Annotated in this window: 59 protein-coding genes and 1 tRNA gene (1 of these 60 cut by a window edge); 31 read left to right on the forward strand and 29 right to left on the reverse strand. The window is 74.2% G+C overall.

Translation table 11 applies throughout. The features are described from left to right. Window positions 1-93: 93 nt before the first annotated feature. On the reverse strand, window positions 94-168 hold the full coding sequence (locus ACI79D_RS11095; RefSeq protein ID WP_014377707.1) for a 50S ribosomal protein bL37: 75 nt from the start codon (window positions 166-168) through the stop codon (window positions 94-96). 216 nt (window positions 169-384) lie between these two features. Here ACI79D_RS11095 and ACI79D_RS11100 point away from each other — a divergent pair, with 216 nt between their 5' ends. Beyond that, window positions 385-1431: a biotin carboxylase N-terminal domain-containing protein gene (locus tag ACI79D_RS11100; RefSeq protein WP_456918464.1), complete on the forward strand. Its 1047-nt coding sequence runs from the start codon at window positions 385-387 to the stop codon at window positions 1429-1431. Between the two features lie 30 nt (window positions 1432-1461). Next, window positions 1462-1713, forward strand: a complete 252-nt coding sequence (locus tag ACI79D_RS11105; protein ID WP_456918465.1) for a biotin/lipoyl-binding carrier protein — start codon at window positions 1462-1464, stop codon at window positions 1711-1713. A 32-nt stretch (window positions 1714-1745) separates the two neighbouring features. On the opposite strand, the gene ACI79D_RS11110 is transcribed toward ACI79D_RS11105, so the two are convergent. Continuing rightward, window positions 1746-2270, reverse strand: coding sequence for a GNAT family N-acetyltransferase (locus ACI79D_RS11110; protein ID WP_456918466.1), 525 nt, complete (start codon window positions 2268-2270; stop codon window positions 1746-1748). Window positions 2271-2322: 52 nt separating this feature from the next. On the opposite strand from ACI79D_RS11110, the gene ACI79D_RS11115 reads away from it, so the two are divergent. Beyond that, window positions 2323-3807, forward strand: a complete 1485-nt coding sequence (locus ACI79D_RS11115; RefSeq protein ID WP_456918467.1) for a sensor histidine kinase — start codon at window positions 2323-2325, stop codon at window positions 3805-3807. Between the two features lie 138 nt (window positions 3808-3945). On the opposite strand, the gene ACI79D_RS11120 is transcribed toward ACI79D_RS11115, so the two are convergent. Together ACI79D_RS11120 and ACI79D_RS11125 are read right to left on the reverse strand one after the other, a co-directional pair. Beyond that, complete coding sequence (locus ACI79D_RS11120; RefSeq protein WP_456918468.1) at window positions 3946-4350, reverse strand: WhiB family transcriptional regulator; 405 nt, start codon at window positions 4348-4350, stop codon at window positions 3946-3948. Between the two features lie 329 nt (window positions 4351-4679). Beyond that, on the reverse strand, window positions 4680-5702 hold the full coding sequence (locus ACI79D_RS11125) for a diacylglycerol/lipid kinase family protein (RefSeq protein ID WP_456918469.1): 1023 nt from the start codon (window positions 5700-5702) through the stop codon (window positions 4680-4682). 89 nt (window positions 5703-5791) lie between these two features. Here ACI79D_RS11125 and ACI79D_RS11130 point away from each other — a divergent pair, with 89 nt between their 5' ends. Next, a complete protein-coding gene (locus tag ACI79D_RS11130) occupies window positions 5792-6277 on the forward strand; it encodes a hypothetical protein (RefSeq protein ID WP_456918470.1) in 486 nt (161 codons plus the stop codon). Window positions 6278-6284: 7 nt separating this feature from the next. Here ACI79D_RS11130 and ACI79D_RS11135 read toward each other — a convergent pair whose 3' ends face one another. From ACI79D_RS11135 to sodN, 6 genes are all read right to left on the reverse strand, one after another. Then, the gene (locus ACI79D_RS11135; protein ID WP_456918471.1) at window positions 6285-7067 is read right to left on the reverse strand and encodes an HAD-IIA family hydrolase; all 783 of its coding nucleotides are present in this window, start codon (window positions 7065-7067) and stop codon (window positions 6285-6287) included. After that, window positions 7064-7552: an N-acetyltransferase family protein gene (locus ACI79D_RS11140; protein ID WP_456918472.1), complete on the reverse strand. Its 489-nt coding sequence runs from the start codon at window positions 7550-7552 to the stop codon at window positions 7064-7066. The genes ACI79D_RS11135 and ACI79D_RS11140 overlap by 4 nt, the downstream gene beginning before the upstream one ends. Further along, window positions 7549-8376: a CDP-diacylglycerol--serine O-phosphatidyltransferase gene (pssA, locus tag ACI79D_RS11145; protein WP_456918473.1), complete on the reverse strand. Its 828-nt coding sequence runs from the start codon at window positions 8374-8376 to the stop codon at window positions 7549-7551. The genes ACI79D_RS11140 and pssA overlap by 4 nt, the downstream gene beginning before the upstream one ends. A gap of 10 nt (window positions 8377-8386) precedes the next feature. Next, complete coding sequence (locus ACI79D_RS11150; protein ID WP_456918474.1) at window positions 8387-9052, reverse strand: phosphatidylserine decarboxylase; 666 nt, start codon at window positions 9050-9052, stop codon at window positions 8387-8389. Between the two features lie 32 nt (window positions 9053-9084). Beyond that, window positions 9085-10317, reverse strand: a complete 1233-nt coding sequence (locus tag ACI79D_RS11155; RefSeq protein ID WP_456918585.1) for a PP2C family protein-serine/threonine phosphatase — start codon at window positions 10315-10317, stop codon at window positions 9085-9087. A gap of 125 nt (window positions 10318-10442) precedes the next feature. Continuing rightward, the gene (gene sodN / locus ACI79D_RS11160; RefSeq protein ID WP_456918475.1) at window positions 10443-10844 is read right to left on the reverse strand and encodes a superoxide dismutase, Ni; all 402 of its coding nucleotides are present in this window, start codon (window positions 10842-10844) and stop codon (window positions 10443-10445) included. Between the two features lie 51 nt (window positions 10845-10895). Here sodN and ACI79D_RS11165 point away from each other — a divergent pair, with 51 nt between their 5' ends. Next, window positions 10896-11285, forward strand: a complete 390-nt coding sequence (locus ACI79D_RS11165) for a S26 family signal peptidase (protein WP_456918476.1) — start codon at window positions 10896-10898, stop codon at window positions 11283-11285. Here the strand turns inward: ACI79D_RS11165 and ACI79D_RS11170 are convergent. After that, on the reverse strand, window positions 11268-11873 hold the full coding sequence (locus tag ACI79D_RS11170; protein ID WP_456918477.1) for a dTDP-4-dehydrorhamnose 3,5-epimerase family protein: 606 nt from the start codon (window positions 11871-11873) through the stop codon (window positions 11268-11270). The two genes, ACI79D_RS11165 and ACI79D_RS11170, sit on opposite strands and share 18 nt — an antisense overlap. Window positions 11874-11992: 119 nt before the next feature. On the opposite strand from ACI79D_RS11170, the gene ACI79D_RS11175 reads away from it, so the two are divergent. Further along, a complete protein-coding gene (locus ACI79D_RS11175) occupies window positions 11993-13183 on the forward strand; it encodes an NAD(P)-dependent malic enzyme (RefSeq protein ID WP_456918478.1) in 1191 nt (396 codons plus the stop codon). 48 nt (window positions 13184-13231) lie between these two features. Here the strand turns inward: ACI79D_RS11175 and ACI79D_RS11180 are convergent, their stop codons facing one another. From ACI79D_RS11180 to ACI79D_RS11210, 7 genes are all read right to left on the reverse strand, one after another. Then, on the reverse strand, window positions 13232-13945 hold the full coding sequence (locus tag ACI79D_RS11180) for a metal-dependent hydrolase (protein ID WP_456918479.1): 714 nt from the start codon (window positions 13943-13945) through the stop codon (window positions 13232-13234). 110 nt (window positions 13946-14055) lie between these two features. Next, window positions 14056-14481 (reverse strand): DUF2269 family protein, encoded by a 426-nt coding sequence (locus tag ACI79D_RS11185; protein WP_456918480.1) that lies wholly within the window; start codon window positions 14479-14481, stop codon window positions 14056-14058. Between the two features lie 97 nt (window positions 14482-14578). Then, window positions 14579-14773, reverse strand: coding sequence for a DUF6104 family protein (locus ACI79D_RS11190; RefSeq protein ID WP_456918481.1), 195 nt, complete (start codon window positions 14771-14773; stop codon window positions 14579-14581). Window positions 14774-14824: 51 nt separating this feature from the next. Next, window positions 14825-18622 (reverse strand): multifunctional oxoglutarate decarboxylase/oxoglutarate dehydrogenase thiamine pyrophosphate-binding subunit/dihydrolipoyllysine-residue succinyltransferase subunit, encoded by a 3798-nt coding sequence (locus ACI79D_RS11195; RefSeq protein WP_456918482.1) that lies wholly within the window; start codon window positions 18620-18622, stop codon window positions 14825-14827. Window positions 18623-18823: 201 nt separating this feature from the next. Then, a complete protein-coding gene (locus ACI79D_RS11200) occupies window positions 18824-19633 on the reverse strand; it encodes an ankyrin repeat domain-containing protein (protein WP_456918483.1) in 810 nt (269 codons plus the stop codon). Window positions 19634-19721: 88 nt separating this feature from the next. Then, window positions 19722-20477 carry an ABC transporter permease gene (locus ACI79D_RS11205; RefSeq protein WP_456918484.1) on the reverse strand — a complete coding sequence of 252 codons (756 nt, stop codon included), beginning with the start codon at window positions 20475-20477 and terminating at the stop codon, window positions 19722-19724. Next, window positions 20474-21415, reverse strand: a complete 942-nt coding sequence (locus ACI79D_RS11210) for an ABC transporter ATP-binding protein (RefSeq protein WP_456918485.1) — start codon at window positions 21413-21415, stop codon at window positions 20474-20476. Before ACI79D_RS11210 ends, ACI79D_RS11205 begins: the two co-directional genes overlap by 4 nt. 190 nt (window positions 21416-21605) lie before the next feature. On the opposite strand from ACI79D_RS11210, the gene ACI79D_RS11215 reads away from it, so the two are divergent. The 4 genes from ACI79D_RS11215 to ACI79D_RS11230 all read left to right on the forward strand — a co-directional run bounded on the left by ACI79D_RS11215 (window position 21606) and on the right by ACI79D_RS11230 (window position 25345). Next, window positions 21606-22064, forward strand: a complete 459-nt coding sequence (locus ACI79D_RS11215; RefSeq protein WP_456918486.1) for a universal stress protein — start codon at window positions 21606-21608, stop codon at window positions 22062-22064. 123 nt (window positions 22065-22187) lie between these two features. Then, entirely contained in the window at window positions 22188-23156 is a 969-nt protein-coding gene (locus tag ACI79D_RS11220) for an adenylate/guanylate cyclase domain-containing protein (protein WP_456918487.1), read from the forward strand. A gap of 4 nt (window positions 23157-23160) precedes the next feature. Continuing rightward, entirely contained in the window at window positions 23161-24798 is a 1638-nt protein-coding gene (locus tag ACI79D_RS11225) for an ABC-F family ATP-binding cassette domain-containing protein (RefSeq protein ID WP_456918488.1), read from the forward strand. Between the two features lie 142 nt (window positions 24799-24940). Beyond that, window positions 24941-25345, forward strand: a complete 405-nt coding sequence (locus tag ACI79D_RS11230; RefSeq protein ID WP_456918489.1) for a YybH family protein — start codon at window positions 24941-24943, stop codon at window positions 25343-25345. A 7-nt stretch (window positions 25346-25352) separates the two neighbouring features. On the opposite strand, the gene ACI79D_RS11235 is transcribed toward ACI79D_RS11230, so the two are convergent. The 7 genes from ACI79D_RS11235 to ACI79D_RS11265 all read right to left on the reverse strand — a co-directional run bounded on the left by ACI79D_RS11235 (window position 25353) and on the right by ACI79D_RS11265 (window position 32067). Next, on the reverse strand, window positions 25353-26060 hold the full coding sequence (locus ACI79D_RS11235) for a hypothetical protein (protein ID WP_456918490.1): 708 nt from the start codon (window positions 26058-26060) through the stop codon (window positions 25353-25355). Window positions 26061-26142: 82 nt separating this feature from the next. Further along, window positions 26143-27330, reverse strand: a complete 1188-nt coding sequence (locus ACI79D_RS11240) for an MFS transporter (RefSeq protein WP_456918491.1) — start codon at window positions 27328-27330, stop codon at window positions 26143-26145. A gap of 35 nt (window positions 27331-27365) precedes the next feature. Further along, on the reverse strand, window positions 27366-27917 hold the full coding sequence (locus ACI79D_RS11245; RefSeq protein ID WP_456918492.1) for an N-acetyltransferase family protein: 552 nt from the start codon (window positions 27915-27917) through the stop codon (window positions 27366-27368). Between the two features lies 1 nt (window position 27918). Further along, entirely contained in the window at window positions 27919-29037 is a 1119-nt protein-coding gene (locus tag ACI79D_RS11250) for an alpha/beta fold hydrolase (protein ID WP_456918493.1), read from the reverse strand. Then, window positions 28958-29344: a hypothetical protein gene (locus ACI79D_RS11255; RefSeq protein ID WP_456918494.1), complete on the reverse strand. Its 387-nt coding sequence runs from the start codon at window positions 29342-29344 to the stop codon at window positions 28958-28960. Before ACI79D_RS11255 ends, ACI79D_RS11250 begins: the two co-directional genes overlap by 80 nt. Before the next feature lie 27 nt (window positions 29345-29371). Beyond that, complete coding sequence (locus ACI79D_RS11260) at window positions 29372-30571, reverse strand: acyl-CoA dehydrogenase family protein (RefSeq protein WP_456918495.1); 1200 nt, start codon at window positions 30569-30571, stop codon at window positions 29372-29374. Continuing rightward, window positions 30568-32067: a long-chain-fatty-acid--CoA ligase gene (locus tag ACI79D_RS11265; protein WP_456918496.1), complete on the reverse strand. Its 1500-nt coding sequence runs from the start codon at window positions 32065-32067 to the stop codon at window positions 30568-30570. The genes ACI79D_RS11260 and ACI79D_RS11265 overlap by 4 nt, the downstream gene beginning before the upstream one ends. Before the next feature lie 143 nt (window positions 32068-32210). Between ACI79D_RS11265 and ACI79D_RS11270 the strand changes: the two genes are divergently transcribed. After that, window positions 32211-32981 carry an SDR family NAD(P)-dependent oxidoreductase gene (locus ACI79D_RS11270; RefSeq protein WP_456918497.1) on the forward strand — a complete coding sequence of 257 codons (771 nt, stop codon included), beginning with the start codon at window positions 32211-32213 and terminating at the stop codon, window positions 32979-32981. On the opposite strand, the gene ACI79D_RS11275 is transcribed toward ACI79D_RS11270, so the two are convergent. The 4 genes from ACI79D_RS11275 to ACI79D_RS11290 form a co-directional block, all read right to left on the reverse strand. Then, the gene (locus ACI79D_RS11275; RefSeq protein WP_456918498.1) at window positions 32971-33375 is read right to left on the reverse strand and encodes a hypothetical protein; all 405 of its coding nucleotides are present in this window, start codon (window positions 33373-33375) and stop codon (window positions 32971-32973) included. The two genes, ACI79D_RS11270 and ACI79D_RS11275, sit on opposite strands and share 11 nt — an antisense overlap. 87 nt (window positions 33376-33462) lie before the next feature. Then, window positions 33463-33534: transfer RNA gene (locus tag ACI79D_RS11280), tRNA-Arg, on the reverse strand. Window positions 33535-33593: 59 nt separating this feature from the next. Further along, a complete protein-coding gene (locus ACI79D_RS11285) occupies window positions 33594-34265 on the reverse strand; it encodes a DUF305 domain-containing protein (RefSeq protein ID WP_456918499.1) in 672 nt (223 codons plus the stop codon). Then, complete coding sequence (locus ACI79D_RS11290) at window positions 34262-35056, reverse strand: DUF3105 domain-containing protein (RefSeq protein WP_456918500.1); 795 nt, start codon at window positions 35054-35056, stop codon at window positions 34262-34264. Before ACI79D_RS11290 ends, ACI79D_RS11285 begins: the two co-directional genes overlap by 4 nt. Before the next feature lie 178 nt (window positions 35057-35234). On the opposite strand from ACI79D_RS11290, the gene argS reads away from it, so the two are divergent. The 20 genes from argS to atpD all read left to right on the forward strand — a co-directional run. Then, the gene (gene argS / locus ACI79D_RS11295) at window positions 35235-36896 is read left to right on the forward strand and encodes an arginine--tRNA ligase (RefSeq protein WP_456918501.1); all 1662 of its coding nucleotides are present in this window, start codon (window positions 35235-35237) and stop codon (window positions 36894-36896) included. Next, window positions 36893-38419, forward strand: a complete 1527-nt coding sequence (gene lysA, locus ACI79D_RS11300; RefSeq protein WP_456918502.1) for a diaminopimelate decarboxylase — start codon at window positions 36893-36895, stop codon at window positions 38417-38419. Before argS ends, lysA begins: the two co-directional genes overlap by 4 nt. Beyond that, window positions 38416-39708, forward strand: a complete 1293-nt coding sequence (locus tag ACI79D_RS11305; protein WP_456918503.1) for a homoserine dehydrogenase — start codon at window positions 38416-38418, stop codon at window positions 39706-39708. Before lysA ends, ACI79D_RS11305 begins: the two co-directional genes overlap by 4 nt. Beyond that, window positions 39705-40790 (forward strand): threonine synthase, encoded by a 1086-nt coding sequence (gene thrC / locus ACI79D_RS11310; protein ID WP_456918504.1) that lies wholly within the window; start codon window positions 39705-39707, stop codon window positions 40788-40790. Before ACI79D_RS11305 ends, thrC begins: the two co-directional genes overlap by 4 nt. Then, window positions 40787-41713, forward strand: a complete 927-nt coding sequence (thrB, locus tag ACI79D_RS11315) for a homoserine kinase (RefSeq protein ID WP_456918505.1) — start codon at window positions 40787-40789, stop codon at window positions 41711-41713. Before thrC ends, thrB begins: the two co-directional genes overlap by 4 nt. Window positions 41714-41961: 248 nt before the next feature. After that, entirely contained in the window at window positions 41962-44160 is a 2199-nt protein-coding gene (rho, locus tag ACI79D_RS11320) for a transcription termination factor Rho (protein ID WP_456918506.1), read from the forward strand. Between the two features lie 203 nt (window positions 44161-44363). Next, window positions 44364-44588: a 50S ribosomal protein L31 gene (gene rpmE, locus ACI79D_RS11325; protein WP_456910714.1), complete on the forward strand. Its 225-nt coding sequence runs from the start codon at window positions 44364-44366 to the stop codon at window positions 44586-44588. A gap of 111 nt (window positions 44589-44699) precedes the next feature. Further along, window positions 44700-45779 (forward strand): peptide chain release factor 1, encoded by a 1080-nt coding sequence (gene prfA, locus ACI79D_RS11330; protein WP_456918507.1) that lies wholly within the window; start codon window positions 44700-44702, stop codon window positions 45777-45779. Between the two features lie 11 nt (window positions 45780-45790). Next, entirely contained in the window at window positions 45791-46636 is an 846-nt protein-coding gene (prmC, locus tag ACI79D_RS11335) for a peptide chain release factor N(5)-glutamine methyltransferase (RefSeq protein WP_456918586.1), read from the forward strand. Window positions 46637-46650: 14 nt separating this feature from the next. Continuing rightward, the gene (locus ACI79D_RS11340; RefSeq protein ID WP_456918508.1) at window positions 46651-47292 is read left to right on the forward strand and encodes an L-threonylcarbamoyladenylate synthase; all 642 of its coding nucleotides are present in this window, start codon (window positions 46651-46653) and stop codon (window positions 47290-47292) included. Between the two features lie 175 nt (window positions 47293-47467). Beyond that, a complete protein-coding gene (locus ACI79D_RS11345) occupies window positions 47468-48733 on the forward strand; it encodes a glycosyltransferase family 4 protein (protein ID WP_456918509.1) in 1266 nt (421 codons plus the stop codon). After that, entirely contained in the window at window positions 48730-49206 is a 477-nt protein-coding gene (locus ACI79D_RS11350) for a hypothetical protein (RefSeq protein WP_456918510.1), read from the forward strand. Before ACI79D_RS11345 ends, ACI79D_RS11350 begins: the two co-directional genes overlap by 4 nt. Before the next feature lie 119 nt (window positions 49207-49325). After that, entirely contained in the window at window positions 49326-49550 is a 225-nt protein-coding gene (locus tag ACI79D_RS11355; protein ID WP_456918511.1) for a hypothetical protein, read from the forward strand. Further along, window positions 49547-50377: a F0F1 ATP synthase subunit A gene (atpB, locus tag ACI79D_RS11360; RefSeq protein ID WP_456918512.1), complete on the forward strand. Its 831-nt coding sequence runs from the start codon at window positions 49547-49549 to the stop codon at window positions 50375-50377. Before ACI79D_RS11355 ends, atpB begins: the two co-directional genes overlap by 4 nt. A 65-nt stretch (window positions 50378-50442) precedes the next feature. Beyond that, window positions 50443-50682: an ATP synthase F0 subunit C gene (atpE, locus tag ACI79D_RS11365; RefSeq protein ID WP_091445776.1), complete on the forward strand. Its 240-nt coding sequence runs from the start codon at window positions 50443-50445 to the stop codon at window positions 50680-50682. Window positions 50683-50726: 44 nt separating this feature from the next. Beyond that, the gene (locus ACI79D_RS11370; RefSeq protein ID WP_456918513.1) at window positions 50727-51305 is read left to right on the forward strand and encodes a F0F1 ATP synthase subunit B; all 579 of its coding nucleotides are present in this window, start codon (window positions 50727-50729) and stop codon (window positions 51303-51305) included. Continuing rightward, window positions 51305-52123, forward strand: a complete 819-nt coding sequence (locus tag ACI79D_RS11375) for a F0F1 ATP synthase subunit delta (protein ID WP_456918514.1) — start codon at window positions 51305-51307, stop codon at window positions 52121-52123. The genes ACI79D_RS11370 and ACI79D_RS11375 overlap by 1 nt, the downstream gene beginning before the upstream one ends. A 75-nt stretch (window positions 52124-52198) precedes the next feature. Beyond that, window positions 52199-53833, forward strand: coding sequence for a F0F1 ATP synthase subunit alpha (gene atpA, locus ACI79D_RS11380; RefSeq protein ID WP_456918515.1), 1635 nt, complete (start codon window positions 52199-52201; stop codon window positions 53831-53833). Between the two features lie 2 nt (window positions 53834-53835). After that, the gene (locus tag ACI79D_RS11385; protein ID WP_456918516.1) at window positions 53836-54807 is read left to right on the forward strand and encodes a F0F1 ATP synthase subunit gamma; all 972 of its coding nucleotides are present in this window, start codon (window positions 53836-53838) and stop codon (window positions 54805-54807) included. A gap of 72 nt (window positions 54808-54879) precedes the next feature. Further along, window positions 54880-56290: the 5' portion of a F0F1 ATP synthase subunit beta gene (gene atpD, locus ACI79D_RS11390; protein ID WP_456918517.1), read on the forward strand. The gene runs 23 nt beyond the window's last position; only the first 1411 of its 1434 coding nucleotides appear in the window; the start codon lies at window positions 54880-54882; the stop codon falls past the right edge of the window.

Here is a 56290-nt window from a genome sequence, read left to right on the forward strand (position 1 = left end):
CCCACCGCCTGAGGCGGTGGGGCGCTGCTGCGTTCGGCCCCGTCCAAGGCACCGCCGCGAGCTTGCGAGCGGCGGGGAGGACGGGGTCCTCTCTCAGGCGTTGGGCCGCTTGCCGTGGTTGGCCTTGTTCCCCTTGCGGGAGCGCCGCTTGCGTCCACGCTTGGACATCGCTGCCCTCCTCTCCTCGCTGCTGCTGCGGGCCCGGTCGCGGGCCCCTGGATCCCTCCGGGCGCCGGGGACCGCGAGCGTGCGGGACCGGCGAACCCGTCAAGCTGACCCCTCCAGCCTCTCACGACCTCGCCCGCCACCCTCCCTCTGGCGGGGAAGGCCCGTGGCGGGTGAGGCTGGGCACGGCACGCGCACCATCGGGAGAGGGTCGGCACGGTGGCACAGGTCGGGATCGAGAGCGTCCTCGTCGCGGGGCGGGGCCCTGTGGCGTGCGCGGTGATGGCCGCCTGCACGCGGCTGGACGTCAAGACGGTCGCCGTCCACTCCGAGGCCGACCGCTCCGCGCGCCACGTCCGGCTGGCCGACGACGCGATCCTGCTCGGCCCGGCGCCGGCCGCGGAGTCCTACCTCGCGGTCGACCGGATCGTCGAGGCCGCCCGCCGCAGCGGCGTGGCCGCCGTCCTGCCCGTGCCGCCGGCGCTGGCCGGCAACGCGCGGCTCGCCGGGGCCGTCGTCGCCGCCGGGCTGACCTGGGTGGGGCCGTCGGCGGCTGTCCTGGAGCGCCTCGGCGGGGACGGCGTCGAGCCGGCCAGCGAGCGGGGGTTCCTCGCCTGGGTCACCGACGCGGGCCTGCACGCCACCACGCCGGTCTGTCGCGACCGGGCCGCCGGCATCGCACGCGTCTCGTGGACGCCGGACGAGCCGGTCGAGCTGCCCCCGGCCGCCAAGCGGCTGGCCGAGGTGGGCTGGCGCGGCCTGGCGACCGTCGGCATCGCGCCCGACGGCGAGCTCGCCGAGGTGGCCGCCGGGTTCTCCCTGGACATGGCCGTGCTGGAGCGCGCGCACGGGGTGGACGCCGTCGAGCTCGCGCTGCGCAGCGCCGCCGGGGGCCGGGCCGCGGCGGACCCGGGCCCGGGACGGACGCCGCGGAAGGCGGTCGCCGTCCAGCTGCGGTCGACCCTGCCGCCGGGCACCGCCGGTCGGGTCACCGGCCGGCTGCCGCAGACCGCCTTCCGCCAGGGGGACGCAGCCGACGTCGAGGTGGTGGCCGTCAGCGGCTACGAGCCCGGCGACCGGCTCGACGGCTGGTACGACGCGCTGCTGGCCACGGTCAGCGCCGGTGCCGCCGACACCGCGACGGCCGCGCGGGCGGCCAGCGAGGTGCTCACCGGGCTGCCGGAGACCGGTGTCCCGCACGACGGCCCGGAGATCTGCCCGGTGCTCGACCGGCTGGCCGCCGGCCACCCCAGCCCCGCAGGCTGACGACCGGGCCCGGGTGCCCCGCGTGCTTGGATGGACCGCAGGTCAGCCCGGGAGGTGCAGGTGGCGGTCGAGGAGATCCACGCCGAGATGGTGTCGAGCGTCTGGAAGGTGCTCGTGCAACCCGGCAGCCAGGTCGTGGCCGGCGACACCCTGGTGATCCTCGAGTCGATGAAGATGGAGATCCCCGTCCTCACCGAGCGCGCCGGCACGGTCCGCGAGCTGCACGTCGTCGAGGGCGAGGTGCTCCAGGAGGGCGACCTCATCGCGACCGTCGACGACTGAAGGAGGACGGGCCGGCCCAGGACGGCGCCGCCTCAGAGGTCGAGGGCGTAGACGCGCAGGTCCACCCCGGGGACGGGTGACCAGTCGCGGGCCGCGAGCCGGGTGAAGCCCAGCCGTTCGTAGAGCCGGTGGGCTGTGGTCATCCGCGGGTCCGTGGAGAGCACCATCCGCCGCTTGCCGGCCGCGCGCGCCCGGTCCAGGCAGCCGGCCACCAGCCGCTCGCCGATGCCCAGACCCCGCTCCGCCGGGTCGACGACGAGCATGCGGAAAGCGGCCTCCTCGTCGGACTCGATCACCTCGCCGAAGTCGCCCTCGAGCACCAGCGCCACGCTGCCCAGCACCTGCCCGTCCCGGTCCCGGGCGACGAGCAGCTCCGCGCGCGAGGCCCGGCCCTCGACGTCGGCCAGCGCTGGCACGTACTCGGGCGGGGCCAGGCCGCCGTCGACGTACACGCGCACGGTCAGCTCGGCGATGGCCGCGAAGTCGTCGGGGCGCGCGGGCCCGACGGACACCGGCGGCTCGAGGGGCAGGGACGACGCGCCGGCGGGGGAGACCACGCCGGGGAGCCTAGGTGGGCCTAGGTGGGTCTTCCCTACCCTCGGGGACACCATGAGCAGCCTCTCCGAACGACTCACCCGCGGCTCGGCGTCCGCTCCGGCCCAGGTCGACCACGCCCGCCGGCTGGTCGCCGACTGGCAGCTGTTGTCCGACCTGTCCTTCGCCGACCTCACGCTGTGGGTTCCGCTGTCGTCGGGCGCGTGGTGGTGCGTGGCCCAGGTGCGGCCGCTGACCGCGCCGACCAGCCTGCCCGAGGACCTGGTCGGCTCGGAGGTCGAGGGTCCGGCCGCGGAGCCGTTCGAGGTCGCCCACCGCGAGGGCCGTCCGGTGACCGAGGGCGAGCCGGACTGGTCGGGGGCCACCCCACGCCGACGCGAGGTGATCCCGGTGCGGCACGACGGCGTCGTCGTCGCCGTCCTGGCCCGGGACACCAACCTCGCCGTGACCCGGGCGCCGTCCACCCTGGAGCTGACCTACCTCGACATCGCCGCCGACCTCTGCCTCATGGTGTCGGCCGGCACCTTCCCGCCGCAGAAGATCCTCGACGCCGAGCTCAGCCCGCGCGTGGGCGACGGCCTGGTCCGCCTGGACGGGGCCGGGCGCGCCGTCTACGCCAGCCCCAACGCCCTGTCGGCCTACCGCCGGATGGGGGTGACCGGGGACGTCGTCGGCGCCGACCTGGCACGGCTGACCCGGGACTCCGCGGCCGACCGCGTGGCCGGTGAGGCGGTCGCCGCCGGGATCCGCGCGGCGGTCCTGGGCCGGTTCCCCGACCCGATGGACGTCGAGGGCGTCACGGCCACGCTGCTCGTGCGCGCCCTGCCGCTGCAGGCCCCGGGCGCGGAGGAGGGTGCGCTGGTGCTGGTGCGCGACGTGACCGACGTCCGCCGGCGTGACCGGGCGCTCCTGACCAAGGACGCCACCATCCGCGAGATCCACCACCGGGTGAAGAACAACCTGCAGACGGTGGCGGCGCTGCTGCGGCTGCAGGCCCGCCGGATGACCGAGCCGGCGGCGCGGGAGGCGCTGGAGGAGTCGGTGCGCCGCGTGGCGTCGATCGCGGTGGTCCACGAGACGCTGGCCGGCAGCCGGGAGGACGTCGTGGACGTCGACGACGTGCTCGACCAGGTGCTGCCGATGCTGGGCGACCTGACCTCGGTGGGCCCGGCCGCGCGGACCCGGCGGGTGGGCCAGTTCGGCGAGCTGCCCGCGGTCGCGGCGACCCCACTGGTCCTGGCGGTCACCGAGCTGCTGCACAACGCCGCCGAGCACGCCTTCCCGGACGGCGTCCCGGGCAGCATCGAGCTGGTGGCCGAGCGCGAGGGCGACGACCTGGTCGTCCGGGTCCGGGACGACGGGCAGGGGCTGCCCGAGGGCTTCGACGTGGCCGCCAGCGAGGGCCTGGGCCTGCAGATCGTGCGGACGCTGGTCACCAGTGAGCTGGGCGGAGGGCTGACCATGGGCAGCCCGTCCACCGGCCGGCCGGGGACCGAGGTGGTGCTCACCCTGCCCGGCGCCGGCCGCCTCCGGCGGTGAGGGCGTGCCGGGGACGGCACCTCGGCATGACGACCGTGAAACAGCCGCGAGGCCGGCCGGGGACGTCCCCGGACCGGCCTCGTGACGGTTCCGTGTGGCGGTGCCGGGCGGCAGGCCCGGAGCCGGATCGCGGTGGGTTCAGGCGGTGTGCACCCGAGTACGAGCCTGGCGCCGCTTGAGCGCGCGCCGCTCGTCCTCGGAGAGCCCACCCCAGACGCCGGAGTCCTGACCCGAGCGCAGGGCCCAGTCCAGGCAGGACTCCACGACCGGGCAGCGCCGGCACACACCCTTGGCCTGCTCGATCTGCCCGAGAGCCGGACCGCTCGTCCCGATGGGGAAGAACAGCTCCGGGTCCTCGTCGCGGCAGAGCGCGCGGTGGCGCCAGTCCATGGCGGTGTTCTCCTCGATGTCGTCTACGGTGTGGTGCATCAGTCGCCGGCCGCGGACGGTTCCGCAGGCCGACACCGGGTTGACCAGCGCCATGGCACAGCGACTTAGTGCATTTGTTACCGACAGGTTGCCTTCCTCACGCGATGTTTTCACGGAGAAGAGGCCTGTCAAGCGAATCGGAGGCTTCGGTCGACCCCTCGTGAGCAAGCTCACCACGGGCATGCTAGGTGCGCCACTCGACTGGACGCTCCCGCGGCGTTGGACATTGACATCGACCGGCCGACGTGCGCAAAGCCGCAGGTGAGAGGCCCGTTCCGAGAACGACCAGTTCTCTCCGGAGTGTGGTGGAGATCCCCTGTGGGCCCGGTCTCGGGGGCCTTGACAGCGGGCCCGTCGACAGCCGCTCGGGTGCTCCCCGACAGCCCTTCCGCCGCCGGTCCGTTCGTCGCTCGCCGACGCTCGCTGGGGTGTTCCAGTCGGCGTCAGACGACGACGCGCAGGGCGGCGGGGACACTGCGCACCCGCAGTCCCGTCGCCGTCCCCAGGTGGTCGCCGTCGAGCTGCCAGCCCTGCGGACGCCGCGCCGTGAGGGTGACGCACGGCAGGTCGTGCACCCGGTGCACACCCCGCCCCCGCGCGTCGGGACGGCGGGCGAACACCTGCCGCACGTGGTGGAGCATCCGGAACACGCCCACGCGGCCCATGGCGAACACGTCCAGGCCGGTGTCGAACGACGCCTCCGGGCTCGGGTTGACCGGCCGCGCCCCGAGGTAGGTCCACGGCGCCACGTTGGAGACCAGGCAGAGGAACAACCCGTCCATCGGTGGTTCCCCGGGCTGCTCCAGCGTCATCGGCGGGTCCCGGCGCTCCCGCCCGAACACGAACGCCGCGGTCGCCTCGCACACGTAGAGGACCCCGCTCGAGCGCCGTCCCCGGGCCCGGTGCGCCTCCACGCGGCCGATGACGTCGGCGTCGAACCCGAGACCGGCGCTGAACACGAACCACCGCGGGTCGGTCCACCCCGGAGAGGCGGCGGCAGCGGCGTCCGCGGCCTCCTGGGCGACCACCGGGTCGGGCAGCGCGACCGTCGCGGCCGTGGTGCCGCGGGCGCTCGCGGTGCCCAGGGAGACGCGCCGGGTGCGCCCGGCCCGCAGCGAGTCCAGGATCTCCGCGGCCGCCGCCAGCGGGTCCCGGGAGCGCCCCAGTGCCCGCGAGAAGACGTTCGTGGACCCGCCGGGTACCACCGCCAGCAGCGGCACCGCGGGACCCGGACCAGCGTGCAGCAGCCCGTTGACCACCTCGTTGACGGTGCCGTCACCGCCGAGCGCGACGACGACGTCCACGCCGTCGGCGCCGGCGGCCCGGGCCAGGTCACTGCCGTGCCCGCGGTGGGTGGTCTCGGCGACGTCCACCTTGAGCTCACCGGCCAGGGTGGCCAGGACCTCGTCGCGGACCCTGCGGGAGGTCGTCGTCGCCGCGGGGTTGGCCACCACGAGCGCGCGCATGACGTCCAGGCTAGCCAGGGCAGCGGCTGCAGCCCGGCAGGTGCGGGCGGAGCCGGGCGCCGGGGCGTCCGGCGCGTACCCTCGCGGCCGTGACCGAGCAGCCAGGAGCCCGGCCGCCGCGGGAGCGCCGGCTGTCCGAACGGCTGCTGGGGAGTGCCGCCGAGCCCTCCCCGGCGCGCCCGGCCCGGCCCCCGTCCGAGGCGCCGCCGGCGGTGCGCCGCGCCGCGCTGGTGGTCGGCCTGGAGGCGGCCGCGCTGGCCGCCGTCGCCGTGTGGCTGCTCTTCCTGACCTTCACCTCGACCCCGGACAGCGTGCCGCGGGCGGTGGCCGAGGTCGTCTTCGTCGGGCTGTTCGCCGCCCTGCTCGGCGCCGCCGCCGTCGGCCTGTGGCGGGTGGCCGCGTGGGCGCGCGGCCCGGTCGTCGCGGTGCAGCTGTTCCTGGCGCTGTTCGGCGTCTACTCGACGTTCGAGTGGAACGGCCCGCTGGTCGGCATCCCGCTGCTGGTGCTGGCCGCGGCGGTGCTGTACCTGCTGATGGCCCCCGAGGCCCGGCTGGCGTTCTCCCAGCAGCGCTGAGGGGCCCTCACACGAGCTCGACGACGTCGGCGATCGAGTCGAGCACCCGGCTCGGGCGGAACGGGAAACGTGCGACGTCGGCCGCGCGAGTCGACCCGGTGAGCACCAGGACCGTGTCCAGCCCGGCCTCGATGCCGGCGACGACGTCGGTGTCCATGCGGTCGCCGATCATCACCGTCGACTCCGAGTGCGCGGAGATCCGGTTCATCGCGCTGCGGAACATCATCGGGTTGGGCTTCCCGACGAAGTACGGCTCGGCGCCGGTCGCCTTGGTGATCATCGCCGCGACCGATCCCGTGGCGGGGAGCGGGCCCTCGGGGGAGGGGCCGGTGACGTCGGGATTGGTCGCGATGAACCGGGCGCCGTTGCCGACCAGCCGGATCGCCCGGGTGATCGCCTCGAACGAGTAGGTGCGCGTCTCACCGAGGACGACGTAGTCCGGGTCGGTGTCCGTGAGCGTGTAGCCGGCCTCGTAGAGCGCGGTGGTCAGCCCCGCCTCGCCGATGACGTACGCCGAGCCGCCGGGCAGCTGACTGGACAGGAAGTCCGCCGTGGCCAGGGCCGAGGTCCAGATCGACTCCTCGGGCACCTGCAGGCCCGAGCGGGACAGCCGAGCGGCGAGGTCCCGCGGCGTGAAGATCGAGTTGTTGGTGAGCACCAGGAAGCGGCGCTCCAGCTCGACCAGCCGCGACAGGAAGTCGGCGGCACCGGGCAGCGCCTGGCCCTCGTGCACCAGGACGCCGTCCATGTCGGTGAGCCAGCACTCCGGCGGCTTGCGCTCGGTGCTCACGCGCGCACGCGACGGTCGGCGGCGAACGCGGACAGGGCGTCGTCGGTGAGCCGGAAGACCGTCCACTCGTCCATCGGCACCGCGCCGGCGGCCTCGTAGAAGTCGATCGAGGGGGTGTTCCAGTCCAGCACCGACCACTCCAGCCGGCCGTAGCCGCGCTGCACGCACAGCTCGGCGAGCGTGCGCAGCAACTCGCGGCCCAGGCCGCTGCCGCGGTGCGCGGGCTGCACGTAGAGGTCCTCGAGGTAGATGCCGTGGGTGCCGCGCCAGGTGGAGAAGTTGAGGAACCACAGCGCCGTCCCGACGACCTCGCCGCCGACGTCCGCGACGTGCCCGAACAGCGCGGGGGAGTCGCCGAACAGCGCGGCGGTCAGCTGCTCCTCGGTCAGCTGCACCTCGTGGGCGGCCTTCTCGTACTCGGCCAGCTCCCGGACCAGCCCGACCACGGCGGGGACGTCGTCGGGGCGGATCGGACGGACGCTCATGTGAGGAGCTCCTTGACGCGGGTCGGCACCAGCCGGGTGAGGGGGGACAGGGCCGGCACGAGCACCGGCGCCAGCAGGTAACCGTAGGCGAGCACGCACCCGGTGATCACCGGGACGAGGGCGAACCCGACGACGACGGCCAGTGCCGCGACGATCAGCCCATAGGGGCGCCCGCTCTTGGGGCTGACCAGCGACCGGAACGAGCGGAACCGGATGGTGCTGACCATCAGCAGCGCCGGGACGGCGACGATGAGCAGCACCCACAGCCGGTCGCGGCCCTGCATCTGGTCGCCGAACGCGAACACCGAGGCCAGCACGACGCCGGCCGCACCGGGGCTGGGCATGCCGGTGAAGTACCGCTTGTCGGCCGTCGGGTCGATCGTGGTGTTGAAGCGCGCCAGCCGGATCGCGGCGCAGGCCACCCACAGGAAGCAGGCGATCCAGCCCAGCGGGTCCCACTCGTCCCGGCCCTCCGAGAAGAGGGTGAACGCCAGCAGCGCCGGGGCCAGCCCGAAGGAGACCAGGTCGGCCAGCGAGTCGAACTGCAGGCCGAACGGGGTCACCGCGCCCACCAGCCGGGCGACCGCGCCGTCGGTGATGTCGAAGACCACCGACAGCCCCACCAGGACGGCGGCGAGCGTGTACTGCCCCCGGATGGAGACCAGGATCGCGGCGAAGCCGCACATCATGTTGGCGAGGGTGAACAGGCTGGGCAGGGTGGCGAGGGCCCGCCGCCGGCTGCCCCGCACCGATCCGCGGACGAACTCGACGGTGGCCGTGCGCCGGGTCTGCGGCGGGCGCGCGCCGGACGCGGAGCTGGGCATGGCCGCCTCCTCAGCCGGCCGCGGGCCAGCGGGCGATGACGGTCTCGCCGCCCCGCACGCGCTGCCCCGTGTGGACGGCGATCGTGCAGTCGCGGGGGACGAACACGTCCATCCGCGAGCCGAACTTCATCAGCCCCATCCGCTCGCCGGTGGCCAGGTGCCGCCCGACTCCGGTGCGGGTGACGATCCGCCGGGCGAGGACGCCGACGATCTGGCGGAAGACCACGGTGCGGTCGCCATCGCGCAGCCAGATCTCGCTGCGCTCGTTGCGGTGCGCCGACTCCTTGCGGTACGCGGCCAGGAAGCTGCCCTTGCGGTACGAGCTCTCCACGACCTCGCCCCGGTACGGCGAGCGGTTGACGTGCACGTCGACCACGGAGAGGAACACGCTGACCTGCTGCCAGTCGCCCTCGGGCGCGACGCCCTCCTGCGGCTCCCCGGCGACCATCACCACGCCGTCGGCGGGGGAGAGGACGTCGTCGGGCGCCGGCGGCTCGGCGTCGCACCGGCGGTCGGGGTCGCGGAAGAACAGGGCCATGTAGGCCGACAGGGCCACGAACGGCCAGGCGGCGAGCCGGAGGCCGCGCCGTCCGGACACCCGCCCGACGACGGTGGTCAGGGCCGCGGGAGCCAGAGGTCCGGTGATGAACGGCCACCCGGCCGGGTCGATGCGCATCGTGGTCAAACGGTACCGGGACGCACCCGGCGTCACCGGGCGGTGGTGGGCGGGGAGACGCGGGCGGGATCGGCGCCGTGCTCGCTCTCCCGGGGCCGCGGTGGGCCGCCGTACCAGTCCAGGCACAGCATCGTCGCATCGTCCTTGAGATCGCCGCCAGTGGCGCCGAGGACCGCGGCGCCGAGGGCGTGCACGACCTCCCGCGGGTGCAGGTCGGCGGTGTCGGCCAGCGCGGCGGCGACGTCGAGGGAGGCGGCGTTGCGCTCCTGCATGCCGTCGGTGAGGAAGACGACCCGGTCACCCGGCTCCAGGTCGAAGGGCTGGACGGTGAACGACCCGCCCGGCCGGACGCCGAACGGCGGGTCGATGGCCAGCTCCACCTCGGACACCCGGCCGGCCCGGAGCCGCAGGGGGAGCGGGTGGCCGGCGTTGACGATGCGGGCCGCTCCCGTGCGCAGGTCCAGCCGCACCAGCTGCCCGGTGACGAACAGGCCCGCAGCAGCGTTCTCGGCCAGCGCGTCGTTGGCGAACCGGGCCTGCTCGAGCAGGTCCATGCCCCGGCGCCGGCCGTTGCGCAGACCGCCGACGAGCAGGGTCGCGAGCAGGGACGCCGGGATCTGGTGGCCGACGGCATCGGTGATCGACAGCTGCAGGCCGTCGCGGTCCAGCGTGTAGTCGAAGGTGTCCCCGCCCACGGAGCTGGCCGGCTCCAGCCAGCCCGCGAGCGTGAACTGCGCGGCCTCGCAGGTGTAGGAGCTGGGCAGCAGCCGGCGCTGGATCTCGGCCGCGAGGGAGAACGGCGTGGTGCGCTGGCCCCACTCGAACACGTCGGTGTACCGGCGGGCGGCGATGACGACGTAGGCCAGCGCGTGCGCCGCGCTGCGCACCTGCTCGACCTCCTGCGGCGTGGGGGACCGGGGGAGCAGCATCTCGATCAGGCCGATCGCGTCCCCGCGGTCGGTCACGGGGACGAGCACCTGGTACAGGTCGCCCTCGCGCCGCACGTCGACCTGCTGTGCACGCAGGACCCGCTCGAAGACGGTGCCCTCGAGCGGCACCGTCTCGGCCTGCTCGGCGTGCTGGGTGCGCGCGCCCTCGACCGGAGCCGTGGAGGTGAGGCGGACGACGGCCTTGCCGCTGAAGTCGGCGATCAGCAGGCTGACCGCCCGGGCCCCGACCTGGTCGGCCAGGGTGGCGGCGACGGCCTCGACGGCCTCGATCGGTGCCGCGTCCTCGACCCGCTGGAGAAGTGCCCCGATGTCGATGCTGGACCTCCCGGCGGGTTCGGCTGGAGCGCGGACGGCGCCGCGGCGGTGGGTGGGACCGGAGACGGCAGCGGCGCCGGCCGGCGGGTCTCCCCGTCGATCGGCGCCGCTGCTCGGGGGAGCGGTCAGGCCGCGGCCTTCGTCTCCCAGAAGATCTTGTCGATCTCGGCGATGTAGTCGAGCAGCTTCTGACCCTCGGCCGGGTCCATGCTGCCCTTGCCGCCGGCCGCACCGGCCTGCTTGGTGGCCTTGTTGAACAGCTCGTGCAGCTGCGGGTACTTCTCGAAGTGCGGGGGCTTGAAGTAGTCGGTCCACAGCACCCACAGGTGGTGCTTGACCAGGTCGGAGCGCTGCTCCTTGATCAGGATCGCCCGGGTGCGGAAGGCCGGGTCGTCGTTGGCCTGGTACTTCTCCTGGATGGCCTTGACCGACTCCGCCTCGATGCGGGCCTGGGCCGGGTCGTACACGCCGCAGGGGAGGTCGCAGTGCGCGGTGGCCTCCACGGCGGAGAACATGCGGAATCGCATGGACTGACCTCCGGGTCTCGGTGGGTTCGTTCGTCTGCGACCCTACTCCCGGTGAACGGCGACCACAGACCCGCGGAGGAGCTGCCCCCGGTTGTTCCGCCGCTGGTCACGCCGTGGGTGGTGGCCCGGGTGGCCGGGCCGTCCATGTCGCCGACGGTGCGCCACGGCGACCGGTTGCTGGTGCGCCGGGTCGCCGCCGACGGCGCCGTCGCCCCCGGGGACGTCGTCCTGGCCCGGTTCCCCGCCCGGCCGGAGCTGCTGGTCGTCAAGCGGGTGCGCCGCGGGGTGCCCGGCGGTCACTGGGTGGAGGGCGACAACCCGCTCGTCACCGACGACAGCCGGGCCTTCGGGGCCGCCGTCGTCGTCGGCCGGGTGGTGGGCCGGCTGTGGCCGCGACCGGGCCGGCTGGCGTCGCGCCCGGACTCAGCTGCCGGCGCGTAGCTGCGCGTACCGCGCCGCGCACTGCTCCATCGTCGGCAGCAGCCCCTGCTCGCGCGCCTGCTCCAGGGTCGGCGCCTCCCGGTCCTTGGCCGACAGCTCGAACTCGACGTCCTCCGGCCACGGGAGCGCCAGGCCCGGGTCCAGCGGGTCGATGCCGAACTCCCGCGCCGGGTCGTAGCCGCTGGAGACCAGGTAGGTCACCGAGCTGCCGTCGGCCAGCGCGACGAAGGCGTGACCGAGGCCTTCGGCCAGGTACACCGCGCGCGGCGTCTCGCTGTCGAGGACGACGGCCTCGTGCGCGCCGAACGTCGGCGAGCCGACCCGGACGTCGACGACGACGTCGAGCACCCGCCCGGCCGGGCAGTACACGTACTTGGCCTGCCCGGGCGGCACCAGCGCGAAGTGCACCCCGCGCAGCACCCCGCGGGCGGACACGCTGTGGTTGGCCTGCGCCAGGGTGAGGCCGAAGCCGAGCGCACCGGAGAGCACGTCCGCGCGGTACCACTCGGTGAACCGGCCGCGGGCGTCGCCGTGGGGGACCAGGTCGAGGGCGTAGGCGTCCCGGACGGCGAGCTCGCGGATCTGCACGCCGGGACGGTATCCCGCGCCCCGCGGCCCGCCCGCCGAGGACACCCCTGCCCTCACCCCGACGGGGCCGACCACGCGCCGGGCGGAGCAGGTCACGACTGGATTACGCTCCCGGGTCCATGGGCGAGCAGCAGCTGCACGACCGGACCGCCGACCGCTTCGCCGAGGACCCGGCCTTCGCCGTCCACGAGGGCGGCAAGCTCGCGGTCCGCCCGACCCGGTCCATCGACTCCGTGGCGGACCTGGCCCTCACCTACACCCCGGGGGTCGCCCGGGTCTCCAGCGCGATCGCCGCCGAGCCGGAGCTCGCGCGGCGGTTCACCTGGGCGCCGCGCGTGGTCGCGGTGGTCTCCGACGGGACCGCCGTCCTCGGCCTGGGCGACATCGGACCGGCGGCGGCGCTGCCGGTCATGGAGGGCAAGGCCTGCCTGTTCAGCGAGTTCGCCGGGCTGTCGTCGGTGCCGGTCGTCCTCTCCACCACCGACGTCGACGCGATCGTGGAGACGGTGGCGGCGATCGCGCCGTCCTTCGGCGGGATCAACCTCGAGGACATCAGCGCCCCGCGGTGCTTCGAGATCGAGGAGCGGCTGCGCGAGCGGCTGGACATCCCGGTCATGCACGACGACCAGCACGGGACGGCGATCGTCGTGCTGGCCGCGCTGCGCAACGCGGCGCGGGTGGTCGGCCGGGAGATCGGTGACCTGCGGGTGGTCGTCTCCGGCGCCGGCGCCGCGGGCGTGGCCTGCACGAAGATCCTGCTCGAGGCGGGCATCGGGGACATCGCCGTGGCCGACTCCCGGGGGGTCCTGCACGCCGGCCGCGAGGACCTCACGCCGATCAAGCGGTGGGTCGTCGAGAACACCAACCGGGCGGGCTACGCGGGCACGATGGCCGGCGCGCTCGAGGGTGCCGACGTCTACCTGGGCCTGTCCGGCGGATCGGTGCCCGAGTCGGTGATCGCCTCGATGGCGCCGGACTGCATCGTGTTCTCGCTGGCCAACCCGATCCCCGAGGTGGACCCGGACATGGCGGCCCGGTACGCGGCGGTGGTGGCCACCGGCCGCAGTGGCGAGCCCAACCAGATCAACAACGTGCTGGCCTTCCCCGGGGTCTTCCGCGGGGCGATCGACGCCGGCGCGACCAGCATCACCGAGGAGATGAAGCTGGCCGCGGCGACCGCGATCGCCGACGTCGTGGGCGACGACGTCCGCCCGGACTACGTCGTCCCCAGCCCGCTGGACCGCCGGGTGGCCGAGGCCGTCGCCGCCGCGGTGTCCGCCTGCGCGCGGGAGCAGGGCGTCACCCGGTGAGTCGACCGGAGGAGGTTCGTGCGGGTCACGCGCACGGACCTCCTCCGGTCAGCCCAGGCCGTTCAGGTCGTGCAGCCAGGGCTCGAGCGCCTGCCGGACCCCGGTGTTCTCGTAGACGAACCACAGCGTCACGAGCACGAAGGCGGGCGCCAGCACGGCCTTCTCCAGCACGGTGCCGGTGCGCAGCGGGGTGAGCTTCAGCCGGCAGCGCTTGAGCAGCCAGAGGACCGGCACCGGCACACCCTGCGTGGTGATGGCGTCGCCCGCGATGTGGGTCAGCACGCCCAGGGCCACCGCCCACGGCAGCCAGGCGGGCTGGGGCATGTGCGCCAGCAGCAGCCAGGCGCCGGCCCAGGACAGCACGAGGTTGCCGACGACGGTGTTCTCCGCCCGCCCGGGGATCACGAAGTGCAGGGCCCGCAGCGCCAGCCCGATGGCCAGGGCCATGAGCAGCAGGCTCGACCAGAACGCATTCGCCGCGGCCAGCGCGAGCGCCCCGAACGCGACCGGGGCCAGGACGGCGTCGTGGGTGCCCCAGCGGTGGCCCTGCGCGAGCCGCCCGATCGCCCCGGAGGGGACGTCGGTGACCGGGCCCCACATGTCCGAGACCGTCGACCCGCTGTGGTCGAGGTCGGGCAGCATGGCGAAGCCGCCGGCCGCGGCGATCCACGCGACCTGGGCGACGGGACCCTCCACCGGGGCCCAGGGCAGTGTCGCGGCGCCCGCGGCGAGCCCCGAGAGCGCGTGGGAGTGACCGAGCACGCACCCAGCGTGCCCGCGAACCACGCTCCGATCGGGGAGGCGCTCCGTGGCCCTGCTGCAGGGGCCCTCCGCCTGAGCTCGCGAGGCGTGGGGGGCAGCAGGGCCCTTCTTCAAGGCTTCCAGACCATCAGCACCGCGACGGCCACCAGCAGCAGGGTGACGACGCCGCCCCCGGCCGCGATCCGTCCGTAGAGCGCCTTGGCGGAGGAGTCGCCGCGGCGCAGGGAGGACGCGGCCCGGTCGAGCGACGGGACGACGAGGACGAGGCTGACCACCAGCGCCAGCAGGTAGAGCACGATCGAGAGCCACAGCCACGTCCGCGACAGCGGGATGCCGTAGATCCCGGAGACCCCGAAGCCGAACACCGCGACCGCCAGCGACGCCCAGCTGAACACCCGGGTCGACCGGGTGAGCAACTCGACCGCCGCGGTGTTGCCCGTCCGAACGGCCCGCAGGCCGGTGTGCGGGAGCAGGGCCATCGGCCCGATGAGGAAGACGGCGGTCACGACGTGGAGGACGGCGAGGACGGTGCCCATGCCCCGAGGCTAGGCAATGCCGTCTGTCGTCCTCCGGACTCCCACCGCGGCCAGGTGCCGAGACCTGCCTGAGCGTGCCGCCGGGGGAGGTCCTCCTTCAGTCCTCGTCGTCGGTGCCGCCGCGGGCCAGCCAGGTGGCCAGCCGCTCGACCGGCACCTCGAAGTCGGGGAACGCGTCGACGAACGCCTGCATCTGGTCGGCCAGCCAGGCGAGGGTGACCTGCTCGTCGCCCCGCCGCTCGGCCAGCTCCTCGAGACCCCTGTCGGTGAAGTACACGCCCCAGAAAACCACGACGCCCGGCTCCCGGGTGATCCGGGAGCCGGGCGTCGTGGTGGGCGCGGCTCAGTCGGCGAAGGCCTGCGCGACCAGCTGCTTCTGCTCGGCCTCGTGCACCTTGGCCGAGCCGACGGCCGGGCTGGCCGAGGCGCGGCGGCTGATCCGGCGCAGCGGACGCCCGCCGAGGTGCTCGGGCAGGTTGATCGCCATGAACTGCCAGGCGCCCATGTTGGCCGGCTCCTCCTGCACCCACACCAGGTCGGTGGCGTTCGGGTACCGGTCCACGGCCGCGCGGATCTGCTCGGCCGGCAGCGGGTACAGCTGCTCGACCCGCAGGACGGCCGTGTCGGCGCGGCCGTCGGCCTCGCGCTGCGCCAGCAGGTCGTAGGCGACCTTGCCGCTGCACAGCAGCACGCGGCGGACGGCGCCGTCGTCGAGCGGCTCGCCACCCACGCCCGGGTCGGGCAGCACCGGGCGGAAGTTCTCCTCGGTGAAGTCCGCGACCGGGCTGACGGCGGCCTTGGCCCGCAGCAGCGACTTGGGCGTGAACACCACCATCGGCCGGTGCACGTCCGACAGCGCCTGACGGCGGAGCAGGTGGAAGTAGTTGCCCGGCGTCGAGCAGTTGGCGACGGTCATGTTGTTCTCGGCGCACATCTGCAGGAACCGCTCGATGCGACCACTGGAGTGGTCCGGGCCCTGGCCCTCGAGGCCGTGCGGCAGCAGCAGGACGACGCCGGAGCGCTGGCCCCACTTGGCCTCGCCGGAGCTGATGAACTCGTCGATGACCATCTGGGCGCCGTTGACGAAGTCGCCGAACTGCGCCTCCCACAGCACCAGGGCCTTGGGGTTGGCCAGCGAGTACCCGTACTCGAAGCCCAGTGCCGCGTACTCGCTGAGCAGCGAGTCGTAGACGAAGAACTTCGCCTGCTCCTCTGCCAGGTGCGCCAGCGGCGTGTACTCCCCGGACGTCTGCCGGTCGATGAGCACGGAGTGGCGCTGGACGAAGGTGCCGCGGCGGGAGTCCTGCCCGGCGAGGCGGACCGGGACACCCTGCATGAGCAGGGAACCGAAGGCGAGCAGCTCGCCCATCGCCCAGTCGATGCCGCCCTCGCTGACCATCGCCGCGCGCCGCTCGAGCAGCCGCTGGAGCTTCGGGTGGACGGTGAAGTCCGCCGGCAGCGAGACGTGCGCGTCGCCGATCGCCTTGAGCACCTCGGTGGTGATCGCCGTGGCGACCGGCGTCTCCTGCGCCGGCTGGTCCATGGCCGGCTGCGCCTTCGAGGTCTCCTGCGCGTCGTGGGTCTCGGCGAAGGCCCGCTCCAGCTGACCGCGGTAGTCCTTCAGCGCCTCCTCGGCCTCGGCCAGCGTGATGTCGCCGCGGCCGATCAGCGCCTCGGTGTAGAGCTTCCGGACCGAGCGCTTGCGGTCGATGATGTCGTACATCAGCGGCTGCGTCATCGACGGGTCGTCGCCCTCGTTGTGACCGCGGCGGCGGTAGCAGATCATGTCGATGACGACGTCCTTCTTGAACGCCTGCCGGTAGTCGACGGCCAGCCGGGCGACCCGCACGCAGGCCTCCGGGTCGTCGCCGTTCACGTGGAAGATCGGCGCGTTGACCATCCGCGCGACGTCGGTGGAGTACAGGCTCGACCGGGACTGCGCCGGGCTCGTGGTGAAGCCGACCTGGTTGTTGATGACGACGTGCACCGTGCCGCCGGTGCGGTAGCCGCGCAGCTGCGAGAGGTTGAGCGTCTCGGCGACGACGCCCTGGCCGGCGAAGGCCGCGTCGCCGTGGATCAGGACGGGCATGACGGTGAACCCGCCCTCGCCCTTGTCGATCATGTCCTGCTTGGCCCGCGCGATGCCCTCGAGGACGGGGTTGACCGTCTCCAGGTGCGAGGGGTTGCTGGCCAGCGAGACGGCGATCTCGGCGCCGCCCTTGAACGGGTTCTCGAAGGTGCCCTCGGCGCCCAGGTGGTACTTGACGTCACCGGAGCCCTGGACGGTGCCGGGGTCGATGTTGCCCTCGAACTCGCCGAAGATCTTGCTGTAGCTCTTGCCCAGCACGTTGGCCAGCACGTTGAGCCGCCCGCGGTGCGCCATGCCGATCGCGACCTCGTCGAGGCCGTGGTCGGTGCCGGCGATGAGGACCTCGTCGAGGATCGGGATGACCGACTCGCCGCCCTCGAGGCTGAACCGCTTCTGACCGACGTACTTGGTCTGCAGGAAGGTCTCGAAGGCCTCAGCGGCGTTGAGTCGGCCGAGGATGTGCTTCTGCTTCTCCCGGTCGGGCTGCTCGGCCTTGACCTCGATCCGCTTCTGGAGCCACTCGCGCTCCTCGGGGTCGGTGATGTGCATGTACTCCACGCCGACGGTGCGGCAGTAGGAGTTGCGCAGCACGCCGAGGATGTCGCGCAGCGCCATCAGCCGCTCGCCGGCGAACCCGCCGACCGGGAACTGGCGGTCGAGGTCCCACAGGGTCAGGCCGTGCTCGAGGATGTCCAGGTCGGGGTGGCTGCGGACCCGGTACTCGAGCGGGTCGGTGTCGGCCATGAGGTGGCCGTTGCGCCGGTAGGCCTCGATGACCTCGATGACCCGGGCTTCCTTGTCGATCTCGCCCTCGTGGCTGACCCGCACGTCGGGCATCCAGCGCACCGGGGCGTAGGGGATGCGCAGCGACCGGAAGACGTCGTCGTAGAAGCCGTCCTGGCCGAGCAGCAGCTGGTGGAGCCGGCGGAGGAAGTCGCCGGACTCGGCGCCCTGGATGATCCGGTGGTCGTACGTCGAGGTCAGCGTGATGATCTTGGAGATGCCGAGCTCGGTCAGCGCCTCCGGGCTCATCCCCTGGAACTCGGCGGGGTACTCCATGGCGCCGACGCCGATGATCGCGCCCTGGCCCGCGGTCAGCCGCGGCACCGAGTGGTTGGTGCCGATGGTGCCGGGGTTGGTCAGGCTGATCGTGGTGCCCGAGTAGTCCTCGAGGGTCAGCTTGCCGGCGCGGGCGCGGCGGATGATGTCCTCGTAGGCGGCCCAGAACCCGGCGAAGTCCATCTCCTCGGCGCCCTTGATCGAGGCGACGACGAGCGAGCGGGTGCCGTCGGGCTTGGGCAGGTCGATGGCCAGGCCGAAGTTGACGTGCTCGGGCTGGACCAGCGTCGGCTTGCCGTCGACCTCGGCGAAGGCGGCGTTCATGCCCGGGAAGTCGTCCAGCGCCCGGACCAGCGCGTAGCCGATCAGGTGGGTGAAGGAGACCTTCCCGCCGCGCGCCCGCGCGAGGTGGTTGTTGATGACGATGCGGTTGTCGGCCAGCAGCTTGGCCGGCACCGCGCGCACGCTGGTCGCCGTCGGGACGGTCAGCGACGCGTTCATGTTCTTGACGATGCTGGCCGCGGCACCGCGCAGCGGGGTCTGCTTCGGGCCGTCGCCGCCGGCCGCGGGGGTGGCCTTCGCGGCGGGCTTGGCGGCCGGCTTCGCCGCGGGGGTCGCCTGCTTCTGGGCAGCGGTGGTGTCCGCGGCGCGGTTCACGACGGTGGCCTCGGTCTTCGGCTCGACGGGGGTGGCGCGGGACGGCGAGCCGCCGTCGCCGGCCGGCTGCTGCGGCGCGGCCGCGGGAGCCGCCGGCTCGGCGGCGACCTCCTGCGCCGGCGCCGGGCTGGCGTAGGACGTGGCCGACGGCTGCGCGGCCGGGCCCCCGTCGGGGGCGGCGGCCGGCTGCTGGCGGTCGTCGCTGGCCGCGACCGGGCTACCGGGCCGGTAGTCGGCGAAGAACTCGTGCCACGCCTGGTCCACGCTGGACGGGTCGGCGAGGTACTGCTGGTACATCTCCTCGACCAGCCACTCGTTGGTGCCGAATCCTGCCACCGCTGAGGAGGAGGGGGTGGAGGACGGCCGGGATGAGCTCACGCTTGACACGGGGGCGAGTGCCTTCTTCGTCGTCGGTGGACGTCTTAGGACCGGGAGGGCAGTCTACGCCCGCACCTGCGGTCGGACCGGGAGTGAACCGACCCCGTCCAGGTCACCGCCCCGCGGGCCTGCGGGCGGTGGGGAGGACGGGGTCCGTGCTCAGTCCGTCGCGCCGTGGGCGACGAGGAGGTCGGCGAGTGCGTCGTGGGCGCTGGCCTGACCTGCGGCGGCCTGCCGCGTGCGGGCAGCGGCCACCCGGCTGATGTCCAGGGCGCTGGCGCCGTCGTTGGTGGTGGCGTTGACGTCGGCGCCGGCGTCGAGCAGGACGCGCACCACCTCGGGCGCGCCGCCGTCGGTCGCCGAGGCGATCGCGACGTGCAGCGCGGACCGGCCGGAGTCGGGGTCGCGCCGGTTGACGTCGGCGCCGGCGGCGAGCAGCAGCCGGACCAGTTCCAGGTGGCCACGACCGGCGGCGGCGTGCAGCGCGCCGCCGTCGGCGTCGGCGCCACGGTCGAGCAGCGTCCGCGCGGTGGTGGCCGCGCCGCCCGCCGCGGCCCACGTGAGCAGGTCCACGCCGGTGACCGGGTCGGCGAGCGGCGCGCCGGCTGCGAGCTCCGTGGTGAGCTGGGCGACGTCGTCGAGGTAGGCGGCACTGGGCGCGTCCACCGGGGCGCCGAGCTCGCGGAGCACCGCCACCAGGGCGGGGGCGAACTCGAGGGCCACGTGCAGCGGCGTCCGGTCGTGCTCGGTGCGGGCCGACAGGTCTGCTCCCGCCGCGGCCAGGAGCCGCACGACCTCGGTGCGGCCCGAGGCCACGGCGAGGTGCAGCGGGGTCCAGCCGCCCTGGCCGGCGTGCTCGACGGTGGCGGACAGCAGGCGTGGGGCGTCGTCGACGGCGGTGCGGACCGCCTCGACGTCGCCGTCGGCGATCAGCCGGGCCAGCCGCTGTGCGGTCATGCGGGTGGTCATCGGGGGATCCCCGTTCCGATCGGAGGATGGGTGGCCCCCCTGCCGGGTCCTGCCGCGGGCTTGCGAGTGGTGGGGCAGGGGTCCTTCGTCAGACGACGTCGCGGCGGACGGCGAGCAGCGTGCCCAGCAGGGCGGCGACCAGACCGTAGCCGAGCAGCAGCAGGCCGCCCTGCCAGGGGGCGAGGAGGTCCGGCCCCCGGAAGGTCGCCGTCATCGCCTCGAGCGCGCCTCCCGGCAGCCACTTGTAGGCCGGCGCCGTGGCCGGGATCGACCGGATGATCGGCTCGACGACGAACAGGTAGACCAGCCCGCCGACGATGGCCCCCACCTGGTTGCGCAGGAGCGCGCCCAGGCCGACGCCGATGACGGCGTAGATGACCAGGGCCAGGCCGCTGCTGGCCAGGATCCGCAGGTTGTCGCCGGCCAGCGACGGCGCCGCCCCCCGGGCCCCGGCGTGCACGGCGACCACCAGGTAGTTGACCGCCATGACGACGAGGGCGAAGGGCACCGCCACCAGGGCGTAGCCGAACAGCTTGGCGACCACCACCCGGCCGCGGCGGGGCGTCGTGAGGAACGTCGGGGTGGCGGTGCGGTGCCGGTACTCCTGCGTCATCCCGATGATGCCCAGGATCAGGAACAGCACCGTGACGTTGGCGGTGACGGCCAGGACCAGCTGCTCGTACTGGTCGCTGCCGACCGGGGGCAGCCCGCTCTCGGTGCCGCCGGCGAAGGAGGTGAACAGCACCGCGAACCCGGCCACCATCACGCAGGACCCGAGCAGCAGCCCGAGCCAGACACGGGTGGTGAACAGCTTGGTCCACTCGGCGCGGACGAGGGCGGTCATCGAGCAGCTCCCTGCGGCGTCGGGTCGGTCGTGGACGCGGCGTACTGCTCCTGGCCGGCGGTGAGCCGGAAGTACAGCTCCTCCAGGCCGCTGGTCTCCGCGCGCAGCTCGTGCAGCTCGATGCCGGCGGCGAAGGCCCGCGCACCGACGGCGGCGGGGGTCGTGCCGGTGACGGTCACCAGGCCGTCCCCGTCGGGGGTCACCGCGAACCCGGCGTCGTCGAGGACCCCGGCCAGCCGGCCGGCCTCCGGGCTGCGGACGACGACGGTGCCGGCGCCCTGCGCCCCGGAGCGGAGCTCGGCGATCGACCCCTCCCGGACCAGCCGGCCCGCGCCGACGATGACCACCCGGTCGGCGGTGTGCTCCATCTCCGACAGCAGGTGGCTGGAGACGAGCACGGTGCGGCCCTCGTCGTGGGCGAGGTGGCGGATGAAGCCGCGCAGCCACTGGATGCCCTCGGGGTCCAGCCCGTTGGCCGGCTCGTCGAGGACCAGCACCGCCGGGTCGCCGAGCAGCGCCGTGGCCAGGGCCAGCCGCTGGCGCATGCCCAGCGAGTAGCCGCCGGCCCGCCGGTTGCCGGCGTCGGCCAGGCCGACCTGGGCGAGCGTCTCGTCGGCGCGCGAGATCGGCAGGCCTGCGGCGCGGCAGTACACCCGCAGGTGGTTGCGGCCCGACCGCGCCGGGTGGAAGGCCGTCTCGAGGACGGCGCCGACGGTGCGGACCGGCGAGGACAGGGCGGTGTAGGGGACGCCGTCGAAGGTCGCGGTGCCGGCGTCGGGGCGCTCCAGCCCCAGCACCATCCGCATCGTGGTGGTCTTCCCGGCGCCGTTGGGGCCCAGGAAGCCGGTCACGGAACCGGGTTCGACGGTGAAGGTCAGGTCGTCCACGGCGCGGACGGCGCCGAAGGTCTTGGTGAGGCCGCGGACCTCGACCCGCACGGGGTCGCGGTGGGCGGTGCTGCCGGGGTGGATGGCGGTCTCCTCGTGATCAGCCGGACGACGGGTCCATCCAAGCGCACGCCCCGGCGCGGACCGCGGGCTCCGCCCGGCGTGTTCCCGCTGTTCCCGGCCACCGCGCAGTGACCCTGCACACGGCGATCCCGCGCCGCTGCCGGTAGGTTCCCCGCCCGTGAGCGCGTATCGCACGGTCGTCGTCGGGACCGACGGGTCGGAGTCCTCCCTCAGGGCGGTGCGGCGCGCCGCGGCGCTGTCGGGTGCGTGCGGCGCCCGGCTGGTCATCATCTGTGCCTACGTGCCTCCGCGGGTCGACGACCGCGAGCTGCAGGAGGCGCGCGACGTCTTCGGTGACGACGCGTACCAGGTGATCGGCTCGGGGCCGGCGGAGGAGACCGTGCGTACCGCCGCCGAGCGGGCGCGGGAGGCCGGGGCGACCGACCTCTACCCGATCGCCGTCGTCGGTTCCCCGGTCGAGACGCTGCTCGACGTCGTCAGCCGCGAGCAGGCCGACCTGCTCGTCGTGGGCAACCGCGGGCTCAACAGCCTCAAGGGCCGGCTGCTCGGCTCGGTCCCCTCCGACGTGACCCGCCGTTCGCCGGTCGACGTGCTGGTCGTGCACACGACGGGCTGAGCGCTGCCCGACACCGTCCCGGGGGAGGACCCCGGCGCGCCCGACGCCCGCGAGGCACTGGAACGCCTGCTCCTCGGGGGCCCGCGGCGCTACACGCGGCTGGACGTCGGCCGCGTGGCCGGCATGTCCTCGGAGCGGACCCGGCGGCTGTGGCGGGCCCTGGGCTTCCCGGACGCCGAGGACGACGAGCTGGTCTTCACCGACGCCGACGTCCACGCGCTGGGGCTGCTGTCGGCACTGATCGACACCGGCTTCGTCGACGAGGAGTCGGAGGCGTCGATCGTCCGGGCCATGGCGCAGTCGCTGTCCCGCCTGGCCGACTGGCAGACCGACCTGCTCGCCGGCGTCCTCGGCCGCGGCGAGGCGGACGCAGCAGCGCCGATCGACCCGGAGCAGGCGGTGGAGGGCACCCGCCGCCTGCTGCCACTGCTGCGCGCCGTGCAGGACTACGTCTGGCGGCGGCACCTCGCCGCCAACGCCGAGCGGCTGCTGGCCAGCGCCGGCGGCGGGGACCGGCGGGACCTGGCGGTCGGCTTCGCCGACCTGGTCGGCTACACGACCCGCAGCCAGGGCATGAACGGCCGCGAGCTGGGCGCGATGGTGGAGGACTTCGAGGCCATCGCCGCCGAGGTCATCGCCCGCCACCACGGCCGGGTGGTGAAGACGGTGGGGGACGGCGTCCTCTACACCGCCGGCTCCGCGATCGACGCCGTGGAGATCGGCCTGGAGCTGCCCGAGGCCTGGCACGCCGAGGACCGGCCGCCGCTGCGGGTGGGCGCCGCCTACGGCACCGTGCTCACCCACCTCGGCGACGTCTACTCGCCGGTGGTGAACCTGGCCAGCCGGCTGACCACCATCGCCCGGCCGGAGACGCTGCTGGTCGACCGCGAGCTGGCCCGGCACCTGCGGGGGCTGCCGCGCTACCGGGTGCGGCCGCTGCGGCGGGTGTCGGTGCGCGGCTACGAGCAGCTCCAGCCGTGGCTGGTCCGCCGCCGTCCGCCGGGCGAGGCCGACCTGTCCCTGGAGGGCATGCTCGACGAGATGGCCGACGAGGTCCTGGGGGAGGACGACGGCACGGCCCAGGGAGGATGAGGCGGTGAGTGCCACCCTCGTCGCCCGCGGGCTGGCCGCCGGTCACGGCGCCCGCGTCCTGTTCTCCGACCTCGACCTGGTCGTCGCCCCCGGCGACGTCGTGGGTCTGGTCGGGGTGAACGGCGCGGGGAAGTCCACGCTGCTGCGCACCCTCGCCGGCGACCTGCCCGCCGAGTCCGGCAGCGTGACGGTCAGCCCGCCGACGGCCACCCTGGGGTACCTGCCGCAGGAGCACGACCGCCGGCCGGGGGAGACGGTGCGCCAGGCGCTGGCCCGCCGCACCGGGGTGGCCGCCGCGCAGGCCGCCCTGGACGCCGCGACCGAGGCGCTCACCGCCGGGGTCGACGGCGCCGACGACGCCTACGGGGAGGCGCTGGAGCGCTGGCTGGCCCTCGGCGGCGCCGACCTCGACGAGCGCGCCGAACAGGTGGTCGCCGACGTCGCGCCCGGGGTCGGCCTCGACGCGGCGACGACCGGCCTGTCCGGCGGCCAGGCCGCGCGGGTGGGGCTGGCCGCGCTGCTGCTGTCCCGCTACGACCTCCTGCTGCTCGACGAGCCGACCAACGACCTCGACCTGGCCGGGCTGGCGCAGCTGGAGCGGTTCGTGACCGACGCCCGCGGCGGCATCGTGCTGGTCAGCCACGACCGCGAGTTCCTCGCCCGGACCGTGACCCGGGTGGTGGAGCTCGACCTCGCCCAGCAGCTGGTGCGGGTGCACGACGGCGGCTACGAGGCCTACCTGGTGGAGCGCGAGGTCGCCCGCCGGCACGCCCGCGAGGAGTACGAGGAGTACGCCGAGACCCGGGCCGGCCTGGAAGCGCGGGCCCGCACCCAGCGCAACTGGATGGCCAAGGGCGTCCGGGACGCGATGAAGAAGTCCAAGGACCCCGACAAGCACGTCAAGAACTTCGCCCGGCAGACCTCGGAGAAGCAGGCGGCCAAGGCCCGCCAGACCGAGCGGCGGATCGAACGGCTGGAGGTGGTCGAGGAGCCGCGCAAGGAGTGGGAGCTGCGGATGGAGATCGCCGCGGCGCCCCGCGCCGGCGCCGTGGTGGCCACCCTCTCCGGGGCGGTCGTGCACCGCGGCGGGTTCACCCTGGGCCCGGTGGACCTGCAGGTCGACTGGGGTGACCGGGTGGCGATCACCGGGCCCAACGGGGCGGGCAAGTCCACCCTGCTCGACGCCCTGCTCGGGCGGGTTCCGCTGGACGGCGGCCGGTCCACCCTCGGCCCGTCGGTGCGGATCGGCGAGATCGACCAGGCCCGGGAGGCGTTCCTCGGTTCGGAGACGCTCCTGGCGGCCTTCTCGGCCGAGGTCCCCGACTGGCCGGCGCCCGAGGTGCGCACCCTGCTGGCCAAGTACGGGCTGACCGCCGAGCACGTGCTGCGCCCGGCCGACACGCTCTCGCCCGGCGAGCGCACCCGCGCCGGGCTGGCGCTGCTGCAGGCGCGCGGGGTCAACGTGCTGGTGCTCGACGAGCCGACCAACCACCTCGACCTGCCCGCGATCGAGCAGCTCGAGCAGGCCCTGGCCGGCTACCGCGGCACGCTGCTGCTGGTCACCCACGACCGCCGGATGCTGGCCGCGGTGGTGACCACCCGGCGGCTCACCGTCGACGGCGGGCGGGTCACCGACGCGTAGGGCGCACACGCCGGGTCACGACCGCACTCCTACAGACGACGCCGCGCCCACCCACGCTGGGCGCGGCGCCCGACCGCGGCGGCGAGGAAGTTGCAGAGGGCTACCGTTCGTCGCTCCGGCACCGGCACGGAGGGAGAGGCCCATGGCCCGCGGCGTCGCACTCGAGGACATCCACCCGGCCGTCGAGGCGGGGTTCAACGCACAGGACGCCGACGCACTGGTGGCCCTCTACGAACCGGACGCCACCCTGGTCATGGTGGACGGCACCACGGTGACGGGGACCGAGGCCATCCGGGAGCAGTACGTGGGGATGCTGCAGTTCGGCGGGCGGATGGCGGTCCGCAGCCGGTACGCGATCGAGGCGGGGGACCTGGCGGTCCTCAGCAACGAGTGGACCTACACCGTGGGCGACGAGTCGATGTCGGCGGTCACGGCCGAGGTCGCCCGGCGGCAGCCCGACGGCGGCTGGCTGTACGTCGTGGACCACCCCTTCGCCAGCCTCGAGGCGGAGGAGCGGGCCGCACTGGAGGCGGCGATCGCCGGCTGAGCGGGCCTCAGCGCGTCCCCAGACCCGAGGGGCTGGGCTCGAGCTGCGCGGCGACGGCGTACTCGGCGAGCGTCGCCAGCTCCTCGGCCGTGGCGCCGTCCCAGGTCAGGGCCGGCAGCGGCCGCACCTCGACGACGACGTCCCGGGCGCTGCCGATCCAGCGCAGCGCCGCGCGCAGGGACCGGCCGCCCGGTGCGGGCGGCGGCGCGCCGCCGTCCCCGGTGTAGCGGAGGACGACGGGGCACACCGCCGCGCCGGTGCCGACGGCGGCGGTGAACAGCTCGGGGGAGAAGCGGCCCAGCGTCGCCGGCCCGCCCGCCGGGAGCTCGGGGCGGACGACGACCTTCGCGCCGTCGGCCAGCGCGGCGCGCACCGCCTCGACGGTGGCCGGAACGGTGGGGCAGGCCACGCCTGCGAAGCGGTCGGGCCCCGAGGTGGCGACGACGACGCCGGGCAGGGCGGTCAGCAGCACCAGCGGGTCGAGCGGGGAGACCGAGTTGGCCACCAGGAGCAGGCCGCGGTCCCGGCCGGCGCGGGGCCACGCCGTCGACGGGGCGCGGACGGCGACGCGCACGCCCAGGCCGGTGAGCAGGCGGGCCGCGCCGCACACCGCCCGGCGCCGGGCGGTCCCGGGGCGGAGTCGTTCGGCGGCGAGCAGGGCGCCGGCGCGCAGCAGGCGGGAGGGGTCGTGGGCCGGCACGGCGGGTCGTGGCACCGGGACCTCCGGAGCGCTCGGGGCCCGGGGCGGGCCCGCGTGCCTGCGAGGGTCGCGGGCGCAGGTGACCGACCGGTGACGCTCAGGGAGCGACCGGAGGGCGGTCGGGGGACGGTCGCGCGGCGGCTCGGCGGGTGAGGAGCAGGGTCAGGGCGGCGAGGGCGGCCAGCCCCGCCAGCAGCGCCGGGTAGGGGACCAGGGCGGCCAGCGCGGCCAGCACGACGGGCGCGGCGAATCCCAGGTAGGTCAGCGCGTAGTAGACGGCGGTGAGCCCGGCGAGCTCCCGCGGCGGTGCGACGCGCTGGGTCTCGAGCAGGCCGGCGACCAGGCAGAGCCCGTACCCGCAGCCCAGGATGACCGCGGCCAGGACCACCAGCACCGGGTGCGTGGTCGCGGCGGCGGCGGCCGCGACCAGCAGCCCGGCCACCACCGCGGCCATCCCGACCGCCGCGGCGCGCCGCGGATCGGCGGCCGCCAGCCGGCGCGCCCTCGGCTGGACCGCGACGCCCGTGCCCAGGGTGACGCCCGCGACGACGGCGCTGAAGGCGACCGTCCACCCCGCGGTGGTGTCGCGCACCAGCCCGGGCAGGACGGCGATCGAGATCGTCGCCACGCCGAACACCCACGGGGCCACCGGGGCCACGTGCCGGCGGAAGCGCGGGTCGGCGGCCGAGGGCACGCGCATCCGCGACCACAGGGAGCCCGACTCCGGGCCCGCGTCGGCCACCGTCTCCGGAGCCCGCCACAGCGGGACCAGCACGGCCAGGGCGACGGCCAGGTGCGGCAGGTAGGCGGTGACCAGCGGCGCGGGCGCCCACTGGGCGATCAGCCCGGCGACGACCGGGCCGAGGCCGAATCCCGCGGTGAGCGCCATCGCCGCCCGGCGGGCGCCGGCTCCGTCCGGAGCCGCCGGGTCCCACGGCGCGGTCGACAGCTCCTCCACCCACGCGCTGCCGGCGGCGAACGCCGCGCCGCTGGCCAGGCCGGCGAGGAAGCGGCCGGCGTAGAGCGCGGCCAGGCCCTCCAGCAGCAGCACCGTCGTCGCGACGAGCGAGACGAGCAGCGCGCCGCGCAGCACCGGGACCCGCCCGTGCCGGTCGGACACGGGGCCCAGCACCAGCAGCGCCGGGATCAGGCCGAGGGCGTAGACGCCGACCAGCGCGTCGACGGTCGCGACCGACAGCCCGCTGCGCTCCCGGTACGCGACCAGCAGGCTGACGAACTGGTTGGCGCCCCAGCCGATGGCGAACAGCGTCGCCGCGACCGGCACCCACGCGCGGCTGCGCTGCCCGGCTCCCCGCCGGCTCAGGACAGGTCCTCGCCGAGCGCCTCGGGCAGCCCGACGGCGCTCATGCCCGACCAGGTGTCCCGGACGTGGTGGGCGAGCACCATCAGGTCGCGCAGCCGGCCCTCGCGGTCGCGGATGTGGTCGACCAGCAGCGCCTCGCCGCTGAACCCGAGGTCGGTGAACAGCGCCAGGGCCGCGCCCTGCTCGGCGACCACCTCGACGACGAGCTTGGTCAGCCCGTCCTCGACCGCCTGCACGAGCGCGTGGCGGGCCAGCGTGCGGCCCAGCCCGCCGCCGCGCGCGCCGGGCGCGACGACCAGCCGCACCTCGCCGACGTGGTCGGACCAGCCGGGCAGGCGGAGCACCGCCACGTAGCCGGCGACCTGCCCGCCGTCGTCCAGGACCACCCAGCGGCGCACGCCGGGGGTGCCGCCGGCCGCCCAGCCGCGCACCACGTCGGGGTCGGTGACGTCCTCGCGGATGAAGGTGCGGTCGCCCTCGGGCAGGGCGGTGAAGAAGCCCAGCAGCGCGTCGCAGTGCGCGTCGGTGAGCTCGGTGACGGCGGCCACGTCAGGCCTCCTCGGCGGTCGGGGCGACCGGCTCGCTGCGCCGGCGGAGGAAGTCGATGATCGTCGGCACCGTCGTCCGGGCGGCCGTCCGGCCGACCACCAGGCCCATGTGCCCGGCCGGCAGCCGCAGCTCGTGCTTGTCCGCCGCACCGACCAGGTCGACCAGCGGCGCGGTCGCCTCGGGCGGGACGATGTGGTCCCGGTCGGCGCGCACGGTCAGGAACGGCACCCGGATGTCGGACAGGTGCACGCGGTCGCCGCCGACGGTCAGCCGGTCGGTGACCATCCCGTTGTCGCGCACCAGCATGCGCACCGTCTCCTCCGCGGCGGCCCCGGGGAAGGGCACGTGGTCGTCCGACCAGCTGGTCATCGCCTGGTAGGCGGCCACGTACTCGTCGTTCCAGAGCCGCTCCCAGAGGGTCACGTACCGGGTGACCTCCGCGGTGGGGGTCAGCGCCCGGAAGCCCTGCAGCACCACCTGCGGCGGCACGTTGCCGTCGGCGTCGAGGACGTCGCGCACGTCGAGCCCGCCGACCCGGAACAGGTCGGCCAGCGGGCCCATGTGGCGGAAGTCGACCGGGGTGGCCAGCACGCTCAGGCTGCGCAGCGGCGCGTCGGGGTGGTGGGCGGCGTACAGCAGGGCCAGGTCGCCGCCGAAGCAGTAGCCGAACAGGTTGACCTCGTCGGCGCCGGAGACCTCCAGCACCCGCTGCACCCCGGCCGGGACGTAGTCGTCGACGTAGTCCTCGAGGGTGTTGGCCGCGTCCCGCGCGTCGGGCTCGCCCCAGTCGAGCAGGTACACGTCGAACCCGGCGGCCAGCAGCTGCTCGACGAAGCTGTTGCCCGGCGTCAGGTCGAGGATGTAGCTGCGGCTGACCAGGCTGAAGACGATCAGCAGCGGCGGGGAGTGCCGCACCCCGCCGTGGGTGTCGGGGTCGTTGCGGTAGTGCCACAGCTGGGTCCGGCCGCGCTGCCAGACGACGTCCTTGGGGGTCTGGCCCACCCCGGGACGGTCGACCCCGGCGACCAGCTTGAGGCCGTTACGGGCGCGGAGGGCGTTGCGCTCGACGTCGCGGCGGACGCGCTCGAGGAGGGTCTGCGGGCTGGGGACGGTCGGCATGGTCCTCCTCGGCGGGACGGCGCCGCGCGGCTTCCAGCTGCAGGGTCAGCCGGCGGACCTCCCGGTCCAGCGCGCCGACCTGGGCGCGCAGCCGGCTGACGTCGGTGCCGGCGGGCAGGTTCAGCAGGTGCCAGGCCCGGGTGGTGACCCCGCGGGCGGAGTCGCGGGCCAGGGTCGTGGCGCGCCGCACCAGCGCGGCGCCGATCGCGAAGGTCTCCGTGCGGACGAACTCCTCGGCGCGCGGGGTGACCCGGCGCTCGGCGGCGTCGAAGGCCTGCCGCCACAGCGGCGGGCGGGTGTCGGCCATGCGGTCTCCCTCCCGGACGTCGGCGGTTCAGGTGAAGGCGCCGACCCCGGTGATGTCCCGGCCGACGATGAGCGTCTGCACCGTCTCGGTCCCCTCGAAGGTGTGGATGGCCTCGATGTCGGCCATGTGCCGGATGACGTGGTTCTGCAGCAGGATCCCGTTGCCGCCGAGCAGGTCGCGGGCCTCGGCGAGGATGGCGCGCGCCGTGCGGGTGTTGTGCATCTTGGCCAGCCCGGCGACGGTGGGGGACAGCCGCCCGGCCTCGGCCAGCCGGCCGATCTGCATGCAGTACAGCTGCATCCCGGTGAGGTCGGCCAGCATCCGCACCAGCCGCTCCTGCACGATCTGGAAGCTGACCAGCGGCTTGCCGAACTGCCGGCGCTCCTTGGCGTAGGTCAGCGCGGCGTCGTAGCCGGCGGTCGCGTGGCCCAGCGCCATCCAGGCGCAGGCGCCGCGGGTGGTGGCCAGGACCCGGCCGGTGTCGGCGAAGCTGTGCGCCTCCTGGAGCCGGTTCTCCTCGGGCACCCGGACACCGCGCAGCTCGATCTGGGCCTGCCAGACCGAGCGCAGGGACACCTTCCCGGTGATGACCGTCGCCTCGTACCCCTCGGCCGGGGTCTCGACGACGAAGCCCTTGACCTTGCCGTCCTCGGTGTCGCGCGCCCACACGATCACCAGGTCGGCCAGCGAGCCGTTGCCGATCCACCGCTTGGCGCCGTCGATCACCCAGCTGTCGCCCTCGCGGCGGGCGGTGGTCTCCAGCGAGACGGAGTCCGAGCCGTGGTGCGGCTCGGTGAGCGCGAACGCCCCCAGCTTGTCCAGCGTGGCCATCTTCGGCAGCCAGCGGGCCTTCTGCTCCTCCGAGCCGCACATGTCGATCGACTGCATCGCCAGCCCGGCGTGCACGCCGACGAACGTGCCCAGGCTGCCGTCGCCGCGGTGCAGCTCCATCTGCACCAGCCCGGCCGCCATCGGGCTCATCCCGGCCGCGCCGTGCCCGGTGATGCTGCCGCCGACGATGCCCAGCTCCGGCAGCCGGCGGATCAGCGGCCACGGCACCTCGGCCTTCTCCCAGTACTCACCGGCGACCGGCACCACCTCCCGGTCCACGAACCGGCGGACGGCGATGAACTTCTCCCACTGCTCCTCGGTGAACTGCTCGCGCACCGAGAAGAAGTCGGTGCCCAGGGCCTCGCCCAGGTGGCTGGTGTCCAACTGCTGCGTCACTTCGCGACCTCCGCGGGGACCTCGACGGCGCGGCGCAGGATCTTGCCGGTCGGCCCCTTGGGCAGGGCGTCGACCAGCCAGACGTGCCGCGGGTACTTGTAGGCGGCCACCCGCTCCTTCACCCAGGCCTGCAGCTCGGCGGGGTCGGCCTGCGCGCCGGGCTTGAGCGCGACGGCGGCGGCGACCTCCTCGCCCAGGTCGGGGTGCGGGACGCCGACGCAGGCGGCCTCGGCGACCGCCGGGTGCTCGTAGAGCGCCTCCTCGATCTCCCGCGGGTACACGTTGTAGCCGCCGCGGATGATCATCTCCTTCTTGCGGTCGACGATGGCGTAGTAGCCGTCGGCGTCCCGGCGGGCGAGGTCGCCGGTGCGGAACCACCCGTCGGGGATCGCCTTCGCCGTCTCCTCGGGCTTGCGCCAGTAGCCCTTCATGACGTTCTCGCCGCGGATGGCGATCTCGCCGACCTCGTCCGCGCGGACGTCGCGGCCCTCGTCGTCGACCAGGCGCATCTCCACGCCGCGGATGGGCGTGCCGATGGTGCCGGGCTTGCGCTCGGCGTGCGGGTGGTTGAACGAGGCGACCGGCGAGGTCTCCGACAGCCCGTAGCCCTCCAGCACGATGCAGCCGAAGGCCTCCTCGAAGCCGCGCATCACCTCGACCGGCATGGCCGAGCCGCCGGAGACGCACAGCCGCAGGCTGGCGACGTCGTACCGGTCCCGGTCGGGCTGGTGGAGCATCGCGGCGAACATCGTCGGCACGCCCTCGAACACCGTCACCCGGTCTCGCTGGACGACCTCCAGCGCCTTGGCGCCGTCGAACCGAGGGAGCAGGGTCAGGCACGCCCCGGCCAGGACGGCGGCGTCGAGGGCGCAGGTCAGCCCGAAGACGTGGAACAGCGGCAGGCAGCCCATGACCACGTCGTCCGGCGTGCCCTCCAGCAGCGTCTCCTGCGTGGTGCGGGCGTTGCCGCGCAGGTTGGCGTGGGTGAGCTCGGCGCCCTTGGGCGGTCCGGTGGTGCCCGAGGTGTAGAGGATCACCGCGGTGTCGGCGTCGTCCCGGTCGACGACCGCGTCGTCGTCCGGACCGCTGAGGGCGTCGCCGACGTCGGCCGGCCCGACGGGAACCGCCTCGATGCCGACGACGCCGGCCGCCTCGGTGGCCGCCGCGGCGACGGAGTCCAGCGCGACGACCAGCCGCGCACCGGAGTCGCGCAGGTAGTACTCGACCTCCCGCGCCTTGAGCAGCGGGTTCATCGGGACGACGGCCGCCCCCGCCATGAGCCCGCCGTAGAACACGACCGGGAAGCTCAGCACGTTGGGCAGCACCATGCCGACCCGGTCGCCCGGGGTCACCCCGCGCGCCCGCAGGCCCGCGGCCACCCTCGCGGCGGCCCGCCGGAACCCGTCGTAGGTCAGGACGGCGTCGTCCATGCGGAGGGCCGGGCGGTCGCCGTGCCGGGCCGCCGTGTCCACCAGGTGCTGCGCGAGGTTGGCCACGGTGCCTCCCTGCTCTCGGGACTGGGTCGCACCCCTACCCGGCCTCGTTGTGGTCCACCCCTCACTTGCGGTCGCGGTGGCGGCCGGGCGCGCCGCACGACAGGCTCGCCAGCGGGACCGACACCGACGACGGGAGCGCCGCAGTGGCTGGCAGGACGATCCTCGACATGTTCCGGCTCGACGGCCGGGTGGCGATCGTGACCGGGGCGTCGTCCGGGCTGGGCGCCGTCTTCGCCCGGGCCCTGGCCGAGGCCGGCTGCGACGTCGCGCTCGGCGCCCGGCGGGAGGACCGCCTCGGCGACACCCGGGCGGCGGTGGAGTCGGCCGGCCGCCGGGCGATCACCGTGCGCACCGACGTCTCCCGGCCCGAGGACTGCCAGGCGCTGGTCGACGCCACCATGGCCGAGTTCGGCAAGGTCGACGTGCTGGTCAACAACGCCGGCGTGGGCACCGCCGTCCCGGCCACCCGCGAGACGCCCGAGCAGTTCCGCCAGGTCATCGACGTCAACCTCAACGGCTGCTACTGGATGGCCCAGGCCGCCGGGCGGGTGATGCAGCCGGGCAGTTCGATCGTGAACATCTCGAGCATCCTCGGCCTGACCACGGCCGGCCTGCCGCAGGCGGCCTACGCGGCCAGCAAGGCCGGGCTGATCGGTCTCACCCGAGACCTCGCCCAGCAGTGGACCGGCCGCAAGGGGATCCGGGTCAACGCGCTGGCGCCGGGGTTCTTCGAGTCGGAGATGACCGACCAGTACCCCGAGGGCTACATCGAGGGCCAGATGGCCCGGGTGCTGGCCGGCCGCAAGGGCGACCCCGACGAGCTGGCCGCGGCGCTGGTGTTCCTCGTCAGCGACGCGGGCGGCTACGTCACCGGGACGACGCTGCCGGTCGAGGGCGGGCTGCTCACCAGCTGACGACGTCCGGCGGGCCGGCCCCGCCGGTGCAGTCGAGGACGCGGTCGTCCGGGGGAGGGGGGACCGCGGCCGCGCCGCCGAGGGCCACCGGCCGCGGCCGGCGGGGCTGCCGGGCGCCGCTGCCGCCGCCCCGGTGCGGGTAGACGAGCACGCCGCTGACCGGGTCCGGTGCGGCGTCGAGCGCGGCGCGGACGACCGGCGCCGAGCGGAACGCGTCCCGCCGCCGCTCGTCGGCGAACACGAACTCGAGCACGACGCCCCACCGGTGCTCGTGCTCGTCCCAGAAGAGGGCGCCGCCGGTCACCGCGGCCTCGACGAGCCGGTCGTGCCAGGAACGGGCCCAGTCGGCGGCGGAGGTCGGACCGTCGAGCACCTCGAACGTGATCCAGTCCACAGCGGCCCGCACGCTACGCCGGTGCCGCGGAACGCGACAGGCCCCGTGACCACCGCTGTCGCGGCGGCCACGGGGCCTGTCGTGGGGTGCCCCCGGCAGGATTCGAACCTGCGCACCCGCCTCCGGAGGGCGGTGCTCTATCCCCTGAGCTACGGGGGCTCTGCGGTGGGGCAGGGAGAAACCTACCAGCCCCGCCCGGCGCACCGGACGGCGGTGCGTCAGGGAGCCGGCAGCGGGGTGCCACCGCGGGCGGTGAGCATCCCGGTCATCGTCGACGTCTCGGCGGTCTGGGTCTCGGCGATCGTGCGGGCGAGGGTCGCCACCGCGGGCACGGCGGCGTGCTGGGCGGCGTACTCGGCCATCTCCCGGCCACCCTGGTGGTGGCGGATCATCAGCTGCAGGAAGCGGACGTCGAACGCCGTGCCGGTCAGCCCGCGCAGCTCGGTGAGCTCCTGCTCGGTGGCCATCCCGGGCATCAGGGCGCCGGGTGCCGTCTCGTGCGCGCCGTGGCCGCTGTCGGCGCCCATCCACGACATCGGGTCGCCGCCCGACGGCGGCAGCCCCCACAGCGACAGCCAGCCCTGCATCCGGCCGACCTGGTTGGTCTGGGTGGCCGAGATGTCGAACGCCAGCTGGTGGACCTCCGGGTCGGTGCTCACCTCCAGGGCGACGTTGGCCATCTCCACGCCCTGCAGGTGGTGGACGGCCATGTCGCGGGAGAACCCGGCGTCCACCGAGTCGGCGGTCGGGGTGGCGGGGGCGTCGTCCCGGCCGACGCCGAGCGCGACCGCCGCTCCGCCGCCGAGCAGCAGCAGCCCGACGGCGATGACCGCGAGCAGTGCCGTCCGCAGCCCGCGGCCCGTCGCCTGCGGCGCGTCGCCGCCGGTCACGGCGTGCCGGTCTCCGCCGCGGCCGTGGGAGTGGTCGGGGCGTCGGTGGTCATGGCGCTGGTACCGCGGCTGCTGTCGTCGACGGTCAGCGGGTCGCTGACGAACTGGGGGTTCTCGCAGCTGGCGCCGACCTCGGGGTAGAAGTCGGGGTTGAAGGTCATGAAGTCGGCGAACTGCTCGATCCGCGGGTCGTCGACCGAGTCGACCTTCAGCTGGTGGTTCCAGGACTGCAGGCTGATGGGGGAGTCCAGGCCGGCGTAGGGGGAGAGCATCCGGCCGGACTCACTGGCGACGGCGGCCAGCGTGTCGACGTCGGCGCCGGAGACCCGGTCCGGGTCGTAGGTGATCCACACCGCGCCGTGCTCCATGCTGTGGACGGCGTTCTCGTGCCGGATGTCGACGTCGTAGACCGTGCCGGTGCAGTCGGCCCACTCGCCGTCGTGCGGCCCGCCCACCGGCGGGGACTCCTCGTACTGCACGGGCGTGGTCACGTGCTCCTGCCCGGCGGCGTAGTCGAACGTCGAGACCCCGGAGATCTCGTCGACGGAGTCCACCCGGGCGGCGTCGGCCTCGTTGACCTGCACCACCGCGTAGGTGATGACCGCGGCGGCGAACACCACCACGGCGACCGCGGCCGCGATCAGGCCCCAGGGCCGCTGCGGGCTGACGACGTTGGTGACCGGCGGGCGGGTGCGCCCGCCCTTCGCGGCCGGCCGGCTGCCCGAACCGGAGCCCGGCGTGCCGGACCCGCCGCGCGCGCGGCCGTCCTGGGGCTTACGGTCCTTGGCCACGGCCTGCTCCTCGTGCTCGTCGGGGGGTGCTGGGGCCGGGCGGGCGCGCCGGGCCCGGGGACGAGCCCGGCGCCCGCCCCCTGAGGACTCCACTGTAGGTCGGCGACCTGTCAGCCCCGGGCACGCGCGCGCCCGGAGGGCCGCAGAGCGCGCGATCGGCGGTCAGTACGCTCGTGCGGTGACACCGGAGCAGTTGCGCGACGTCGTCCGGACCGCCGTGGCCGCCGCCGTCGAGCGCGGCGTGCTGCCCGTGGCGGTCCCCGACGACGTGCTCGTCGAGCGTCCCAAGAACCCCGAGCACGGCGACTACGCCACCAACGTCGCGCTGCGCCTGGCCAAGCCCGCCGGTAAGCCGCCGCGGGCGGTCGCCGAGGTGCTGGCCGAGGAGCTCCGCGCGCACCCGGGCATCGCCGCCGTCGACGTCGCCGGCCCCGGCTTCCTCAACATCACCCTCGCGCAGGGGGCGCTCGGGCGGATCGCGGTCGAGGCGGTCACCGCGGGGGAGACCTTCGGGCGGACCGGCACCCTCGCCGGGCAGCGGCTGAACCTGGAGTTCGTCTCGGCCAACCCGACCGGGCCCGTGCACATCGGCGGCAGCCGGTGGGCCGCGGTCGGAGACGCGATCGGCCGGCTGCTGGAGGCCAGCGGCGCCGACGTGACCCGCGAGTACTACATCAACGACGCCGGCGCGCAGATCGACCGGTTCGCCCGCAGCCTGCAGGCGGTCGCCAACGGCCGGCCGGTCCCCGAGGACGGCTACGGCGGCACCTACATCGCCGACATCGCCTCGCAGGTGGTCGCCCTGGAGCCCGACGTCCTCGGCCGGGACGACGAGGAGCAGTTGCGCGTCTTCCGCGACCGCGGCGTGGCGCTGATGCTCGACGAGATCCGCCGGTCGATGCAGGACTTCGGCGTCGACTTCGACGTCTGGTTCAGCGAGAAGTCGCTCTACGACGCCGGGGCGGTGGACAAGGCGCTGGTCCGGCTGCGGGAGCAGGGGCACGTCTACGAGGCCGACGGCGCCGTGTGGCTGCGGACGACGGACTTCGGCGACGACAAGGACCGCGTGCTGGTCAAGGCCGACGGCGAGACGACCTACTTCGCGTCCGACTGCGCCTACTACCTGGACAAGCGGGCCCGCGGCTTCGACCGGGTCGTGATCATGCTGGGTGCCGACCACTCCGGCTACGTCGGCCGGTACAAGGCGCTCGTCGCCGCGGCCGGGGACGACCCCGACAGCCACCTCGAGATCCTCATCGGGCAGCTGGTCAACCTGCTGCGGGGCGGCGAGCCGGTGCGCATGAGCAAGCGCGCGGGCACGATCGTGCTGCTCTCCGACCTGGTCGACGCGATCGGCGTGGACGCCGCCCGCTACGCGCTGGCCCGCGCCTCGGTCGACCAGCAGATCGACATCGACGTCGACCTGTGGAGCCGGCAGACCAACGACAACCCGGTCTTCTACGTCCAGTACGCGCACGCCCGCATCTCCTCGGTGCTGCGCAACGCCACCGACCTCGGCCTGGGGCTCGGCGAGGCGGGTGCCGTCGATGCCGCGCAGCTGACCCACGAGCGGGAGAACGACCTGCTCCGGGCGATCGGGGAGTTCCCGCGGGTGCTGACGTCGGCCGCCGAGCTGCGTGCGCCGCACCGGGTGGCCCGCTACCTCGAGGAGCTGGCCGGCACCTACCACCGGTTCTACGACACCTGCCGGGTGCTGCCGCGCGGCGACGAGGAGCCGACGCCGCTGACCACCGCCCGGCTCTGGCTGTGCGCCGCGACCGCCGTCGTCCTGCGCAACGGCCTGGGCGTGCTGGGCGTGAGCGCACCGGAGCGGATGTGAGAGCGCACCCGGCCGGTCCCCTCCACGGCAACATCGCCCCGCCTCCCGCGGCCGGGCCGCCCCCGGCCGACCTCGGTGGCCTCGACCCGCAGGTGTGGCCGCGCTCGGCGACCCGGGTCGACGGCGAGCTGCACCTGGGCGGCCGGCCGGTGACCGAGCTCGCCCGGGCGCACGGGACGCCGCTGTTCGTCCTCGACGAGGCCGACTTCCGCGGCCGGGCCGCCGACTTCGCCGCCGCGTTCGAGGGCGCCGACGTCCACTACGCCTCCAAGGCCTTCCTGTGCGGCCAGGTGGCCCGCTGGATCGCCGAGGACGGCCTGCACCTGGACGCCTGCTCGGGCAACGAGCTGGCCCTGGCGCTGGCCGCCGGCTTCCCGGCCGAGCGGATCGCGCTGCACGGCAACAACAAGTCGCTCGTCGAGCTGCAGCTGGCCGTCGACGCCGGCATCGGGCACGTCGTCCTGGACTCCTTCGACGAGATCGAGCGGCTGGTCCCGCTGGCCGCGGCGCGGGTCGCCGCCGGCGGCGCGCCGGTGCCGGTGCTCATCCGCGCCACCGTGGGCATCGAGGCGCACACCCACGAGTTCATCGCCACCGCCCACGAGGACCAGAAGTTCGGCTTCTCGCTGGCCACCGGCGACGCGCTGACCGCCGCGGTGCGGGTGATCCGTGAGCCGGCGCTGCGGCTGACCGGGCTGCACAGCCACATCGGCTCGCAGATCTTCGACACCGCCGGCTTCGAGGCCGCCGCACACCGCGTGGTGGGGCTCATGGGGCAGGTGCACCAGGCGACCGGGCAGGTGCTCGAGGAGCTCAACCTCGGGGGCGGCTTCGGCATCGCCTACCTCTCCGACGACGACCCGGTCAGCCCCGCCGACGTCGCCCGGCGGCTGCGCGCGGTGGTCGAGGCCGAGTGCGCGATGGCCGGCCTGCCCGTGCCGCGGCTGGCCGTCGAGCCCGGCCGGGCCATCGCCGGCCCCGGCACGGTCACCCTCTACGAGATCGGCACCATCAAGCCGGTCCGGCTCGGGGCCAGCGGCACACCGGGGGCGCCGCTGGTGCGCAACTACGTCTCGGTCGACGGCGGGATGAGCGACAACATCCGCACCGCCCTCTACGACGCCGCCTACACCTGCGTGCTCGCCAACCGGGTCTCCGACGCCCCTCCGGCGCTGTGCCGCGTCGTCGGCAAGCACTGCGAGAGCGGCGACATCCTGGTCCGCGACCTGTGGCTGCCCTCGGACGTGCAGCCCGGCGACCTGCTGGTGGTCGCGGCGACCGGCGCCTACTGCTGGTCGATGGCGAGCAACTACAACTACCTGCTCAAGCCGCCGGTGGTCGCCGTGCGGGACGGCGTCGCCACGGAGGTGGTCCGGCGTCAGACACTGTCGGACGTGTTCGCCCTCGACGCCGTCCTCGCCGACGTCCCCGCCCCCTCGCCGGCGATCGACCAGCCCGCGCCCGAGCACCCGGCGGGGGTCCGGTCGACCGGCCCGCGAGTCGGCGCGGAGGCGCAGTCGTGACCACGCCCCTGAAGGTGGCCCTGCTCGGCTGCGGCACCGTCGGCAGCGCCGTGCTGCGGCTGCTCGGCGAGCAGGCCGAGGACCTCGCCGCCCGCATCGGCCGGCCGGTGGAGGTGGCCGGGGTCGCCGTCCGCCGTCCCGACCGGCACCCCGACGTCCCGGCGCACCTGCTCACCACCGACGCGCACGGGCTCGTCACCCGGCCGGACGTCGACCTCGTCGTCGAGGTGATCGGCGGCATCGAGCCGGTGCGCTCGCTGCTGCTGGCCGCCTTCGAGGCCGGCAAGTCGGTGGTCAGCGCCAACAAGGCCCTGCTCGCCGACGACGGCGTCGAGCTGCACGCGGCCGCCGCCAAGGCCGGGGTCGACCTCTACTACGAGGCCGCCGTGGCCGGCGCGATCCCGCTGCTGCGCCCGCTGCGCGAGTCCCTGGCCGGGGACCAGCTGCGCCGTGTGGTCGGCATCGTCAACGGGACGACGAACTACATCCTGTCCCGGATGGCCGAGACCGGGCACGGGTTCACCGAGGCGCTGGCCGAGGCCACCGAGCTCGGCTACGCCGAGGCCGACCCGACCGCCGACGTCGACGGCTTCGACGCCGCGGCCAAGGCGGCCATCCTCGCCTCGCTGGCCTTCCACACCGAGGTCACCGCGGCCGACGTCCACCGCGAGGGGATCTCCACGGTCACCTCGACCGACGTCGCCCGCGCCGCCGAGATCGGCTGCACGGTGAAGCTGCTCGCCATCTGCGAACGTGTGCCGGGAGAGGGCGGGGACTCCGTCGCCGTCCGCGTGCACCCGGCGATGATCCCGACGACGCACCCGCTGGCCGCCGTCGGCGGGGCCTTCAACGCCGTCTTCGTCGAGGCCGAGGCCGCCGGGCAACTGATGTTCTACGGCCAGGGCGCCGGCGGTGACGCCACCGCCAGCGCCGTCCTCGGCGACCTGGTGGCCGTGGCGCGCAACCGGGTCGCCGGTGTCGCCGGCCCCGGCACGACCACGTACGCGGGCCTGCCCGCCCGGCCGATCGCCGAGACACCCACGCGGTACCACGTCAGCCTCGACGTCGCCGACAAGCCCGGCGTGCTCGCGACGGTCGCGCAGGAGTTCGCCCGGCACGGGGTCAGCATCGCCACCGTGCGGCAGGACGGGCGTGGGGACGCCGCGACGCTGGTCATCGTCACCCACAGCGCCCCCGACGCCGCGCTGTCGGCGACGGTCACGGCGCTGCGGGAGATGCCCGCCGTCCGGGCCGTGACCAGCATCCTGCGTGTGGAAGGACTGTCATGACGACGCAGCTGCCCGTGCGGGGCACCGTCTCGCCGCTGTGGCCGGGGCTCATCGAGGCCTACCGGTCGCGGCTGCCGGTCAGCGACAGCACCCCGGTGGTGACCCTGCAGGAGGGGGCGACCCCGCTGGTGCCGGCGCAGGAGCTCTCCCGCCGCACCGGCTGCGAGGTCTACCTCAAGGTCGAGGGCGCCAACCCGACCGGGTCGTTCAAGGACCGCGGGATGACGATGGCCATCACCAAGGCCGTCGAGGAGGGCTCGCAGGCGGTCATCTGCGCCTCCACCGGCAACACCAGCGCCAGCGCCGCGGCCTATGCCGCCCGGGCCGGCCTCGTCTGCGCCGTCCTCGTGCCGCAGGGCAAGATCGCGCTGGGCAAGCTGGCGCAGGCGCTGGTGCACGGCGCCAAGCTGCTGCAGGTCGACGGCAACTTCGACGACTGCCTCGCGCTGGCCAGCAAGCTGGCGATCGACTACCCGGTCAGCCTGGTCAACAGCGTCAACCAGTACCGCATCGAGGGGCAGAAGACCGCCTCGTTCGAGATCGTCGACGTCCTCGGCGACGCCCCCGACGTCCACTGCCTGCCGGTGGGCAACGCCGGCAACATCACCGCCTACTGGCAGGGCTACCGGGAGTACGCCGCCGACGGGACGGCGTCACGGACGCCGCGGATGTGGGGCTTCCAGGCCGCCGGCGCGGCGCCGATCGTCAGCGGGCAGGTCGTCGAGCACCCGCAGACGATCGCCACGGCCATCCGCATCGGCAACCCGGCGTCCTGGACCAAGGCGCTGGCCGCCCGCGACGAGTCCGGTGGGCGCATCGACGCGGTCACCGACCGGGAGATCCTCGCCGCCTACCGGCTGCTGGCCCGCAACGAGGCGGTCTTCGTCGAGCCGGCGTCGGCCGCCTCGGTGGCCGGCCTGCTCAAGGTGGCGCAGGCGGGCGGGCTCGAGCCGGGGCAGCGCGTCGTCTGCACCGTCACCGGCAACGGCCTCAAGGACCCGGAGTGGGCCATCTCCGGCGCACCGGCACCGGTGACCGTGCCGGTCGACGCCGCCGTCGCCGCCGCGCAGCTGGGCCTGTGACCCCGGACTCCGCCCCGGCCGTGCGGGTGCGCGTGCCGGCGACCAGCGCCAACCTCGGCCCCGCGTTCGACTGCGCCGGTCTCGCGCTGGCCCGCCACGACGTGCTCGAGTTCGCCGTCGAGCCGGCCGGGCTGACCGTCGAGGTCTCCGGCGTCGGAGCCGGTGAGCTGCCGACCGACGAGTCGCACCTGGTCGTCCGCGCCTTCCGCGCGGCCTGCGCCGAGCTGGGCTGGACCCCGCCGGGGCTGCGGGTCAGCGCCGAGAACGGCATCCCGCAGGGGCGGGGGATGGGCTCGTCGGCGGCGGCGGTCGTGGCCGGCGTGCTGGGCGCGTGGGCGCTGTGCCCGGAGGTCGACGCGGTCGACGACGCCGCCGTGCTGCGGCTGACCACCGAGCTGGAGGGGCACCCCGACAACGTGGCCGCCTGCCTGCTGGGCGGGGCCACGCTGTCGTGGATGACCTCGACCGGGGCGCGCGCCGAGCGGCTCGAGGTGCACCCGGACGTCGTCCCCGTGCTGTTCGTGCCGGACGCGACGCTGTCGACGCACGTCGCGCGCGGACTGCTGCCCGACGCCGTCCCCCACGCCGACGCCGCGTTCACCGCCGGCCGGGCCGCGCTGCTGGTGCACGCGCTGACGACCGCGCCCGCGCTGCTGCGCGAGGCGACCGAGGACCGGCTGCACCAGCGACAGCGGGCCGCGGCGATGCCCGCGTCGATCGACCTGGTGGACCGGCTCCGGGCCGCCGGCCACGCCGCGGTCGTCTCCGGGGCCGGACCGACCGTCCTCGTGCTCGCGCACGGCCCGGCCGACGCCGCCGAGGTGGGGAATCTCACCCCGGAGGGGTGGACGGGGCTGGCCCTCGACGTCGACCGGACGGGTGCCTGCGTGCTCGCAGGTCAGCCTCAGGTATCTTCTCGGTAACGAGGAACACACCCGTGTCGGACGGTGTTGTCGTGTCCGTGAGCGCGGTTTAGGCTCACCGACGTAGCCGCCCAGTAGGGCGAGCCTCGCGCGGGGCGATGCAGACGATCTCATTCCGTCGCCGCAGATACCGCCTCGCACCCACTGGATCCCGTTCTTCTCGCTGCCCAGGTTGCGGACAGCGGCGGGAGGAACCGGGTCACCCCCTGCGCTGCTAGGCGCAGGTCTCCGCAGGGAAGGACCTGTACGTGAGCGAGACCACCGACCTCGTCACCCCGCCGAGCGCGGGTAACGACGAGGCACCTGCCGCTTCTGGGACGACGGGGCGGACCCGTCGCCGCGGCAGCGGGCTGTCCGGCATGCTGCTGCCCGAGTTGCAGCGGCTGGCGGCCGAGCTCGGCATCTCCGGCACCGGCCGGATGCGCAAGGGCGACCTGGTCGCCGCCATCTCCGCCCGCCAGACGGGTGGCGGCTCGGAGACCCCGGCCCCGGCCAGCGCGCCCGCGCCGCGCAGCGAGGCCCGCGGCGCCGACTCCGGCCCCGCCACCACGGCTGCGCCGCTCGAGGCCCCGGTCACCGGCGGCGCGAACAGCGGCCCCCTGACCCCCGCGGCCGACGCCCCCGCCGAGGCCGCGCCGCGGCGTCGCCGCGCGGCCAGCCGTCCGGCCGGCGCGCCTGCGGGCGAGACCGCCGCCCCGGCCGTCGAGGCGACCCCCGGCACCCCCGAGCCGCGCACCGAGGCGCCTGCCGCCGACACGGCCGCAGCCCCCGCCCCGGCCCCGGCCCGCGAGGAGACCGACGGCGACCGCACCGACGGTGACCGGGCCGACGGCGACCGCCCGCAGCGCAACCGCGAGCGCGGCGGCCGCAACCGCGACCGCACGGAGCGCACCGAGCGCATCGACCGGGACGGCAACCGCGACGGTGACCGTGCCGAGCGGGGCACCCGCGACGGCGACCGCACCCGCAGCGACCGCGACGGCGACCGCACCCGCAGCGACCGCGACGGCGACCGCGCCCGCAGCGACCGGGACGGCGACCGCGCCCGCAGCGACCGGGACGGTGACCGCGCGCGCGGCGACCGGGACGGCAACCGCGGTCCCGAGCGCGGCGACCGGAGCGGCCGGCCGGACAACCGCAACGACAACCGCGGCCGGGGCGACGACAACCGCACCGACAACCGCAACGACGAGGACGACGACGACTTCGAGGGCGGCCGCGGCCGCCGCGGGCGCCGTTACCGGGACCGCAACCGCCGCGGCAACGGCCGCGACCGGTTCGAGCCGAACGAGCCCACCATCAGCGAGGACGACGTCCTGCTGCCGGTGGCCGGCATCCTCGACGTCCTGGACAACTACGCGTTCGTCCGGACGTCGGGCTACCTGACCGGGCCCAACGACGTGTACGTGTCCCTGTCGCAGGTGCGCCGCTACGGCCTGCGCCGCGGTGACGCCATCACCGGTGCCGTCCGGCAGCCGCGCGAGGGCGAGCGCAAGGACAAGTACAACGCGCTGGTCCGGCTCGACACCGTCAACGGCCTCGACCCCGAGCAGGCGCGGCAGCGTCCGGAGTTCACCAAGCTGACCCCGCTCTACCCGCAGCAGCGGCTGCGGCTGGAGACCGAGCCCCACCAGCTGACCACCCGGGTCATCGACCTGGTCATGCCGATCGGCAAGGGGCAGCGCGCGCTGATCGTCAGCCCGCCCAAGGCCGGCAAGACGATGGTGCTGCAGGCGATCGCCAACGCGATCACCGCCAACAACCCCGAGTGCCACCTCATGGTCGTCCTCGTCGACGAGCGGCCCGAGGAGGTCACCGACATGCAGCGCTCGGTGAAGGGCGAGGTCATCGCCTCGACCTTCGACCGGCCGCCGTCGGACCACACCACGGTCGCGGAGCTGTCCATCGAGCGGGCCAAGCGCCTGGTCGAGATGGGCCACGACGTCGTCGTCCTGCTGGACTCGATCACCCGCCTGGGCCGCGCCTACAACCTGGCGGCCCCCGCCAGCGGACGCATCCTCTCCGGTGGTGTCGACTCCACGGCGCTCTACCCGCCCAAGCGCTTCCTCGGCGCCGCCCGCAACATCGAGAACGGCGGCTCGCTGACCATCATCGCCTCGGCGCTGGTGGAGACCGGCTCCACGATGGACACGGTCATCTTCGAGGAGTTCAAGGGCACCGGGAACGCGGAGATCAAGCTCGACCGCCGGCTGGCGGACAAGCGGGTCTTCCCGGCCGTCGACGTCAACGCGTCGGGCACGCGCAAGGAGGAGATCCTCATGTCGCCCGACGAGCTGGCCATCGTCATCAAGCTGCGCCGGGTGCTCGCCGCGCTGGAGCCCCAGCAGGCTCTCGAGCTGCTGCTGGACAAGCTCAAGAAGACGCGGAACAACATCGAGTTCCTCATGCAGATCCAGAAGACGACCCTCGGCCCCGAGCGCGAGTGAGAGGATCCCCGTCCTCCCCACCCTTCGCAGGCTCAGGGCGGGGCCCGGGACGGGGGCCGTTCCAGCACGTCGCCAGGGCCGCCGCCGGCGGGGCTCGGACATCAGGGATACTGAGCGACTGAGCCCCGCTGCGCGGCCGGAATGCCCGGCCGGCCGCCGGCGTTCGACAGACCAGTACGGCACAGACCCCCGGAAGAGGCGAGATGAAGCCCGGAATCCACCCCGACTACCACACCACCACGGTGACCTGTGGCTGCGGGAACACCTTCACCACCCGCAGCACGGCCCCCGGTGGCCAGCTGACCGTCGAGACCTGCTCCGCCTGCCACCCGTTCTACACGGGCAAGCAGCGGATCCTGGACACCGGCGGCCGCGTCGCCCGCTTCGAGAAGCGGTTCGGCAAGCGCAACGCCACCGCCGGCAAGTAGTCCCCCCGACGGCGCCCGTCCCACTCCTGTGGGGCGGGCGCCGTCGTCGTGTCCGCCCCCGCCCCCCACCGTCGGTTTTCGCGGAAACCGCCCCCTCCCGGAGTTCCCCCGTTGAGCAGCCCCACCGAGACCGCGCCCGATCGCCTGACCGGGCTGCTGGCCGAGCACGCGGCCCTGGAGGCCGAGCTCGCCGACCCGGCCGTCCACGCCGACGCCGCCCGCGCCCGCCGGCTCGGCCGGCGCTACGCGCAGCTGGCCCGGCTGGTCGAGACCAAGCGCGCCCTGGACGCCGTCCGTGACGACCTCGCCGCCGCCCGGGAGCTCGCCGCCGAGGACCCGTCCTTCCGCGCCGAGGCCGAGGCGATGGAGCAGCGGATCCCGGAGCTGGAGGACCGGCTGCGCGAGCTACTGCTGCCCAAGGACCCCGACGACGACAAGGACGTCATCCTCGAGATCAAGGCGGGGGAGGGGGGCGCGGAGTCGGCGCTGTTCGCCGGCGACCTGCTGCGCATGTACCTGCGCTACGCCGAGCGGCGGGGCTGGTCGGCCGAGGTGATCGACGCCGTCGAGGCCGACCTGGGCGGCTACAAGGACGTCTCGGTCGCCGTCAAGTCCCGTACGGACGAGGGCATCTGGTCGCGGCTGAAGTTCGAGGGCGGCGTGCACCGGGTCCAGCGGGTGCCGGTCACCGAGAGCCAGGGCCGCATCCACACCTCCGCCGCCGGCGTCCTCGTGCTGCCCGAGGCCGAGGAGGTCGACGTCACCGTCGACCCGAACGACCTGCGCATCGACGTGTTCCGGTCCAGCGGCCCCGGCGGGCAGAGCGTGAACACCACCGACTCCGCCGTCCGGATCACCCACCTGCCCACCGGCATCGTGGTCAGCTGCCAGAACGAGAAGAGCCAGCTGCAGAACCGGGAGTCCGCACTGCGGATCCTGCGCTCGCGGCTGCTCGCCGCCGCCCGCGAGGAGGCCGCCGCCGCGGCCAGCGACCAGCGGCGCAGCCAGGTCCGCACCGTCGACCGCAGCGAGCGGGTGCGCACCTACAACTTCCCGGAGAACCGGATCAGCGACCACCGGGTCGGCTTCAAGGCGCACAACCTCGACCAGGTGCTCGACGGCGAGCTCGACCCGGTCATCGACGCGCTGACCCGCGCGCACACCGCCGAGCTCCTGGCGGCCGGCTCCTGAACCCCCGCACGCTGCTCGCCGACGCCGCGCGCCGGCTCGCCGACGCCGGTGTCGAGTCACCGCGGGTGGACGCCGAGCTGCTGCTGGCGCACGTCCTGGGCATGACCCGCACCGGCCTGCTCACCCTCGGCGACGTCCCCGCCGACGCGACCGGGCGCTTCGCCGGCCTGCTCGACCAGCGGGCCTCCCGCGTGCCCCTGCAGCACCTCACCGGGCGCGCGCCGTTCCGGCACCTGGAGCTCGCCGTCGGCCCGGGGGTGTTCGTGCCCCGGCCCGAGACCGAGCAGCTCGTCGAGTGGGCCCTGGACCGCGTGGCCGGGACCCCCGAGCCCGTCGTCGTCGACCTGGGCAGCGGGTCGGGCGCCATCGCGCTGTCGATCGCGCACGAGCACCCCGGCGCCCGCGTCACCGCCGTCGAGCGGGACGCCGGGGCCATCGAGTGGACCCGCCACAACGCCGCCGTCCGGGCCGCCGCGGGGGACACCCCCGTCGAGGTGCTCTCCGGCGACATGACCGACCCCGGCCTGCTGGCCGCGCTCGACGGTGCGGTGGACCTCGTCGTCTCCAACCCGCCCTACGTGCCCGACGGCGCCCGCGTCCCCCGCGAGGTCGCCGACCACGACCCGCCGCTGGCCCTGTGGGGCGGACCCGACGGGCTGGACGTCGTCCGCGGCCTGCTGGTGACCGCCGCCCGGCTGCTCCGACCCGGCGGGTGGATCGGCATCGAGCACGCCGACGAGCAGGGGACCGCGCTGCCGGCCGTCGTCCGGGCGAACGGCGGCTTCACCGACGTCGCCGACCATCCCGACCTGGCCGGGCGTCCCCGGTTCACCACCGCCCGCCGCGCGGCGGGATGACAGACTCCGGTCCCGTGGCCGACCTCTACGACTGCACCGACCCCGAGGCCCGCGCGGCCGGGCTGGACGCCGCGATGGCGGCGATCGGCGCCGGCGAGCTGGTGCTACTGCCCACCGACACGGTCTACGGCGTGGCGGCCGACGCGTTCACGCCGGCGGCGGTCACCCGGCTGCTCGCGGCGAAGAACCGCGGCCGGACGATGCCCGTGCCCGTGCTCATCGGGGAGGCGTCCACGCTGGCCGGCCTCACCAACCGCGTGCCGGACGTCGCCACGCGGCTGGCCGAGGCGTTCTGGCCGGGCGGGCTGACCCTCGTGGTCGAGCACGCGTCCTCGCTGGCCTGGGACCTGGGGGACGCCGAGGGCACCGTCGCCGTCCGGCTGCCCGCCGACGACATCACCCGGGACCTGCTGCGCCGCACCGGGCCGCTGGCGGTCTCCAGCGCCAACCGCTCCGGCCGGCCGGCCGCCACCACCGCCGAGCAGGCCGTCGCGCAGCTGGGCCTGCACGCGGCGGTGGTCCTCGACGGCGGGCCGCGGGACTCCTCGGCGGCCAGCACGATCGTCGACTGCACCGGCCCGACGCCGCGGGTGCTGCGCATCGGCGCGATCCCCGTCGACCGGCTCCGCGAGGTCGTGCCCGAGCTCACCGACTGAAGGCGGGGCCGGGCAGCACGCGCCGTCCGGCTGGACGGCCGTCCGGAGGGATACCGTGGGACGACCGTCCGTCGCCGATCCCGCCGGGAGACCTGCCGCCATGAGCACCCCCTCCTGGGCCCCCGGCCGGGCGGCGGGCCGTGCGCCCGGGACCCCCTCCGGGCCCCTCTGACCGATGCGCGAGTACGTCGTCGTCCTGCTCACCGCCGGGCTGGTCACCTTCCTGGCCACCCCGGTGGTGCGGGTGGCGGCGGTCCGGCTGCGGATGATGGCCGCGCCGCGCGAGCGGGACGTGCACGTGATCCCCACCCCCCGCGGCGGGGGAGTGGCGATGTACCTCGGCGTGGCCGCGGCGATCCTGGTCGCCACCCGCCTGCCGGCGCTGCAGCGGACCTTCGAGGACTCGCAGACCGCCGCCGTCCTGGTGGCCGGCGGGCTCATCTGCGCCCTCGGTGTCCTCGACGACAAGTTCGGCCTCGACGCGCTGACCAAGCTCACCGGCCAGATCGCCGCGGCCGGCGTGATGGTGCTGCTCGGCGTCCAGCTGGTGTTCGTCTTCCTCCCGGTCGCCGACATCGGGACGCTCTCCCTCGGCCCCGACATCGGCGTCCCGCTGACCATCCTGCTGACCGTCCTCACGGTCAACGCGCTGAACTTCATCGACGGCCTCGACGGCCTGGCGGCGGGCGTCTCGGCGGTCGCCGCGCTGGCCTTCTTCGCCTACAGCTACAACCTCGGACTGGTCGGCTACGACGAGGTCGCCAGCGCCCCGGCGCTGATCACCGCCGTGCTCGCCGGCGCCTGCCTGGGCTTCCTGCCGCACAACTTCAGCCCGGCGCGGATCTTCATGGGCGACTCGGGCTCGATGCTGGTCGGGCTGATGCTCTCGGCGGCGGCGGTCTCCGCGACCGGCCGGGTGGACCCGCAGTCGTTCGACTCCGCGGCGAGCCTGCTGCCGCTCGCCCTGCCCCTGCTGGTGCCGATCGCGGTGCTCTCCATCCCGTTCATCGACCTGGTGATGGCCGTGATCCGCCGCACCCGGCGCGGGCAGTCGCCGTTCTCGCCGGACAAGATGCACCTGCACCACCGGCTGCTGGCCATCGGCCACTCGCACCGGCGCGCGGTGCTCGTCATGTACTTCTGGGCGGCGCTGCTGTCCTTCGGCGCGGTGACGCTGTCGATCACCGGCGGCACGGCCGAACTGCTGGTCGCCATCGGCGTCCTGCTGGTCGTCGGCGTCGTCGTCGTCCTCAGCCCGCGGGCCCGCCGGGCCGCACGCGAGGCGCGGGCCGCCGAGCTCGCCGCGCAGCGCGAGCGCAGCCGCGCCGCCCACCCCACCGCGCGGGCCCTCCGCGCGACCACCAGCGAGCCCGGCCGGTTCCCCGACGAGGGCGCCGAGCCGTCCCCGCGGGCGGCCGGGGCCGGGCAGGGAGTCCGATGACGCAGTCCACACCCCAGCGCGAGATCCCCTGGGACCTCTCCTTCCTCCGGGTGGGAGGTCTGGTCACCGCCGCGCTCACCGCCGTCGCCGCCCCGCTCGCGGCGCTCCTCGGCGGTGCGGACGAGGCCCTCGCGGTGCTGGTCGGAGCGGCCGTGGTGACCGCGTTCTTCGCCGCGTCGGGCCTCGTCATCGCCTGGGCCGGCCGCCACGGCGACGCCTTCACCCTCCCGGCGGCGCTGGGTTCCTTCTTCGTGAAGGTGCTGGTCCTGGCCGTGGTCCTGGAGTCCCTGCCGGCCGACGGCTGGGTCGACCGGCGCACCCTGGCGTGGACGGTCATCGCCGGGGCGCTGCTGTGGAGCGTCGTCCAGCAGCGCTGGGTCTGGACCCGTCGGATCTACTACGTCCAGCCACCCGCGCCGCCCCCGACCGGGGGAACTCCCAGTCCGCCGGAGAGGCCCGCGACACGCGGCTGATAGTGTCCGCAGCGATGGCCGAGGACAGCTCCTCTCGCGGGGGTTCTCGACCCCGACCTGCAACGCCCACCGATCGTCAGCCCAGCGGGGCCGACATCGGCTGGGGGATCACCGGGACCATGCTCTCCGGGATCATCGTGTGGGGCGGGGCCGGGTTGCTGCTCGACCGCTGGTGGGGCACGCGCTTCGTCGCCCTGATCGGCGTCCTCCTCGGCCTCACGGTGGCCATCTACCTGGTGGTCGTCAAGTACGGCGCCGTGCCCCCGGCTGAGGAGGCCCGGCGCACCGGCTCCACCCGGGGCGGGCGACGCAGCCCGACCAGGACGCAGAAGGGACAACGGTGACCTCCAGCGCCCTCGCGCTCGTCGACGTGCTCGCCGCCGCCGAAGGTGGTGAGGAAGGCGGCTTCCAGGCTCCGACCATCGAGGAGTTCTACCCGGAGCCGCTCGCCTCGTTCTCCCTCCTGGGGATCGACTTCGAGATCACCCGCATCACGATCCTCCTCTGGATCGCCACCGCCGTGATCCTCGCGCTGCTGGTCGCGTCGGTCCGCAAGCCCTCGATCGTGCCGGGCAAGCTGCAGTGGCTCGGTGAGAGCGGCTACTCCCTCGTCCGCGACGGCATGGCCCGCGACGTCATCGGCCCCAAGGGGCTGCCGTTCGCGCCGTTCCTCGCGTCGCTGTTCTTCTTCATCCTCGCGAACAACGCGATGAGCATCATCCCGTTCGCGCAGATCTCGCCGATGTCGAAGTTCGCGTTCCCGCTGGTCCTCGCGGTGATCGTCTGGGTGCTCTACAACTGGGTCGGCATCCGCGAGCAGGGCCTGGGCAGGTACCTCAAGGACGCCGCGATCCCGCCGGGCGTGCCGATCGGTGCGCTCATCCTGGTCACGCCGATCGAGCTGCTCCAGGTGTTCATCATCCGGCCGTTCACCCTGGCCGTGCGGCTCTTCGCGAACATGTTCGCCGGCCACATGCTGCTCGTCGTCTTCTCCCTGGGCGCGGTCTACCTGTTCACCGCGGGCGGCATCATGCCGCTGTTCGGGGCCGCCTCGTTCGTCATGGCCGTGATCATGACGTTCTTCGAGCTCCTGGTGATCGTGCTCCAGGCCTACGTCTTCACCGTGCTGACGGCGACCTACCTCAACGGCGCCGTCGAGCCCGCTCACTGACCGCTCCACCCCCAAGCCAGCCGCCCGGAAACCCGGGCGACCGACACAGGAGGAACCACCCCGCAATGGACGTTCTCGCAGAGCTCGTCGGCAGCATCGGCTCGGTCGGCTACGGTCTCGCCGCCATCGGCCCGGGTATCGGCGTCGGCATCGTCTGGGCCGCCTACATCCAGGCCACCGCCCGGCAGCCCGAGTCCGCCGGCCTGACCCGTACCTACGCCTTCCTCGGCGCCGCCCTCTCCGAGGCGCTCGCGCTGATCGGCCTGGTCGTCCCCTTCATCTTCGGGCCCGGCAACGCCGGCTGACCCGTTCCCTCCAGGTCGGACCCATCTGACGTAGGGACACACTCATGAGCATCCAGGCTGCGGAGGCGCACAACCCGCTGCTCCCGCCGTGGGGCGAGATCATCATCGGGCTGATCGCCTTCGCGATCGTCTTCTTCGTGTTCGCGAAGTTCGTCGCGCCGCGCTTCGAGCAGGTCTTCCGGGCCCGCCGTGAGGCCATCGAGGGCGGCATCGAGCGGGCCGAGTCGATGCAGGCGGAGGCGAAGGCGGCGCTGGACCAGTACCGCGCTCAGCTCGCCGAGGCCCGGACCGAGGCGGCGCAGATCCGCGACCAGGCCCGGGCCGAGGGCCAGCAGATCCTCGAGGAGCTGCGCGCGCAGGCCCAGCAGGAGTCGGCCCGGATCCTCGCCCGCGGCGAGGAGCAGCTGGCCGCCTCCCGCCAGCAGGTGGTCAACGAGCTGCGGGGCCACATCGGCGTCCTCGCCGTCGACCTCGCCGGCCGGGTGGTCGGCGAGTCGCTCGAGGACCAGGCCCGCCGCAGCGGCACCGTCGACCGGTTCCTCGACCAGCTCGACGGCATGGCCGCCGGTTCCCCGAACGGCCGCAGCGGCGCCTCGGTGTACACCCCGGAGGGCAACCGCTGATGGACGCCTCCAGCCGCGCGGCGCTCGCGCAGGCGCGCGAGCGCCTCGAGGAGCGCTCCCGCGGCGCGGCCGGCACCGCCCTGCTGAGCCTGGCCGACGAGCTGTTCGCGGTCGCCCGCCTGCTCGACGGCCAGATCGCGCTGCGCCGGGCGTTGTCGGACCCGTCGGCCAAGCCGGCCGACCGGGCGGGCCTGGCCCGTCGGGTCCTGGCCGGCCGGGTGTCGGAGGCCGCGGTCGACCTGGTCGAGACCGTGGCCGGTCTGCGCTGGTCGCGGCCGCTGGACCTGGTGGAGGCGACCGAGACGCTGGCCACCGAGGCCGCGCTCGACGCCGCCGCGGCCCGCGGGGAGCTCGACGGGGTCGAGGACGAGCTGTTCCGCTTCGGCCGGATCGTCGCCGGGGACCCGGAGCTCTCCCGGATCCTCAGCGACCGCACCGCCCCGGCGGCCGGGAAGACGGCCCTGGTGGACCGGCTGGTCTCCGGCCGGGTCAGTCCCGTCACCGCGCAGCTGCTCCGGAACCAGCTGACCGGCCGGTACGTCGGTAGTGCCGAGAACGTCGTCGAGCGGCTCTCCGAGGCGGCCTCCCGCCGGCGGGGCCGCTCGATCGCGCGCGTGACCACGGCCGCGGCGCTGACCCCGGCGCAGGAACGCCGGCTGACCGACGTGCTCAGCCGTCTCTACGGCCGGGCGATCGGGCTGCAGGTCACCGTGGACCCCGACGTCCTCGGCGGCCTGGTCATCCGTGTCGGTGACGAGGTCATCGACGGCAGCATCGCCCACCGTCTCGAGGCCGCCGGGCGGCGGCTGGTCGGCTGACGCCGGCCGCCTGAGCACCCGAGCCCCAGTCCAGCAGTCAGACACCACCCCAGCAGGGAAGAGGACGAGAGCCCCATGGCCGAGCTGACGATCTCCGCAGACGAGATCCGCAGTGCCATCCAGAACTACGTCACCGAGTTCGCCCCGGACGTGTCCCGGGAGGAGGTCGGGATCGTCACCGAGGCCGGTGACGGCATCGCGCGGGTCGAGGGGCTGCCCTCGGTCATGACCAACGAGCTGCTCGAGTTCGAGAGCGGCGTCCGCGGCCTGGCCCTGAACCTGGACGTGCGCGAGGTCGGCGTCGTCATCCTGGGTGACTTCTCCGGCATCGAGGAGGGCCAGCAGGTCCGCCGCACCGGCGAGGTCCTCTCCGTCCCGGTCGGCGACGGCTACCTGGGCCGCGTCGTCGACCCGCTGGGCAACCCGATCGACGGAGCCGGCCCGATCGCCACCACCGGCCGCCGGGCCCTGGAGCTGCAGGCCCCGACCGTCGTCCAGCGCAAGTCGGTGCACGAGCCGCTGCAGACCGGCATCAAGGCCATCGACGCGATGACCCCGATCGGCCGCGGCCAGCGCCAGCTGATCATCGGCGACCGGCAGACCGGCAAGACCGCGATCGCGATCGACGCCATCATCAACCAGAAGCAGAACTGGGCGACCGGCGACCCGACCCAGCAGGTCCGCTGCATCTACGTGGCGGTGGGCCAGAAGGGTTCCACGATCGCCTCCATCCGCTCCGCCCTCGAGGACGCGGGCGCGATGGAGTACACGACCATCGTCGCCGCCCCGGCGTCGGAGGCCGCGGGCTTCAAGTACATCGCCCCCTACACCGGCTCGGCCATCGGCCAGCACTGGATGTACGAGGGCAAGCACGTCCTGATCGTGTTCGACGACCTGTCCAAGCAGGCCGAGGCCTACCGCGCGGTCTCCCTGCTGCTGCGTCGTCCGCCGGGCCGCGAGGCCTACCCCGGCGACGTCTTCTACCTCCACTCCCGGCTGCTCGAGCGCTGCGCGAAGCTGTCCGACGAGATGGGCGCGGGCTCGATGACCGGCCTGCCGCTGATCGAGACCAAGGGCAACGACGTGTCGGCGTACATCCCGACCAACGTCATCTCGATCACCGACGGGCAGATCTTCCTCGAGACGGGTCTGTTCAACTCCGGTGTCCGCCCGGCTATCAACGTCGGCATCTCCGTGTCGCGCGTCGGCGGCTCGGCGCAGATCAAGGCGATGAAGTCCGTCGCCGGCCGGCTGCGCCTGGACCTGGCCCAGTACCGCGAGCTCGAGGCGTTCGCCTCGTTCTCCTCGGACCTGGACGCCTCCAGCCGGGCCACCCTCGAGCGTGGCCAGCGCCTGGTGGAGCTGCTCAAGCAGGGCCAGTACGAGCCGTACCCGGTGGAGCGCGAGGTCGTCTCCATCTGGCTGGGCACCACCGGCAAGCTCGACCGCGTGCCGGTGCCGGAGGTCCGCCGCTTCGAGCGGGAGTTCCTCGACTACGTCGGCCGGGGCAACAACGGCATCTACGACGAGATCCGGCAGTCGCGGGCCCTCGGCGACGACGCCGTCCGCAGCCTCGAGGGCGCGGTCGAGGAGTTCTACGGCCAGTTCCAGACCTCCGAGGGCGGCACCCTGCTCAACGAGCCCGAGGCCGAGGCCATGGACGCGTCCGAGCGTGGCCAGGAGCGCGTCCAGGTCAAGCGGAGCGCCTGACCGTGGCCGGCAACCTCCGTGCGCTGCGGCGCCGGATCCGCTCCACGCAGTCGACGAAGAAGATCTTCTCGGCACAGGAGCTGATCGCCGGCGCCCGCATCGTGCGCGCCCAGGCCCGGGTGGAGGCCTCCAAGCCCTACGCCCGGGAGATCACCCGGGTGCTCTCGGCGCTGGCGTCCTCGGCGTCGCTGGACCACCCGCTGCTCACCGAGCGGCAGAACCCGCGCCGCGCGGCGGTCCTCGTGATCACCTCCGACCGCGGGTTCGCCGGCTCGTACAACGTCAACGTGCTGCGCCGCACCGAGGAGCTGCTCTCGCTGCTGCGGCAGGAGGGCAAGGACCCGGTCCTGTACGTGGTCGGCCGGAAGGGGGAGACCTACTACTCCTTCCGCAACCGCGAGATGGCCGACACCTTCACCGGCTTCTCCGAGCAGCCGAACTTCGTCGACGCGCAGCGGGTCGGTGAGGCGCTCATCGACGCCTTCACCGCCGGCGAGGACGACGACGAGACCGGTGCGGGGGCCGACGGGATCCTCGGCGTGGACGAGCTGCACATCGTCTACACCGAGTTCCGCTCGCTGCTCTCGCAGGTCCCGGTCGCCAAGCGGATGGCCCCGCTGGAGGTCGAGGAGGTCGAGGAGTTCGACTACGAGCGGGAGGACCGCGAGGCCGGCCGGGCCGGCGACAGCGGGGTGCCGACCTCCTACGAGTTCGAGCCCTCGGCCGACGTCCTGCTCGACGCGCTGCTGCCGAAGTACGTCAACGCCCGCATCTACGCGGCGATGCTCGAGGCCGCGGCCTCCGAGTCGGCGTCCCGGCGGCGGGCGATGAAGTCGGCGTCGGACAACGCCGAGGAGCTGGCGAAGAACCTCGCCCGGCAGGCCAACCAGGCCCGTCAGGCGGAGATCACCCAGGAGATCAGCGAGATCGTCGGCGGCGCCGACGCGCTGGTGTCGGCCAACGCCGACGACTGACCCCTCCCCGCGCGGCGGGGACACAGAAGACGCGGAACCACACCCGAGCCCGAGGGCAGGAGAGCAGTACAGATGACCGTCACCGAGGACCGTCCGACCACCCAGACGACCGGCCGCGTCGTCCGGGTCACCGGGCCGGTCGTCGACGTCGAGTTCCCGCGCGACGCGATGCCCGACCTGTTCAACGCCCTGAAGGTGGAGGTCACCCTCGCCGACCTGGGCAAGACGCTGACCCTCGAGGTCGCCCAGCACCTGGGCGACAACGTGGTCCGCACCATCTCCATGCAGCCGACCGACGGCCTCATCCGGGGCGCCGAGGTCGTCGACACCGGCTCGGCGATCTCCGTGCCCGTCGGTGACGTGACCACCGGCCACGTGTGGAACGCCCTCGGCGAGTGCCTCGACGAGCCCGGCTACGGCACCGACGCCCCGCGGTGGACGATCCACCGGCACGCGCCGCGGTTCGACCAGCTCGAGGGCCGCACCGAGATGCTGGAGACCGGCATCAAGGTCATCGATCTGCTGACCCCCTACGTGGCCGGCGGGAAGATCGGCCTGTTCGGCGGTGCCGGCGTGGGCAAGACGGTGCTCATCCAGGAGATGATCCGCCGGGTCGCCCAGGAGTTCGGTGGCGTGTCGGTGTTCGCCGGCGTCGGCGAGCGCACCCGTGAGGGCAACGACCTCATCACGGAGATGACCGAGTCCGGCGTCATCGACTCGACCGCCCTGGTCTTCGGCCAGATGGACGAGCCGCCGGGCACCCGGCTGCGGGTCGCGCTGTCCGCGCTGACGATGGCGGAGTACTTCCGCGACGAGCAGAACCAGGACGTGCTGCTCTTCATCGACAACATCTTCCGGTTCACCCAGGCCGGCTCCGAGGTGTCCACGCTGCTGGGCCGCATGCCCTCCGCCGTGGGTTACCAGCCGACCCTCGCCGACGAGATGGGCGAGCTGCAGGAGCGGATCACCTCGACCCGTGGTCACTCGATCACCTCGATGCAGGCGATCTACGTGCCCGCCGACGACATCACCGACCCGGCGCCGCACACCACCTTCGCCCACCTCGACGCGACGACGGTGCTCTCCCGGCCGATCTCCGAGAAGGGCATCTACCCGGCCGTGGACCCGCTGGACTCCACCAGCCGGATCCTCGACCCGCAGTACGTGGGCCAGGACCACTACGCGATCGCCCAGACGGTGAAGCAGGTGCTGCAGCGCTACCAGGAGCTGCAGGACATCATCGCCATCCTCGGCATCGACGAGCTCTCCGAGGAGGACAAGGTCACGGTCAACCGGGCCCGTCGCGTCGAGCGGTTCCTCTCGCAGAACATGTTCGTCGCCGAGGCGTTCACCGGGCAGCCCGGCTCGTTCGTCCCGCTGGCGGAGACGCTGCAGGCGTTCAAGGCGATCACCGACGGCGAGTACGACCACGTGCCCGAGCAGGCGTTCTTCATGTGCGGTGGCCTCGAGGACCTCGAGCGCA

The organism is Geodermatophilus sp. SYSU D00708, from assembly GCF_054050115.1.

Bases quoted from the DNA above. Each gene is read 5' to 3' on its own strand.
- ACI79D_RS11105 (WP_456918465.1), top strand. From the start codon at position 1,462: ATGGACCGCAGGTCAGCCCGGGAGGTGCAGGTGGCGGTCGAGGAGATC.
- ACI79D_RS11115 (WP_456918467.1), top strand. From the start codon at position 2,323: ATGAGCAGCCTCTCCGAACGACTCACCCGCGGCTCGGCGTCCGCTCCG.
- ACI79D_RS11125 (WP_456918469.1), bottom strand. From the start codon at position 5,702: ATGCGCGCGCTCGTGGTGGCCAACCCCGCGGCGACGACGACCTCCCGC.
- ACI79D_RS11140 (WP_456918472.1), bottom strand. From the start codon at position 7,552: ATGAGCGTCCGTCCGATCCGCCCCGACGACGTCCCCGCCGTGGTCGGG.
- pssA (WP_456918473.1), bottom strand. From the start codon at position 8,376: ATGCCCAGCTCCGCGTCCGGCGCGCGCCCGCCGCAGACCCGGCGCACG.
- ACI79D_RS11150 (WP_456918474.1), bottom strand. From the start codon at position 9,052: ATGCGCATCGACCCGGCCGGGTGGCCGTTCATCACCGGACCTCTGGCT.
- sodN (WP_456918475.1), bottom strand. From the start codon at position 10,844: ATGCGATTCCGCATGTTCTCCGCCGTGGAGGCCACCGCGCACTGCGAC.
- ACI79D_RS11175 (WP_456918478.1), top strand. From the start codon at position 11,993: ATGGGCGAGCAGCAGCTGCACGACCGGACCGCCGACCGCTTCGCCGAG.
- ACI79D_RS11185 (WP_456918480.1), bottom strand. From the start codon at position 14,481: ATGGGCACCGTCCTCGCCGTCCTCCACGTCGTGACCGCCGTCTTCCTC.
- ACI79D_RS11200 (WP_456918483.1), bottom strand. From the start codon at position 19,633: ATGACCACCCGCATGACCGCACAGCGGCTGGCCCGGCTGATCGCCGAC.
- ACI79D_RS11205 (WP_456918484.1), bottom strand. From the start codon at position 20,477: ATGACCGCCCTCGTCCGCGCCGAGTGGACCAAGCTGTTCACCACCCGT.
- ACI79D_RS11220 (WP_456918487.1), top strand. From the start codon at position 22,188: ATGTCCTCGGAGCGGACCCGGCGGCTGTGGCGGGCCCTGGGCTTCCCG.
- ACI79D_RS11230 (WP_456918489.1), top strand. From the start codon at position 24,941: ATGGCCCGCGGCGTCGCACTCGAGGACATCCACCCGGCCGTCGAGGCG.
- ACI79D_RS11250 (WP_456918493.1), bottom strand. From the start codon at position 29,037: ATGCCGACCGTCCCCAGCCCGCAGACCCTCCTCGAGCGCGTCCGCCGC.
- ACI79D_RS11255 (WP_456918494.1), bottom strand. From the start codon at position 29,344: ATGGCCGACACCCGCCCGCCGCTGTGGCGGCAGGCCTTCGACGCCGCC.
- thrC (WP_456918504.1), top strand. From the start codon at position 39,705: ATGACGACGCAGCTGCCCGTGCGGGGCACCGTCTCGCCGCTGTGGCCG.
- rpmE (WP_456910714.1), top strand. From the start codon at position 44,364: ATGAAGCCCGGAATCCACCCCGACTACCACACCACCACGGTGACCTGT.
- ACI79D_RS11345 (WP_456918509.1), top strand. From the start codon at position 47,468: ATGCGCGAGTACGTCGTCGTCCTGCTCACCGCCGGGCTGGTCACCTTC.
- ACI79D_RS11350 (WP_456918510.1), top strand. From the start codon at position 48,730: ATGACGCAGTCCACACCCCAGCGCGAGATCCCCTGGGACCTCTCCTTC.
- ACI79D_RS11355 (WP_456918511.1), top strand. From the start codon at position 49,326: ATGCTCTCCGGGATCATCGTGTGGGGCGGGGCCGGGTTGCTGCTCGAC.
- atpE (WP_091445776.1), top strand. From the start codon at position 50,443: ATGGACGTTCTCGCAGAGCTCGTCGGCAGCATCGGCTCGGTCGGCTAC.
- ACI79D_RS11370 (WP_456918513.1), top strand. From the start codon at position 50,727: ATGAGCATCCAGGCTGCGGAGGCGCACAACCCGCTGCTCCCGCCGTGG.
- ACI79D_RS11375 (WP_456918514.1), top strand. From the start codon at position 51,305: ATGGACGCCTCCAGCCGCGCGGCGCTCGCGCAGGCGCGCGAGCGCCTC.
- atpA (WP_456918515.1), top strand. From the start codon at position 52,199: ATGGCCGAGCTGACGATCTCCGCAGACGAGATCCGCAGTGCCATCCAG.